The 57,671-nt window shown below is 44.4% G+C and carries 47 protein-coding genes, 11 tRNA genes, 3 rRNA genes, 1 other RNA gene and 1 pseudogene (2 of these 63 running past the window's edge); 13 read left to right on the top strand and 50 right to left on the bottom strand.

Annotated elements, in window-relative coordinates:
- From DQM55_RS02995 to DQM55_RS02965, 7 genes are all read right to left on the bottom strand, one after another.
- Positions 1–1,165, bottom strand: the 5' portion of a protein-coding gene (locus DQM55_RS02995) for an ATP-dependent nuclease (RefSeq protein ID WP_172454707.1). Its footprint begins 644 nt before the window's first position; only the first 1,165 of its 1,809 coding nucleotides appear in the window; it begins with the start codon at positions 1,163–1,165; its stop codon lies off the left edge, out of view.
- A gap of 20 nt (positions 1,166–1,185) precedes the next feature.
- A complete protein-coding gene (locus DQM55_RS02990; RefSeq protein ID WP_111675412.1) occupies positions 1,186–3,837 on the bottom strand; it encodes a valine--tRNA ligase in 2,652 nt (883 codons plus the stop codon).
- Positions 3,837–4,835, bottom strand: a complete 999-nt coding sequence (locus DQM55_RS02985) for a hypothetical protein (RefSeq protein WP_111675411.1) — start codon at positions 4,833–4,835, stop codon at positions 3,837–3,839. Before DQM55_RS02985 ends, DQM55_RS02990 begins: the two co-directional genes overlap by 1 nt.
- Before the next feature lie 51 nt (positions 4,836–4,886).
- On the bottom strand, positions 4,887–5,453 hold the full coding sequence (locus tag DQM55_RS02980; protein ID WP_111675410.1) for a GNAT family N-acetyltransferase: 567 nt from the start codon (positions 5,451–5,453) through the stop codon (positions 4,887–4,889).
- A gap of 264 nt (positions 5,454–5,717) precedes the next feature.
- Positions 5,718–5,972, bottom strand: coding sequence for a DUF1912 family protein (locus tag DQM55_RS02975; RefSeq protein WP_111675409.1), 255 nt, complete (start codon positions 5,970–5,972; stop codon positions 5,718–5,720).
- A gap of 26 nt (positions 5,973–5,998) precedes the next feature.
- Positions 5,999–7,360, bottom strand: coding sequence for a DUF438 domain-containing protein (locus DQM55_RS02970; protein ID WP_111675408.1), 1,362 nt, complete (start codon positions 7,358–7,360; stop codon positions 5,999–6,001).
- Positions 7,361–7,362: 2 nt separating this feature from the next.
- Complete coding sequence (locus tag DQM55_RS02965) at positions 7,363–7,593, bottom strand: DUF1858 domain-containing protein (protein WP_002894544.1); 231 nt, start codon at positions 7,591–7,593, stop codon at positions 7,363–7,365.
- A gap of 254 nt (positions 7,594–7,847) precedes the next feature.
- On the opposite strand from DQM55_RS02965, the gene DQM55_RS02960 reads away from it, so the two are divergent.
- The 4 genes from DQM55_RS02960 to DQM55_RS02935 all read left to right on the top strand — a co-directional run bounded on the left by DQM55_RS02960 (position 7,848) and on the right by DQM55_RS02935 (position 13,766).
- Positions 7,848–9,275: a helix-turn-helix domain-containing protein gene (locus DQM55_RS02960; RefSeq protein ID WP_111675407.1), complete on the top strand. Its 1,428-nt coding sequence runs from the start codon at positions 7,848–7,850 to the stop codon at positions 9,273–9,275.
- A 314-nt stretch (positions 9,276–9,589) separates the two neighbouring features.
- Positions 9,590–11,098, top strand: coding sequence for a glycerol kinase GlpK (gene glpK, locus DQM55_RS02945; protein ID WP_111675406.1), 1,509 nt, complete (start codon positions 9,590–9,592; stop codon positions 11,096–11,098).
- Positions 11,099–11,166: 68 nt separating this feature from the next.
- Positions 11,167–12,993 (top strand): type 1 glycerol-3-phosphate oxidase, encoded by a 1,827-nt coding sequence (gene glpO, locus DQM55_RS02940; protein WP_111675405.1) that lies wholly within the window; start codon positions 11,167–11,169, stop codon positions 12,991–12,993.
- 68 nt (positions 12,994–13,061) lie between these two features.
- Positions 13,062–13,766 carry an MIP/aquaporin family protein gene (locus DQM55_RS02935; RefSeq protein WP_111675404.1) on the top strand — a complete coding sequence of 235 codons (705 nt, stop codon included), beginning with the start codon at positions 13,062–13,064 and terminating at the stop codon, positions 13,764–13,766.
- A gap of 183 nt (positions 13,767–13,949) precedes the next feature.
- Here the strand turns inward: DQM55_RS02935 and rlmD are convergent, their stop codons facing one another.
- Positions 13,950–15,320, bottom strand: a complete 1,371-nt coding sequence (gene rlmD / locus DQM55_RS02930) for a 23S rRNA (uracil(1939)-C(5))-methyltransferase RlmD (protein ID WP_111675403.1) — start codon at positions 15,318–15,320, stop codon at positions 13,950–13,952.
- 55 nt (positions 15,321–15,375) lie between these two features.
- Between rlmD and DQM55_RS02925 the strand changes: the two genes are divergently transcribed.
- The 4 genes from DQM55_RS02925 to DQM55_RS02910 all read left to right on the top strand — a co-directional run bounded on the left by DQM55_RS02925 (position 15,376) and on the right by DQM55_RS02910 (position 18,020).
- Positions 15,376–16,152 (top strand): aminoglycoside 3'-phosphotransferase, encoded by a 777-nt coding sequence (locus tag DQM55_RS02925; RefSeq protein WP_111675402.1) that lies wholly within the window; start codon positions 15,376–15,378, stop codon positions 16,150–16,152.
- Positions 16,153–16,178: 26 nt separating this feature from the next.
- Positions 16,179–16,955, top strand: coding sequence for a recombination regulator RecX (gene recX, locus DQM55_RS02920; protein WP_111675401.1), 777 nt, complete (start codon positions 16,179–16,181; stop codon positions 16,953–16,955).
- An 86-nt stretch (positions 16,956–17,041) separates the two neighbouring features.
- On the top strand, positions 17,042–17,575 hold the full coding sequence (gene ntdP, locus DQM55_RS02915; protein ID WP_002896978.1) for a nucleoside tri-diphosphate phosphatase: 534 nt from the start codon (positions 17,042–17,044) through the stop codon (positions 17,573–17,575).
- Between the two features lie 127 nt (positions 17,576–17,702).
- Positions 17,703–18,020 carry a DUF960 domain-containing protein gene (locus DQM55_RS02910; protein WP_002905830.1) on the top strand — a complete coding sequence of 106 codons (318 nt, stop codon included), beginning with the start codon at positions 17,703–17,705 and terminating at the stop codon, positions 18,018–18,020.
- Between the two features lie 365 nt (positions 18,021–18,385).
- Here the strand turns inward: DQM55_RS02910 and DQM55_RS02905 are convergent.
- The 17 genes from DQM55_RS02905 to DQM55_RS02825 all read right to left on the bottom strand — a co-directional run bounded on the left by DQM55_RS02905 (position 18,386) and on the right by DQM55_RS02825 (position 27,227).
- Positions 18,386–18,459 (bottom strand) — tRNA-Pro (locus DQM55_RS02905).
- 46 nt (positions 18,460–18,505) lie between these two features.
- Positions 18,506–18,579: transfer RNA gene (locus DQM55_RS02900), tRNA-Arg, on the bottom strand.
- Positions 18,580–18,636: 57 nt separating this feature from the next.
- A tRNA-Arg gene (locus DQM55_RS02895) sits at positions 18,637–18,710 on the bottom strand.
- A 31-nt stretch (positions 18,711–18,741) separates the two neighbouring features.
- Positions 18,742–18,827, bottom strand: a tRNA-Leu gene (locus DQM55_RS02890).
- 7 nt (positions 18,828–18,834) lie between these two features.
- Positions 18,835–18,906: transfer RNA gene (locus DQM55_RS02885), tRNA-Gly, on the bottom strand.
- A 14-nt stretch (positions 18,907–18,920) separates the two neighbouring features.
- Positions 18,921–18,993, bottom strand: a tRNA-Thr gene (locus DQM55_RS02880).
- 16 nt (positions 18,994–19,009) lie between these two features.
- Positions 19,010–19,091 (bottom strand) — tRNA-Leu (locus DQM55_RS02875).
- A 5-nt stretch (positions 19,092–19,096) separates the two neighbouring features.
- A tRNA-Lys gene (locus DQM55_RS02870) sits at positions 19,097–19,169 on the bottom strand.
- Positions 19,170–19,201: 32 nt separating this feature from the next.
- A tRNA-Asp gene (locus DQM55_RS02865) sits at positions 19,202–19,274 on the bottom strand.
- A 16-nt stretch (positions 19,275–19,290) separates the two neighbouring features.
- Positions 19,291–19,363 (bottom strand) — tRNA-Val (locus DQM55_RS02860).
- Positions 19,364–19,366: 3 nt separating this feature from the next.
- Positions 19,367–19,482: ribosomal RNA gene (gene rrf, locus DQM55_RS02855) — 5S ribosomal RNA — on the bottom strand.
- Positions 19,483–19,598: 116 nt separating this feature from the next.
- Positions 19,599–22,498, bottom strand: a 23S ribosomal RNA gene (locus DQM55_RS02850).
- A gap of 127 nt (positions 22,499–22,625) precedes the next feature.
- Positions 22,626–22,698: transfer RNA gene (locus DQM55_RS02845), tRNA-Ala, on the bottom strand.
- 64 nt (positions 22,699–22,762) lie between these two features.
- Positions 22,763–24,310 (bottom strand): 16S ribosomal RNA (locus DQM55_RS02840).
- The 16S, 23S and 5S rRNA genes sit together here with 11 tRNA genes alongside, the layout of an rRNA operon.
- 332 nt (positions 24,311–24,642) lie before the next feature.
- Positions 24,643–25,185 carry a ribosome hibernation-promoting factor, HPF/YfiA family gene (hpf, locus tag DQM55_RS02835; protein WP_002893481.1) on the bottom strand — a complete coding sequence of 181 codons (543 nt, stop codon included), beginning with the start codon at positions 25,183–25,185 and terminating at the stop codon, positions 24,643–24,645.
- Positions 25,186–25,266: 81 nt separating this feature from the next.
- On the bottom strand, positions 25,267–25,932 hold the full coding sequence (locus tag DQM55_RS02830) for a ComF family protein (RefSeq protein ID WP_111675400.1): 666 nt from the start codon (positions 25,930–25,932) through the stop codon (positions 25,267–25,269).
- Positions 25,929–27,227 carry a DEAD/DEAH box helicase gene (locus DQM55_RS02825; RefSeq protein WP_002920044.1) on the bottom strand — a complete coding sequence of 433 codons (1,299 nt, stop codon included), beginning with the start codon at positions 27,225–27,227 and terminating at the stop codon, positions 25,929–25,931. Before DQM55_RS02825 ends, DQM55_RS02830 begins: the two co-directional genes overlap by 4 nt.
- 55 nt (positions 27,228–27,282) lie before the next feature.
- On the opposite strand from DQM55_RS02825, the gene DQM55_RS02820 reads away from it, so the two are divergent.
- Together DQM55_RS02820 and cysK are read left to right on the top strand one after the other, a co-directional pair.
- Complete coding sequence (locus tag DQM55_RS02820) at positions 27,283–27,915, top strand: YigZ family protein (RefSeq protein ID WP_111675399.1); 633 nt, start codon at positions 27,283–27,285, stop codon at positions 27,913–27,915.
- A 100-nt stretch (positions 27,916–28,015) separates the two neighbouring features.
- Complete coding sequence (gene cysK, locus DQM55_RS02815; protein ID WP_004185656.1) at positions 28,016–28,945, top strand: cysteine synthase A; 930 nt, start codon at positions 28,016–28,018, stop codon at positions 28,943–28,945.
- 106 nt (positions 28,946–29,051) lie between these two features.
- On the opposite strand, the gene DQM55_RS02810 is transcribed toward cysK, so the two are convergent.
- The 13 genes from DQM55_RS02810 to DQM55_RS02750 all read right to left on the bottom strand — a co-directional run bounded on the left by DQM55_RS02810 (position 29,052) and on the right by DQM55_RS02750 (position 43,475).
- The gene (locus DQM55_RS02810; protein ID WP_111675398.1) at positions 29,052–29,414 is read right to left on the bottom strand and encodes a S1 RNA-binding domain-containing protein; all 363 of its coding nucleotides are present in this window, start codon (positions 29,412–29,414) and stop codon (positions 29,052–29,054) included.
- Positions 29,414–30,814, bottom strand: a complete 1,401-nt coding sequence (locus tag DQM55_RS02805) for a bifunctional Cof-type HAD-IIB family hydrolase/peptidylprolyl isomerase (RefSeq protein WP_111675397.1) — start codon at positions 30,812–30,814, stop codon at positions 29,414–29,416. The genes DQM55_RS02810 and DQM55_RS02805 overlap by 1 nt, the downstream gene beginning before the upstream one ends.
- A gap of 39 nt (positions 30,815–30,853) precedes the next feature.
- Positions 30,854–31,486: a response regulator transcription factor gene (locus DQM55_RS02800; protein ID WP_111675396.1), complete on the bottom strand. Its 633-nt coding sequence runs from the start codon at positions 31,484–31,486 to the stop codon at positions 30,854–30,856.
- Positions 31,464–32,483 carry an envelope stress sensor histidine kinase LiaS gene (locus DQM55_RS02795; RefSeq protein ID WP_061592661.1) on the bottom strand — a complete coding sequence of 340 codons (1,020 nt, stop codon included), beginning with the start codon at positions 32,481–32,483 and terminating at the stop codon, positions 31,464–31,466. The genes DQM55_RS02800 and DQM55_RS02795 overlap by 23 nt, the downstream gene beginning before the upstream one ends.
- Positions 32,480–33,175: a cell wall-active antibiotics response protein LiaF gene (gene liaF, locus DQM55_RS02790; protein WP_002893496.1), complete on the bottom strand. Its 696-nt coding sequence runs from the start codon at positions 33,173–33,175 to the stop codon at positions 32,480–32,482. Before liaF ends, DQM55_RS02795 begins: the two co-directional genes overlap by 4 nt.
- A gap of 145 nt (positions 33,176–33,320) precedes the next feature.
- The gene (pknB, locus tag DQM55_RS02785; RefSeq protein WP_002926514.1) at positions 33,321–35,174 is read right to left on the bottom strand and encodes a Stk1 family PASTA domain-containing Ser/Thr kinase; all 1,854 of its coding nucleotides are present in this window, start codon (positions 35,172–35,174) and stop codon (positions 33,321–33,323) included.
- The gene (locus tag DQM55_RS02780) at positions 35,171–35,911 is read right to left on the bottom strand and encodes a Stp1/IreP family PP2C-type Ser/Thr phosphatase (protein WP_002926516.1); all 741 of its coding nucleotides are present in this window, start codon (positions 35,909–35,911) and stop codon (positions 35,171–35,173) included. The genes pknB and DQM55_RS02780 overlap by 4 nt, the downstream gene beginning before the upstream one ends.
- Before the next feature lie 18 nt (positions 35,912–35,929).
- Complete coding sequence (gene rsmB, locus DQM55_RS02775; protein ID WP_002926518.1) at positions 35,930–37,246, bottom strand: 16S rRNA (cytosine(967)-C(5))-methyltransferase RsmB; 1,317 nt, start codon at positions 37,244–37,246, stop codon at positions 35,930–35,932.
- Positions 37,236–38,171 (bottom strand): methionyl-tRNA formyltransferase, encoded by a 936-nt coding sequence (fmt, locus tag DQM55_RS02770; protein WP_111675395.1) that lies wholly within the window; start codon positions 38,169–38,171, stop codon positions 37,236–37,238. Before fmt ends, rsmB begins: the two co-directional genes overlap by 11 nt.
- An 83-nt stretch (positions 38,172–38,254) precedes the next feature.
- Positions 38,255–40,642, bottom strand: a complete 2,388-nt coding sequence (locus DQM55_RS02765) for a primosomal protein N' (RefSeq protein ID WP_111675394.1) — start codon at positions 40,640–40,642, stop codon at positions 38,255–38,257.
- Positions 40,643–40,702: 60 nt separating this feature from the next.
- Positions 40,703–41,017, bottom strand: a complete 315-nt coding sequence (rpoZ, locus tag DQM55_RS02760; protein ID WP_002893503.1) for a DNA-directed RNA polymerase subunit omega — start codon at positions 41,015–41,017, stop codon at positions 40,703–40,705.
- A gap of 25 nt (positions 41,018–41,042) precedes the next feature.
- On the bottom strand, positions 41,043–41,675 hold the full coding sequence (gene gmk / locus DQM55_RS02755; RefSeq protein WP_002893505.1) for a guanylate kinase: 633 nt from the start codon (positions 41,673–41,675) through the stop codon (positions 41,043–41,045).
- Between the two features lie 186 nt (positions 41,676–41,861).
- Positions 41,862–43,475 (bottom strand): ribonuclease Y, encoded by a 1,614-nt coding sequence (locus tag DQM55_RS02750; RefSeq protein WP_002893506.1) that lies wholly within the window; start codon positions 43,473–43,475, stop codon positions 41,862–41,864.
- Between the two features lie 364 nt (positions 43,476–43,839).
- On the opposite strand from DQM55_RS02750, the gene DQM55_RS02745 reads away from it, so the two are divergent.
- The gene (locus tag DQM55_RS02745) at positions 43,840–44,322 is read left to right on the top strand and encodes an S-ribosylhomocysteine lyase (RefSeq protein WP_002893508.1); all 483 of its coding nucleotides are present in this window, start codon (positions 43,840–43,842) and stop codon (positions 44,320–44,322) included.
- Between the two features lie 102 nt (positions 44,323–44,424).
- Here the strand turns inward: DQM55_RS02745 and DQM55_RS02740 are convergent, their stop codons facing one another.
- The 5 genes from DQM55_RS02740 to DQM55_RS02715 all read right to left on the bottom strand — a co-directional run bounded on the left by DQM55_RS02740 (position 44,425) and on the right by DQM55_RS02715 (position 48,685).
- The gene (locus DQM55_RS02740) at positions 44,425–45,882 is read right to left on the bottom strand and encodes a cell division site-positioning protein MapZ family protein (RefSeq protein ID WP_111675393.1); all 1,458 of its coding nucleotides are present in this window, start codon (positions 45,880–45,882) and stop codon (positions 44,425–44,427) included.
- Between the two features lie 12 nt (positions 45,883–45,894).
- A complete protein-coding gene (locus DQM55_RS02735; RefSeq protein WP_111675392.1) occupies positions 45,895–47,049 on the bottom strand; it encodes a THUMP domain-containing class I SAM-dependent RNA methyltransferase in 1,155 nt (384 codons plus the stop codon).
- A gap of 285 nt (positions 47,050–47,334) precedes the next feature.
- Positions 47,335–47,702: RNase P RNA component class B (gene rnpB, locus DQM55_RS02725), an RNA gene on the bottom strand.
- Between the two features lie 21 nt (positions 47,703–47,723).
- A complete protein-coding gene (gpsB, locus tag DQM55_RS02720) occupies positions 47,724–48,086 on the bottom strand; it encodes a cell division regulator GpsB (RefSeq protein ID WP_050540601.1) in 363 nt (120 codons plus the stop codon).
- 71 nt (positions 48,087–48,157) lie between these two features.
- Positions 48,158–48,685 (bottom strand): SLOG family protein, encoded by a 528-nt coding sequence (locus tag DQM55_RS02715; protein ID WP_111675391.1) that lies wholly within the window; start codon positions 48,683–48,685, stop codon positions 48,158–48,160.
- A 67-nt stretch (positions 48,686–48,752) separates the two neighbouring features.
- Here DQM55_RS02715 and recU point away from each other — a divergent pair, with 67 nt between their 5' ends.
- Positions 48,753–49,355, top strand: a complete 603-nt coding sequence (gene recU, locus DQM55_RS02710; protein ID WP_111675390.1) for a Holliday junction resolvase RecU — start codon at positions 48,753–48,755, stop codon at positions 49,353–49,355.
- Entirely contained in the window at positions 49,348–51,486 is a 2,139-nt protein-coding gene (gene pbp1a / locus DQM55_RS02705) for a penicillin-binding protein PBP1A (RefSeq protein WP_061592652.1), read from the top strand. Before recU ends, pbp1a begins: the two co-directional genes overlap by 8 nt.
- 77 nt (positions 51,487–51,563) lie before the next feature.
- Here pbp1a and pepC read toward each other — a convergent pair whose 3' ends face one another.
- From pepC to DQM55_RS02670, 7 genes and pseudogenes are all read right to left on the bottom strand, one after another.
- Positions 51,564–52,898 (bottom strand): aminopeptidase C, encoded by a 1,335-nt coding sequence (gene pepC / locus DQM55_RS02700; RefSeq protein ID WP_111675389.1) that lies wholly within the window; start codon positions 52,896–52,898, stop codon positions 51,564–51,566.
- Between the two features lie 83 nt (positions 52,899–52,981).
- Positions 52,982–53,536: pseudogene (locus DQM55_RS02695) on the bottom strand (GNAT family N-acetyltransferase); the annotation flags it as partial.
- Positions 53,537–53,583: 47 nt separating this feature from the next.
- On the bottom strand, positions 53,584–54,408 hold the full coding sequence (gene nadE, locus DQM55_RS02690) for an ammonia-dependent NAD(+) synthetase (protein WP_111675388.1): 825 nt from the start codon (positions 54,406–54,408) through the stop codon (positions 53,584–53,586).
- Positions 54,405–55,865, bottom strand: coding sequence for a nicotinate phosphoribosyltransferase (locus tag DQM55_RS02685; protein WP_111675387.1), 1,461 nt, complete (start codon positions 55,863–55,865; stop codon positions 54,405–54,407). The genes nadE and DQM55_RS02685 overlap by 4 nt, the downstream gene beginning before the upstream one ends.
- A 107-nt stretch (positions 55,866–55,972) precedes the next feature.
- Positions 55,973–56,887, bottom strand: a complete 915-nt coding sequence (gene trxB / locus DQM55_RS02680; RefSeq protein WP_002923365.1) for a thioredoxin-disulfide reductase — start codon at positions 56,885–56,887, stop codon at positions 55,973–55,975.
- Positions 56,888–56,952: 65 nt separating this feature from the next.
- Complete coding sequence (locus DQM55_RS02675; protein ID WP_111675386.1) at positions 56,953–57,177, bottom strand: DUF4059 family protein; 225 nt, start codon at positions 57,175–57,177, stop codon at positions 56,953–56,955.
- Between the two features lie 170 nt (positions 57,178–57,347).
- A protein-coding gene (locus DQM55_RS02670; RefSeq protein WP_111675385.1) for an amino acid ABC transporter ATP-binding protein crosses the window boundary here: on the bottom strand, positions 57,348–57,671 show its final stretch. Its footprint extends 420 nt past the window's final position; the window shows 324 of its 744 coding nt (coding positions 421–744); its start codon lies beyond the right edge, outside the window — the gene reads right to left on this strand; the stop codon is at positions 57,348–57,350.

Raw genomic sequence — 57,671 nt, 5'->3', positions numbered from 1 at the left:
AATGAGTTGTACAAATAATTTGATTACTTCCAGAATAAGCTAAATCATAAATAGTATCCCTCATTTGATTAGCTGCATTTGGATGAAGATAAATTTCTGGTTCCTCGAAACAAATTATTAAATTTCTTTCTTGATTCACTTTTCGTAAATCTCTCTCAGCTTTGTATTTTAACAATGCAAATACAGCCGATCTAATTACACCAGTTCCTTGGTGCTCAACTGAGGTTTCAATATTACTAAGCATAGTAACATTAAATGTTGGTTTAATTGTCTTATCAGGATCCGAAAGAATTGTTGTCGCTTTCATAGAAACACCTGAAAACACACTATCCATAGTAGCATTTAACTCTGTCATCATTTTACCAAATGATGTCTCGCTTTTTTGAGCATTCATTTCTTTTGATAACAAGTCTAAATGCTTTTGTGCCTCTTTATAATGAGCTGAAGAATTTCTTACTTCCGTAAATAACTCATACAGAATTGACTGAAGTGCACCTCTGTTTTCACCTAAATCTTCGCGATTATCATAAGCTGGAATAAATAAAATTTTTGGTAACTTTGCTAGTACATTTCCAGCTATACCACCAGGATTTTCTACCCAGACTTCATTGTCACCATAATCATAAAAATCAAAGTCCGATTCATAAATATCAAAAAAATCTGCAAGTTGCTTTTTATTCAATTTCTTTTTAATATCATCGAATGGTTTCTCTAACTTCGATTCATCAAAACCTTTATCAATAAATTCTGCAATTGTTTTAAGGCTAACAAACTCAGATTTTAGTTTTTTTTCTAGACTCTTTGCCTCTACTTTACGAGAACCATCCTTTGAAAATGTTTTTTTATAGAAGAATCTATATTTTGTATTCGTATCTTCTTCATAAGAAAACAAACGACCTTTAAAGCCACGCCAACTTTTCGCTTCTTCACCCAGCTCTCGAAATTCAGCCTCCAACACAATTCTATCAACTCTATTGCCAGATTCATCTAGATAAAACAACGATTCCTCAATTTTTTTACTATCTGTGAGTAATAATTCAACAGCTTCTAAAACACTACTCTTGCCAACATTATTTTCCCCGATTAGAAAAGTAGCATCCGAAAATAATAGTTCGGTCTTTTTGTGACGTTTATATCCCTGAATGATAATTTTATGTAATTTCAAGCTTACTATCTCCTATAGTTTTATCCTACCAACTTCTTCATCTCCTCAATACGCGCCACAGTTGCATCGTACTTGGCTTGGTAGTCGGCTTGTTTGTCGCGTTCTTTTTGGACGACTTCTGGTTTGGCGTTGGCTACGAAGCGCTCGTTAGAGAGTTTCTTGCCGACCATATCCAGTTCTTTCTGCCATTTGGCTAGTTCTTTTTCGAGACGAGCCAGTTCTTCTTCGACGTTGAGGAGGTCTGCCAGCGGCAGGTAGATTTCTGCTCCTGTGATGATACTGGACATGACCAGCTCTGGCACTGCAAGGTCTGCTGCAATTTCCAAATGCTCAGGATTAGTGAAGCGCTTGATGTAGTTGACATTATCCTTGAAGAAGGTTTCCAGCGCACTGTCTGTCGTCTTAATCAAGATGGTAATCGGCTTGCTTGGCGCCACATTGACCTCAGCTCTGCTATTGCGCACCGAACGGATCAGATCCTTAAGAGCTTCCACGCCAGCTGCTGCCTCAGCATTTTCAAACTCTGGACGAACCACTGGATAAGCCGAGGTCACAATGGTGCCTTCTGAGATTTGACCAAAGATTTCCTCGGTCACGAAAGGCATGATTGGGTGAAGCAAGCGCAGGATTTGGTCCAGCGTGTAGAGGAGGACAGAGCGAGTGATGACTTTCTCGTCTTCATTTTCGCTGTAAAGCACTTCCTTGGTCAGCTCCACATACCAGTCGGCAAATTCATCCCAGATAAAGTTGTAGAGGATATGACCAGCTACACCAAACTCAAACTTATCGAAGTTCTCAGTGACCTTGCCAATGGTTTCATTGAGGTTGTGGAGAATCCAGCGATCGGTGACATTGCCTGCCTGACCAGCCGCCACCTGAGCGACATTCTCACGCGCTGCATCCAGCGTCAAGCCTTCATTATTCATAAGGATATAGCGGGAAATGTTCCAGATTTTGTTAATGAAGTTCCAAGAAGCATCCATTTTCTCGTAAGAGAAGCGGACATCTTGTCCAGGGGCAGAGCCGTTTGACAGGAACCAACGCAGGGCATCGGCACCGTATTTGTCAATGACATCCATCGGATCAATCCCGTTACCGAGAGATTTAGACATCTTGCGTCCTTGCTCATCACGAATGAGACCGTGGATAAGAACGTTTTGGAATGGCTGACGGCCAGTGAACTCCAGAGATTGGAAAATCATACGAGACACCCAGAAGAAGATGATGTCGTAACCAGTTACCAAGGTTGAGGTTGGGAAGTAACGCTTGAAGTCTTCAGAGTCAACATCAGGCCAGCCCATGGTTGAGAAGGGCCAAAGGGCAGAACTGAACCAAGTATCAAGTACATCTGGATCTTGAGTCCAACCATCGCCTTCCGGCGCTTCTTCGCCCACATAGATTTCACCTTCAGCATTGTACCAAGCAGGGATTTGGTGACCCCACCAGAGCTGACGAGAGATAACCCAGTCGTGGACATTTTCCATCCATTGGAGGAAGGTATCGTTGAAGCGTGACGGATAAAATTTTACCTTGTCATCTGTCGCTTGGTTGGCAATGGCATTCTTAGCCAATTGGTCCATCTTGACGAACCATTGAGTAGATAGACGCGGCTCAACCATAACGCCAGTCCGCTCTGAGTGACCAACACTGTGGACACGTTTTTCGATTTTAACCAGAGCACCAATTTCTTCCAGTTTCTTGACAACCGCTTTGCGGGCTTCAAAACGGTCTAACCCTGCAAATTCGAAGGCCAAGTCATTCATGGTTCCGTCGTCGTTCATAACGTTAACTTGTGGCAAGTTATGGCGTTGACCAACCAAGAAGTCATTTGGATCGTGGGCAGGCGTGATTTTCACGACACCAGTCCCAAACTCAGGATCTGCATGTTCATCCGCAACGATTGGGATTAATTTATTGGCAATCGGCAGAATAACGTTTTGACCAATCAAGTCCTTGTAGCGTGGATCTTCTGGATTGACCGCAACGGCCACATCTCCAAACATCGTCTCAGGACGAGTGGTCGCTACTTCAAGGGCGCGTGAGCCATCCTCCAGCATATAGTTCATGTGGTAGAAAGCACCTTCCACGTCCTTATGGATGACCTCGATATCAGACAGGGCTGTGCGAGCTGCTGGATCCCAGTTGATGATAAACTCACCACGGTAGATCCAGCCTTTCTTGTAAAGCTCGACAAAGACCTTGCGGACGGCTTTTGACAGACCTTCATCAAGGGTGAAACGCTCACGAGAGTAGTCTACAGAGATCCCCATCTTGCCCCATTGTTCCTTGATGGTCGTCGCATATTCGTCTTTCCATTCCCAGACCTTATCGAGAAATTTCTCACGACCCAGGTCATAGCGGGAAATGCCTTGCTCCCGCAAGCGCTCCTCGACCTTAGCCTGAGTCGCAATCCCAGCGTGGTCCATCCCCGGAAGCCAAAGCGTATCAAAGCCTTGCATGCGTTTTTGACGAATGATAATATCCTGCAGAGTCGTATCCCAAGCATGACCAAGGTGGAGTTTCCCAGTAACGTTTGGTGGTGGAATCACGATTGAATAAGGCTTGGCCTTTTGATCGCCTGAAGGCTTGAAAACATCAGCATCAAGCCATTTTTGATAACGACCAGCCTCAACCTCGGCTGGATTGTATTTAGGTGAAAGTTGTTTAGACATTAATTATTCTCCTTTATTAATTTATCTAATTTTTTCTGTAATCTATCACGTCTTTTTTTAGATTTTTCAATGTCTTTAGATTTTTTTAATTTCTTTACTCTGTCTATTTCCTCTTCAAGTTCATAAATTTTATTGTAGAGCTCAAATTCTTCACTCTCATAAGAAGACACATTCTTATTTAGTATCTTTATTTTTGATACATATTGAGAATCCAAATTATAAATTTGATACAACACATACACCTCTGATGAAATAACAATAACTATAAATAATATAGGTAGTATACTTAAAATTAGACTCAACTTAATTATTTTATAAAAATTTAATAGTAAAACAACTAAGTGTATTGAATAAATATATGGTAATAGAAAAACAAAAATAAAGGCAATAAAGAAAGCAAATTGTGACTTTCGTGAATCTAAATTTAAACCTGATAATAATTTTAGTGTACGCTTCTGTAATAGTAACAAGATCAAAGAAATCAATGCAAAGTATGTATTTTTTTCGTTATTTACCTGACCAGCCCAAACCAACATTACACTATTTAATACTATTAAAATCCACCTTAAAGCATTCCATATAATATTATTTTGATCGATGCCAACTTCATCCTTCGAACGTTCCCAATCGAATTTTAATAGTAATACTAGATATTGGACAATTCTTTGGATTCTATTTTCAGAAAAATCAAAATCTTCCAATTCATCCCATATATGTCCATCAGCCATATAATAATCTTTACCGTACTTATAGTTCCTACGGAAACCATATGGATTAAGCTGTGTCTTCAATTGATTGACTGCAATTTTTTTCTTATCTAAGTCTGACCCTAAGAGTTTGACAATGATTTTTCTTATGCCTTTTCTCCATTCTGACCTCTCTTTCGTGATATAGTCTAACTGATTTCTTTTAGTAGACTTAATAAAAGAAAAGATGGCGCTAACTATCGTACCTATTCCAAAGGCTGCTATTAATTTGATAATTTCATCTGTTTTCACTAACTTATCCTCTCCTTTTCTTCAACTGTTCGAAATTTTCGAACGGTTCAACTAGCAACTTCTAACCTCCCACTCACTCCTCAGCAATCCATATATCAGACCATCACAACGATTGCCTTGGGCATCTTTGCGGTCTCGTATGCGAGCTTCGAGGGTGAAGCCTAATTTTGCCGCTACTCGTTGACTTTGTAGGTTATAACCAAAGCAGGACAATTCAATTTTATGTAGATTCAATTCTTTAAAAGCTAGGTCAATCAAGGCTCGCGCTGCTTCTGGTACATAACCTAGACCCCAATAATCTGGGTGTAAGGTATAGCCAATCTCCAACACATCATCTGCGTGGCGGTGATTGAAGTCAACAGAACCAATGACTTTATCGGTTCCTTTGACGACAATTCCATAACCAGCTGGGAGATTGTCCTTTTGATTGCGGTCTGGAAGGATATGCTCGAGATAATAAATCTCATCTTCCAAGGTCTGGACGGGTGGAAAGCCTGCTGGATAGGCAACCTCTGGCAGACTAGCGTAGGCATGGATATCCTCGGCATCAGCAACTGTACGGACTCGCAAGACGAGCCGATCGGTTTCTAATCGTTCTGGTAATTGTGCATGCTCCATCTTCCTACCTCGCTTTCCATAAAAAATGCCCCTGCCATCTACATGACAGGGACGAATGTGTTTATCCGCGGTACCACCCAATTTCGGGCAGAGACGCCCGCAACTTTAGTCTTTAAAACAAAAAGACACTTTTATTTCAATTTTTCATCTCATCAGCAACCAGTCTTGACACATTCGTGGACTTCTCAGCACCGCCACTTTCTGTAAAATGTGGGATTCAAAACACCTCTGATGAACCTATTCTATCACCTTTCCAGCGAAAAATCAATAATTTCTCTCCCCAAAAAGTCCATCTGGCAGGTCGTGGAAGCCTTTGCCCGCCTGATAGTTGGCAAATTTCCCTAAAAGGAACTGGTAGGCATCTAGACGACTCTCATAGCGAATGGCTGCTTCCTTGGCCCGTTCGTCCTGGTCCGCTTCATAGACTGCCTGACTCTCCTTGAGGGCCATCTCATTAATCATGACCTGGGTCTTGACCCAAGCTTCAAACTCCTGTAAAAAATCTTGTTCGTAACTCATTTTTCTCACTTTCTAACTGCAAATAGCTAGTCCAAATCTCGGTAAAAATCACTGTCAATGTCACGGAAGGGCTGAATGTCCTGTACATACTCTAGCACCCCCTGAAATTCACCAGCCTCATTTCGCACTGCTGCATAGGTCACATGGACAAACTTGCCCCGTGATTCCGACTTGAACCACATCTCAAACTTGTCCCGCTCTCCCTCACGCAGAGCCTTGAAAATCCGCCGCACCTTGTCCAAAAACTTTGGCGGGTGGCAGAGCTCGACATTGCGCCCTATCTGGGACGGCGTCCGCTTGAAAATCATCTCGTCCGCCGGCACACTGTCATTATAATACTGGAAAATATCCTCCTTATTGACAAAGGTAATCTCCATAGGCAGATGATCCAAAATCAGATTGGCCTCCGCCACCGACAGATATCCATGACCAAAAGGCTGATGGGAGTCCCGATTAAAGGCTGGCTCCTTCTTTTCCTTTGGCTTAAAGGAAATGGTGACCTGACCATCCGGCGTATCAATGACCTGCTCAAATCTCCCATCACTAGTCTGCTCCGTACTGGCTGGCGCTTCGCTTCCTTCATCAGCAGCATCCCCAGCTTCCTCCTCCGAGAATGAGTGCCGCGCAGGAATCCATTTCTCCGTTGGCTTGATGATGGCATAGCCATAAGCATCACTCTCCTCAGCAATCTTGAGCCAGTCATCCTGATGAAAGGACTCGAGGAGAATCATGAGAAGGATAGACTCTTCCTTGAAAATCATAGCTTCAAACTCAGCAGCAAAAACCTCAAACTTGTCCTGGACTTCTTCAATCGAAGTATCCGGCAGCTGCTCTGCAGCAATCTTAGCCTCTTGGAAAAGGTCCCGAATCTGGTCGTCTACCCCCCACATGACCTTGGGCGGCGAATCGTGGCCGTAGCTCTCCATGATAGGAAACATGAGCTCTTCCTTACGCTGATAGTGGATATCAAACTGCCCCACCAAACCCAGCTGACGCTGGAGTCCCTTGCGGATTTCAGGTAGAAGCTCCTCATCTTCTGTGCTTTCATAGGTAGATAGGAGCCTGCGAACCCGAATGAGGGCTGCCCGCAGCGCTAGATTTTCCTGCTTGAAGATCTGAACAGGATGGCCTGGATGGTCGGTATCAGCCACCTCTACATTCTGAATGGCTCCTTTAAAGAGGTTGGCATGGACATTGCAGAGGGACATGACATCTTCGAAGGTCACTCCCGTATCTGAGTTCATTAGCTCATGCTCCATCAGGCTAATTTCGATAGCAGACACACCAGCAAAATGCTCGTTGAAGAGCTCCTGAACGGACTCTGCAGAAGCACCGTTATGTAGGTCCAGCAAGATAGACTTGAGGACTTCAATGCGTTCAGTAGCCATTCCTAAATCCCCACCACTTCATAGCCGTTTAATTCCAGAGTTTGCTTGATTTTATTCAGGTCAATGCCATTCATACCAGCTCCTTTTTTGATAGAAACCACACGCCCGACAGTATTTCGCATGACAGGATTGGCCAGAGGCGTAAAGCCCAACTCGACCAAAACATCCAAAACTTCAGGCTGCTTCTCAATCACTTCTGCCACTGGGATAGACAAATCAATCACATTATCCATAGCTGCTCCCTCGTCGTCATTTTTCTACAATTATATCATAAAAAAGCTATCAAACTCAAAGCAAAAAAAGTGTGAGTATCTGCTCCTCTTATACTTGTTCAAAAGAAATGGAATAGCGAATTAAGATAGACATGATGACAGATTGTTTCATTGTATTATTTCCTTAGACAACGATAAGAAAATATAAAGCACATTGCTTCGTCTTTTTTCCCTTTTGTGATAAGCTAAGATTAGTGAATTGAGAGGGTTTTCGTATGTATCTTGCAGACTTAATGGAAAAGAGTGAAGCGGGGCAGTTTATTGTCCTGTCTTATTTACAGCAGCATTCTACATCCAGTTTGAAGGACGTTATGTCTGAAACAGGCTTCTCGAAAGCAACCTTGACCAAGTACATTAGCTTGATTAACGACAAGGCTATGGACCATCATGCAGCCGTATCCATCCAGCTTCAGAACGAAATGCTCAGTCTGTCCATCGGACCGGATACCAAGGGACGGGATATTCGCAGACTCTTTTTGGGCAATGCCATCAAATACCTGATTTTAAACCACTTACTCTATCATCAGCAGTTTTTAGCCCATCAATTAGCTCAGGAACTGATGATCAGTGAAGCAACACTCGGCCGTCATATATCCGGGCTAAATCAGATTTTATCAGAGTTTGAGCTATCTATCCAAAACGGCCGCTTAAAAGGTCCTGAGCACCAGATCCGCTATTTTTATTTCTGCCTCTTTCGTAAGGTTTGGTCTAGTCAAGATTGGGAAAAAGAACTTCAAAAACCAGAAAGAAGGCAGGAAGTTGCCGTCTTAGAAGAACTCTGTGGAGCCCAACTCTCTCAAGGACAGCGATTGGACTTGGCTCTTTGGGCACATATTACCCAACAGCGCCTAAGAGTCAATGCCTGTCAATTCCAAAACATCGAGCAGAAAATGCAGGGCTATTTTGAAAACATCTTCTATCAACGCTTGCATCGCCGAACAAATGATTTCTTTGCCGGACAGCACATCACTCTGAGTCAGGAAGACGGGGAAATGATGATTTTCTTTTCATTTCTGCTTTCCCATCGGATTCTGCCTCTGCACACCATGGAGTATATTCTGGGCTTTGGCGGTGAAATTGCCGGTCTGATTACGCAACTCATTCAAGAGATGAAGGGCCAGGACTTGCTTGGTGACTACATCGAAGATCAAGTGACCTACGAACTCAGTCAGCTCTGCGCCCATGTCTTTCTTTTCAAAGGCTGTCTCTTGCAAGACAAATACAAGCATGATTTGGAATTGCGCCATCCTTACTTATGGAGCGAAGACGATTATCGACAAGTGGCAGACACTATTTTTAGCAAACTGCCTATTTTCCAGCAGGGAACATCTCTGGATAAAAAGGTGTTGTGGGAATGGCTCCAGCTGATGGAGTACATTGCTGAAAATGACGGTCAAGTCATCAAGATAGGCATGGACTTAACAGATAGCTTTATCGTTGTTTCTAGGATGACAGCCATTTTAAGGCGGTACTTAGAGTACAATCGCTTTATTACGATTGAATCCTACGACCTTACCAGAAATTATGACCTCATCATCACCAACAATCCCATCCATCAGGACCAACAGATTCCCGTCTATTATTTAAAAAATGACTTGGATTTGGAAGATTTGGCTCAGATCCGTCACATGATATTTCATTGAGAAGAGGCTGGGACAAAAGTCCTAGCCTCTCAATTATCTTTGGATTGTCGAGCAAGACGCAGTGGTTGAGTGGGCTCTACTACGCTGATTTCATCAGCTTTTACAGCCCTACTCAACTGTGCGGAGGTAGGACGACGAAATCGAATTCTAACGAATTACCGATTTCTGTCCCACTCTCTTCTTTGTGATTTTCGCACAATCTCCTCAACTTTTTTTAAAATTTAAAAAAAGTTGAGGAGCAAGAAAGCGCTTTATTTTATATACTAGTTACTGTAGAGGAAACATCCTCAAGATTTTTACTAGGAGGACAGTTCATGTCACAAGAAAAATACATCATGGCCATCGACCAAGGAACTACTAGTTCCCGCGCCATCATCTTTAACAAAAAAGGAGAAAAAGTTAGCTCCAGTCAAAAAGAATTTACTCAGATTTTCCCTCAAGCTGGATGGGTTGAGCATAATGCCAATGAAATTTGGAACTCTGTTCAATCCGTTATCGCAGGTGCCTTCATCGAAAGTGGGGTAAAACCTAATCAAATCGAAGCTATCGGAATCACCAACCAGCGTGAAACAACTGTCGTCTGGGATAAGAATACTGGTCTTCCTATCTACAATGCTATCGTTTGGCAATCTCGCCAGACTGCTCCTCTGGCTGAACAACTGAAAAGCCAAGGCTATGTGGAAAAATTCCATGAAAAGACTGGTTTGATTATTGACGCTTACTTCTCTGCTACCAAGGTTCGCTGGATTTTAGATCATGTAGAGGGAGCGCAAGAAAGAGCTGAAAAGGGCGAATTGCTCTTTGGTACTATTGATACCTGGCTGGTTTGGAAATTGACTGACGGGGCTTCTCACGTGACTGACTACTCAAATGCAGCCCGTACCATGCTCTATAACATCAAGGAACTTAAATGGGATGAAGAGATTTTGGAAATCCTTAATATTCCAAAGGCCATGCTTCCAGAAGTTCGTTCTAACTCAGAAATCTATGGTAAGACTGCTCCATTCCATTTCTACGGTGGAGAAGTTCCAATCTCTGGTATGGCTGGTGACCAGCAGGCAGCGCTCTTTGGACAGCTAGCTTTTGAGCCTGGCATGGTTAAGAATACTTACGGAACTGGTTCCTTCATCATCATGAATACTGGTGAAGAGATGCAACTATCTGAAAACAACCTCTTGACAACCATTGGCTACGGTATCAACGGCAAAGTTTACTATGCCTTAGAAGGTTCTATCTTCATTGCCGGAAGTGCTATTCAATGGCTACGCGACGGTCTTCGGATGGTTGAAAATTCACCAGAATCTGAAAAATATGCTCTCAATTCTCACAATAATGACGAAGTCTATGTCGTACCTGCCTTTACAGGCCTGGGCGCTCCCTACTGGGATCAAAATGCACGTGGTTCTGTCTTTGGCTTGACCCGCGGAACCAGCAAGGAAGACTTTATCAAGGCTACCCTGCAATCCATCGCTTACCAAGTACGAGACATCATTGATACCATGCAGGTGGACGCTAAGACTGCTATTCAAGTCCTCAAAGTAGACGGCGGTGCTGCTATGAACAACTTCCTCATGCAGTTCCAGGCTGACATTTTGGGAATCGATATTGCCCGTGCTAAAAACTTAGAAACAACTGCTCTTGGTGCAGCCTTCTTGGCAGGACTGTCAGTAGGCTACTGGAAAGACTTAGACGAACTCCGCACTCTCAATGAAACAGGAGAACTCTTTGAGCCGTCTATGAATGAATCCCGTAAGGAACAACTCTACAAAGGATGGAAAAAAGCCGTTAAGGCAACCCAAGTCTTTGCGGAAATCGATGACTAATACTGATTCTTATTTTGATGATAAAGTCAGCAGAAGCAGGAAACGACTAAGTTAGAAAGTGTGTAATTATGGAATTTTCAAAGAAAACACGTGAATTATCGATAAAAAAAATGCAGGAACGCACCTTGGACCTCCTGATTATTGGCGGTGGGATTACCGGTGCTGGAGTAGCCTTGCAAGCAGCTGCAAGTGGCCTGGAGACTGGTCTGATTGAAATGCAGGACTTTGCCGAAGGGACTTCTAGCCGCTCTACGAAATTGGTCCATGGTGGCCTTCGTTACCTCAAGCAATTCGACGTAGAGGTGGTCTCAGATACAGTTTCTGAGCGTGCTGTGGTCCAGCAAATTGCCCCTCATATTCCAAAACCAGATCCTATGCTACTTCCTGTCTACGAAGAAGAGGGTGCTACTTTCAGTCTCTTCCGTCTCAAAGTGGCTATGGACCTCTATGACCTCTTGGCTGGTGTTAACAACACTCCTGCTGCCAACAAGGTCTTGAGTAAGGAAGAAGTCTTAGAACGGGAACCTGAACTTAAGAAGGAAGGCTTAGTCGGCGGTGGTGTCTATCTTGACTTCCGCAACAACGACGCACGTCTCGTGATTGAAAATATCAAACGCGCCAACCAAGACGGCGCCCTGATTGCCAACCATGTCAAAGCAGAAGGTTTCCTCTTTGACGATTCTGGAAAGATTACAGGCGTTGTTGCGCGTGACCTCTTGACGGATGAAGTCTTTGAAATCAAGGCTCGCTTGGTCATCAACACAACTGGACCTTGGAGCGACAGCGTGCGCAATCTGTCAAATGACGGTGAGCAATATTCTCAAATGCGTCCAACAAAGGGGGTTCACTTGGTGGTTGACTCTAGCAAGATCAAGGTTTCTCAGCCAGTCTACTTTGACACAGGCTTGGGAGACGGCCGGATGGTCTTTGTTCTTCCGCGTGAAAATAAAACCTACTTTGGTACGACTGACACCGACTACACTGGCGACCTAGAGCATCCAAAAGTAACACAAGAAGATGTGGATTACCTTTTGGGCATTGTCAATAATCGCTTCCCAGAAGCAAACATCACGATTGACGACATCGAAAGCAGCTGGGCAGGTCTGCGTCCTCTGATCGCAGGAAACAGCGCTTCTGACTATAACGGCGGAAACAACGGTACCATTAGCGATGAAAGTTTCAATGCACTGATTGCGACCGTTGAAAGCTATTTGGCTAAAGAAAAATCCCGTGAGGATGTTGAATCGGCTGTTATGCAACTCGAAAGCAGCACTTCTGAAAAACACTTGGACCCATCTGCTGTGTCCCGCGGTTCCAGCTTGGAACGTGATAACAATGGCCTCTTGACCCTTGCTGGCGGTAAGATTACGGACTATCGTAAGATGGCTGAAGGCGCTATGGAGCGTGTGGTTGAAATCCTCAAAGCAGAATTTGACCGCAGCTTCAAGCTCATCAACTCTAAGACCTACCCTGTTTCAGGCGGAGAGCTCAATCCAGCAAATGTGGATTCCGAAATCGAAGCATTTGCTCAACTTGGTGTCTCACGTGGCTTAGACAGCAAAGAAGCCTTCTATCTTGCAAATCTTTACGGTTCAAATGCTCCTAAAGTCTTTGCCCTCGCTCACAGTATCGAAGAAGCACCAGGTCTCAGCCTAGCGGATACCTTGTCACTGCATTATGCTATGCGTAATGAATTAGCGCTCAGCCCAGTTGACTTTTTGCTTCGCCGGACAAACCACATGCTCTTTATGCGGGATAGCTTAGATGCGATTGTAGAGCCTGTTCTGGATGAAATGGGACGATTCTACGACTGGACAGAAGAAGAAAAAGCAGCTTATCGAAAAGATGTTCAAGCTGCCCTTGCAAATAACGATTTAGAAGAATTAAAAAAATAGAAAATACGAGAAGAGGCGGTAGGCAAAACAACTGTCTGCCACCCCTTCTTTTAAATGGAGTAACATAAATGATGAAAGAAATATTTGGCGAATTTTTAGGAACACTGCTCTTGCTCCTTTTGGGAAATGGTGTAGTTGCAGGTGTGGTTCTTCCTAAAACAAAGAGTCACAATTCAGGTTGGATTGTGATTACCATGGGATGGGGGATTGCCGTTGCTATCGCTGCTTTTGTATCCGGCAACCTTGGACCAGCCCATCTGAATCCTGCCCTAACTCTCGGAGTAGCTCTGAAAGGTGATTTGCCTTGGGCATCTGTTCTTCCGTATATCCTCGCTCAATTTGCTGGTGCTATGGTCGGACAGTTCCTCGTTTTCCTACAGTTCAAACCTCACTATCTAGCTGAAAAAAATCCAGCTAACGTCCTAGGCACATTCAGCACAGGCCCAGCTATCAAAGATACCTTCTCTAACCTGATTAGCGAAATCCTTGGAACTTTTGTCCTTGTGCTGACTATCTTCGCTCTAGGACTTTATAAGCTGCAAGCAGGCATTGGCACTTTTGCAGTCGGAACATTGATTATCGGAATTGGTCTATCACTTGGTGGAACAACTGGCTACGCCCTCAACCCTGCTCGTGACTTAGGACCTCGCATCATGCACAGTCTTCTTCCTATTCCAAACAAAGGTGATGGTGATTGGAGCTATGCTTGGATTCCAGTTGTCGGACCAATTATTGGTGCCGTCCTTGCAGTCCTAGTCTTCGGTTTATTCTAATATAACTGATTGCCATTGGAGAACACTTAACGAGTGTTCTCTTTTTGTGACTAATTAATTAGGTGTGGACTAATCTTCCTATAAATCCATTGCAATCTTGACAAAAGAAAAGACTTAGCTCTGTATTAGAGAAAACTAAGTCCTTTTTAGAATGATTTATCAACTCTAGCGAGCCATTTCTAATTAATTCAAACGAGAGCTATCTCGCTTGGATAATTTCACCACTGCCTCGGTCCGAGCAGTATGCGGAAACATATCAACCGACTGGATATAGTGAACATCGTAGACCTGACATAGCTTGACCAAATCCCGAGCCAGAGTTGAGACATTGCAGGAAACGTAGACCATCTTTTCAGGTGCATAACGGACAATTGTCTCCAGCAGTTTATCGTCCAGACCAGTTCGCGGTGGGTCAACAATCAAGGCATCCGCCCGATAGCCCTCCGCATACCAGCGAGGAATAATCTCCTCTGCCGTCCCAGCCTCGTAGAGCGTATTGTCAAAGCCCATCCTTTTTGCATTGCGCTTAGCGTCTTCAATGGCCTCAGGGATGATGTCCATGCCCCTCAGAGACTTGACCCGTCTAGCAAAGGCAAAGCCGATGGTCCCAACTCCACAATAGGCATCTATCAAATGGTCTTCTTCCGTCACATCCAGCGCCTTAACCGCCTCCCTGTAGAGCACCTCTGTCTGCTCAGGATTGAGCTGATAGAAAGCTCGAGGCGACAGGGAGAACTCATAATCCAGCACTCCTTCTTGGATAGCCTCCTCACCCCAGATAATCTCTGTCTTATCTCCATAAATCTCACTGGACTTGCTCGTATGATAATTGACCGCGACTGTTTCCAACTCAGGAAATTCAGCCACTAGATCTCGAACGACTGGAGAAAAGTCCAGTTTGCGCCCTGTCACAAAAATCATCTGGACCTGACCCGTCTTTCTGGCCCTGCGAATCATGACCGTGCGTACTCCAGCTGTCTTTCTCTCATCATAGATAGGCAGCCTGTACTTTCCTAAAAGCCGAGCCACCTTATTGATGATCTTTTGCGTTACCTTGTCCTGAACCAGACAGTTTTTCAGCGAGACCAGATAGTGGGAATTCTGGGCATAGAGCCCCGCCTTGACCTCATCCTTAAACTTCCGAGTCTGAAACTGCAGTTTAGCCCGATAATAGAGCGGCTCCTGCATACCAATGGTCGGACGAATCTCGTAGTTCTCATAACCAGCTGGCGCAAATTTTTTCAAAGCCTGACGCAGCAAATCTTCCTTAAACTCCAACTGCTTGTCATAGTGGAGATGCATGATTTGACAGCCCCCACAGCTATCATAAATCTCACAAGGCGCCTCCACCCGAAATTTCGACCGTTTGTTGATGGTCAAGAGCTTGGCCTCGATGAAATTACGCTGAACCTTGGTCACCTGACAGTAGACTTCCTCACCTTTCAAAGCACCGGGAACAAAGACCAGCGTTTTCTTATAAAATCCAATCCCTTCACCATTAATCCCCATTTTTTTAATTTTCAAAGGGATTCTTTGCTTCACTTTCACATTCATGTTTCTATTATACCACGCTGCCTCGCATTAGTTGAGAATATGTTACAATAAAAGTATGAAAGCAGAAAAAATATCCCTTCCACTAGCCCAATTCCCTGAGCAAATACGAACTTATCTAGAGGGAGCCAACTTTTACGACAGCTCCTCACATTCTGCAGCCAGTGTTTTCTATGCTGATACAGGCTATTATTTGAAAATCGACCAAAAAGGCCAGTTAGCCCAAGAAGCCACACTTGCCAAATGGTTTGAAGAGCAAGGACTCGGTGTACCTGTCATTCACTACCTGACAGCAGATAAAGACTACCTGCTGACTAAAGAAGCCGAGGGCAAGGACGCCCTAGCCTTTCTCCAACAGCCGGAAGAGCTTTGCCAAACGATGGCTGCCGCACTTAAAAGACTTCACAGCATCCAACCCCAGCATTTCCCAATCCAGCATCGCCTTCAACACTACAAAGAACAAGCAGAGGAAAATTATCGGAAAGGATGCTTTTATCAAAAAGCCTTGCTGCCTCAATTTCATATCAAAAGTCGAGAGGAAGCATACCAGCTTATCCAAGAGCAGGGAAACCTACTGACGGCGGACGCCTTGATTCATGGAGATGCCTGCTTGCCTAATTTCATTCTGAAAGACGCAACAACCTTCTCCTGCTTTATTGACGTTGGCCTCGCTGGCCTTAGTGATCGCCACATTGACCTTTACTGGGCGATCTGGTCTCTTACTTATAATTTATCTGATCCTAGATACGCAGAGCTCTTTCTTGACTACTATGGCAGGAAGGATATTGATACAGACAAACTGCGCTTGATTGCTGCCTTTGAAGCGTTTGGCTAAAAGAAAGGACTTTACCAAAATCCCCTATGAAAATCACAAAAATCGAAAAGAAAAAAAGACTCTACCTCTTGGAGTTGGACGGCAGTGAAAAGCTCTATATTACAGAAGACACCATCGTCCGCTTCATGCTGTCCAAAGGAATGGAAATCACAGAGCAGGAGCTATCAGAAATTCAAAACTATGCCCAATTTTCTTACGGAAAAAATCTAGCTCTTTACCATCTCTCCTTCAAGCAAAGAACTGCTAAGGAAGTTAAAGACTACTTAACGCAGCACGACATCCAACCAGAAACCATCAGCCATGTTTTGGACAATCTAAAAAAGGATAATTGGATTAATGATAGAAAATATGCTCATTCTTTTATCCAATCCAACCTTCTCACTGGTGACAAAGGCGCTTTTGTTCTCAAGCAAAAACTCAGTCAAAAAGGGATTTCTAGCACTATTATTGAAGACGAATTGAGCCAGTTTGATTTGACTGAACTAACAGACAAGGTTGCCCAAAAGCTGCTCAGAAAATACCAGGGAAAACTGCCCAGCAAGGCCTTACAAGATAAAATTCTTCAATCCTTGATAAACAAAGGTTTTTCCTATAGTCAAGCCAAAACCGCCTATCAGCATTTGGAAATCGAAGAAGACCAAGAAAACCAGCAAGAACTGCTCTATAAAGAGCTAGACAAGCAATACCGCAAGTACTCAAAAAAATACGACGGCTATGACTTAAAACAGCGTCTGACCCAAGCTCTAGCTCGCAAAGGCTATGATTTCTCCGACATCGCCAGCGCTCTGAGAGAATATCTTTAAGATTTTCTATGAAAACTTATGCATTTCTATGAAAATATGTTACAATAAAGAAGATAAACTTATAAATTGTAGAAAGTTGGTAAGTTATGAAACTTCCAAAAGAAGGCGACTTTATTACAATTCAAAGTTATAAGCATGATGGGAATCTTCACCGCACCTGGCGAGATACCATGGTACTAAAGACAACAGAAAACGCCATTATTGGTGTTAATGACCACACACTGGTGACAGAAAGTGATGGCCGACGTTGGGTAACACGTGAACCTGCCATTGTCTATTTTCATAAAAAATACTGGTTTAATATCATTGCCATGATTCGAGACAATGGAACTTCATACTACTGCAACCTAGCCAGCCCTTACTATCTGGATAATGAAGCTCTAAAATACATTGACTATGATTTAGACGTCAAAGTCTTTGCTGATGGTGAAAAACGCCTGTTGGATGTAGAAGAATATGAACGTCACAAAAAACAGATGCACTATTCTGATGATTTGGATTTCATTCTCAAAGAAAATGTCAAAATCCTAGTTGATTGGATTAACAACGGAAGAGGTCCATTTTCAGATGCCTATGTCAATATTTGGTACAAACGTTATGTTGAACTAAAGAATCGATAAAGTTGTCAAAGAGCGTAAGCTCTTTTTCTTTTGTCTAATTCGTCCTCACCAGAGGTCAAATTCTTGCAATCTCAAGCATTTTCGGGTATCATATAAGAAAATCCAGACCGTAAGAAAGGAGTCTCCCATGGCATTTACAAATACTCTCGGCCGATATGCCAGCTTTGGCATCATGACGAGCCTCCCTGAAGAAATTATAGACTCATTCTGGTACGTTATTGATAACAATCTCAAAGGAGTCTTCGAACTTCGCCCAGTCCTCAAGTTTGAAATCATCAATAGCCAAGGAAGAGTATCTCTACGATTCTCACAAAAAAACTTCAACACTATTATTTCATTTGATTTAAACTACCAATTTGACCCTTTCTTTCCCAGAAAAGTCTACATCGTTGATAACAAGGGTAAAGAAACCATTATGCTATCTGACGAATACTCTTTGATGTAGTAAATCAAACTCAGCACATATAAAAACCTCTGAAAGCAACAAACACTGCTATCAGAGGTTTTTATCTTTAATATTACTCATCTCAAATGAAAAGTACATTTGAGCAGCTTGATACAGACTAAACTCCCAGAACACTAGACTTTAAAATCAAACTAAATCTAGTTGAATAATCAAATCCCATGCTTTCAAATAGGATTATATAAAGAGACAAGACCAGTAGTTCTAAAAGATTGTATTACTTATTAAATCCGACTATAACTAAAAGAGCTCAACAACATATGTTAGCTAAGTTTCAGATAATGAACAAACAGTTTTCTTAAAAACAAAAAAGATAGATCAGTATATCTATCTTTGATGTTATCTAGTCGGGAAGACAGGATTCGAACCTGCGACACCTTGGTCCCAAACCAAGTACTCTACCAAGCTGAGCTACTTCCCGGTGCTTAAACAATCTAAAAACGGAGCCCTAAGACTTCGCTTCCAAATGCACCCTAGAGGAGTCGAACCTCTAACCGCCTGATTCGTAGTCAGGTACTCTATCCAGTTGAGCTAAGGGTGCTCACTATTCATATTAAAATCATTATAGCAAAAATTAAGAAAAAATCAAATAATTTAATGCACCCTAGAGGAGTCGAACCTCTAACCGCCTGATTCGTAGTCAGGTACTCTATCCAGTTGAGCTAAGGGTGCTCATCTTCTTCTACTGCCTCTTACAAGTCTATGCCGAGGACCGGAATCGAACCGGTACGATCGTTACCAATCGCAGGATTTTAAGTCCTGTGCGTCTGCCAGTTCCGCCACCCCGGCCGCCTCAAGCGAACGACGGGATTCGAACCCGCGACCCCCACCTTGGCAAGGTGATGTTCTACCACTGAACTACGTTCGCATCCTATTCAAAAATGCCGGCTACATGACTTGAACACGCGACCCTCTGATTACAAATCAGATGCTCTACCAACTGAGCTAAGCCGGCTCATTATTATCTTATATGCGGGTTAAGGGACTTGAACCCCCACGCCCTAAAGCGCCAGATCCTAAATCTGGTGCGTCTGCCAATTCCGCCAAACCCGCTCTTATGACCCGTACTGGGCTCGAACCAGTGACCCTTTGATTAAAAGTCAAATGCTCTACCAACTGAGCTAACGAGTCTCTTACTTTTATTGAAATCTTCTCGACTTCAACGGTCCCGACGGGAATCGAACCCGCGATCTTCGCCGTGACAGGGCGACGTGATAACCGCTACACTACGGGACCTATTCTTTTCAGAATATGGGAGTTAACGGGATCGAACCGCTGACCCTCTGCTTGTAAGGCAGATGCTCTCCCAGCTGAGCTAAACTCCCTTCGCTAAGCGACTACCATATCTCACAGGGGGCAACCCCCAACTACTTCCGGCGTTCTAGGGCTTAACTGCTGTGTTCGGCATGGGTACAGGTGTATCTCCTAGGCTATCGTCACTTAACTATTGAATTAACTGTCCTGTCCTCTCAGACAAGCCTTGTCAACTCAAAATTGAATACAATATCAAATCTCACATTCCTCTAAACCATTCGCTGCACTCTGATGAAGCTCTTATTCTAGGATAAGTCCTCGAGCGATTAGTATTAGTCCGCTCCATGTGTCACCACACTTCCACTTCTAACCTATCAACCTGATCTTCTCTCAGGGCTCTTACTAACTTGCGTTATGGGAAATCTCATCTTGAGGTGGGTTTCACACTTAGATGCTTTCAGCGTTTATCCCTTCCCTACATAGCTACCCAGCGATGCTCTTGGCAGAACAACTGGTACACCAGCGGTAAGTCCACTCTGGTCCTCTCGTACTAGGAGCAGATCCTCTCAAATTTCCTACGCCCGCGACGGATAGGGACCGAACTGTCTCACGACGTTCTGAACCCAGCTCGCGTGCCGCTTTAATGGGCGAACAGCCCAACCCTTGGGACCGACTACAGCCCCAGGATGCGACGAGCCGACATCGAGGTGCCAAACCTCCCCGTCGATGTGAACTCTTGGGGGAGATAAGCCTGTTATCCCCAGGGTAGCTTTTATCCGTTGAGCGATGGCCCTTCCATGCGGAACCACCGGATCACTAAGCCCGACTTTCGTCCCTGCTCGAGTTGTAGCTCTCGCAGTCAAGCTCCCTTATACCTTTACACTCTGCGACTGATTTCCAACCAGTCTGAGGGAACCTTTGGGCGCCTCCGTTACCTTTTAGGAGGCGACCGCCCCAGTCAAACTGCCCGTCAGACACTGTCTCCGTAGATGATAAACCTACCGGGTTAGAGTGGCCATAACACAAGGGTAGTATCCCAACAACGCCTCCATCGAAACTGGCGTCCCGATTTCATAGGCTCCTACCTATCCTGTACATGTGGCACAGACACTCAATATCAAACTGCAGTAAAGCTCCATGGGGTCTTTCCGTCCTGTCGCGGGTAACCTGCATCTTCACAGGTACTAAAATTTCACCGAGTCTCTCGTTGAGACAGTGCCCAAATCATTACGCCTTTCGTGCGGGTCGGAACTTACCCGACAAGGAATTTCGCTACCTTAGGACCGTTATAGTTACGGCCGCCGTTTACTGGGGCTTCAATTCATACCTTCGCGTTACCGCTAAGCACTCCTCTTAACCTTCCAGCACCGGGCAGGCGTCACCCCCTATACATCATCTTACGATTTAGCAGAGAGCTGTGTTTTTGATAAACAGTTGCTTGGGCCTATTCACTGCGGCTGACCAAAGTCAGCACCCCTTCTCCCGAAGTTACGGGGTCATTTTGCCGAGTTCCTTAACGAGAGTTCTCTCGCTCACCTGAGGCTACTCGCCTCGACTACCTGTGTCGGTTTGCGGTACGGGTAGAGTATGATACAACGCTAGAAGCTTTTCTTGGCAGTGTGACATCACTCACTCGCTACTAAACTTCGCTCCCCATCACAGCTCAACGTTAGAGGTATAAGCATTTGACTCATACCACGCCTCACTGCTTAGACGTACATCCAATCGTACGCACGAGTTAGCCTACTGCGTCCCTCCATCACTTCATACTCTAGTACAGGAATCTCAACCTGTTGGCCATCGGATACACCTTTCGGTCTCTCCTTAGGTCCCGACTAACCCAGGGCGGACGAGCCTTCCCCTGGAAACCTTAGTCTTACGGTGGACAGGATTCTCACCTGTCTTGCGCTACTCATACCGGCATTCTCACTTCTATGCGTTCCAGCGCTCCTCACGGTACACCTTCTCCACACATAGAACGCTCTCCTACCATACCTATAAAAGGTATCCACAGCTTCGGTAAATTGTTTTAGCCCCGGTACATTTTCGGCGCAGGGTCACTCGACTAGTGAGCTATTACGCACTCTTTGAATGAATAGCTGCTTCTAAGCTAACATCCTAGTTGTCTGTGCAACCCCACATCCTTTTCCACTTAACAATTATTTTGGGACCTTAGCTGGTGGTCTGGGCTGTTTCCCTTTCGACTACGGATCTTAGCACTCGCAGTCTGACTGCCGACCATAATTCATTGGCATTCGGAGTTTATCTGAGATTGGTAATCCGGGATGGACCCCTCACCCAAACAGTGCTCTACCTCCAAGAATCTTGATGTCGACGCTAGCCCTAAAGCTATTTCGGAGAGAACCAGCTATCTCCAAGTTCGTTTGGAATTTCTCCGCTACCCACAAGTCATCCAAGCACTTTTCAACGTGCCCTGGTTCGGTCCTCCAGTGCGTTTTACCGCACCTTCAACCTGCTCATGGGTAGGTCACATGGTTTCGGGTCTACATCATGATACTAAAGCGCCCTATTCAGACTCGGTTTCCCTACGGCTCCGTCTCTTCAACTTAACCTCGCATCATAACGTAACTCGCCGGTTCATTCTACAAAAGGCACGCTCTCACCCATGAACGGGCTCGAACTTGTTGTAGGCACACGGTTTCAGGTTCTATTTCACTCCCCTCCCGGGGTGCTTTTCACCTTTCCCTCACGGTACTGGTTCACTATCGGTCACTAGGGAGTATTTAGGGTTGGGAGATGGTCCTCCCAGATTCCGACGGGATTTCACGTGTCCCGCCGTACTCAGGATACTGCTAGGTACAGAATCTATTTAAAATACGAGGCTATTACTCTCTTTGGCTGACTTTCCCAAGTCATTCTTCTATAAATTCTGAGTCCACATTGCAGTCCTACAACCCCGAAGAGTAAACTCTTCGGTTTGCCCTCCTGCCTCTTCGCTCGCCGCTACTAAGGCAATCGCTTTTGCTTTCTCTTCCTGCAGCTACTTAGATGTTTCAGTTCACTGCGTCTTCCTCCTCATTCCCTTAACAGAAATGGGTAACAGGCATCAACCTGTTGGGTTCCCCCATTCGGACATCCCCGGATCGAAGCTTACTTACAGCTCCCCGAGGCATTTCGTCGTTTGTCACGTCCTTCTTCGGCTCCTAGTGCCAAGGCATCCACCGTGCGCCCTTACTAACTTAACCTTATTTTTGACCTTTCAGTCTTAAACTCATTAATTTTCACAGCGTTTTCGGTTTATTTTCTTGTTACTATTTGATATCGGTATTCAATTTTCAATGGACAAGTTCTTTATCTAGTAAAACTAGATAATGGAGCCTAGCGGGATCGAACCGCTGACCTCCTGCGTGCAAAGCAGGCGCTCTCCCAGCTGAGCTAAGGCCCCACATAGCCCTCTCAAAACTAAACAAGACCCAAGTGCATTCCGTGTGTCCTTACGGACTCCTTAGAAAGGAGGTGATCCAGCCGCACCTTCCGATACGGCTACCTTGTTACGACTTCACCCCAATCATCTATCCCACCTTAGGCGGCTGGCTCCTTACGGTTACCTCACCGACTTCGGGTGTTACAAACTCTCGTGGTGTGACGGGCGGTGTGTACAAGGCCCGGGAACGTATTCACCGCGGCGTGCTGATCCGCGATTACTAGCGATTCCGACTTCATGTAGGCGAGTTGCAGCCTACAATCCGAACTGAGACTGGCTTTCAGAGATTAGCTTGCCGTCACCGGCTTGCGACTCGTTGTACCAGCCATTGTAGCACGTGTGTAGCCCAGGTCATAAGGGGCATGATGATTTGACGTCATCCCCACCTTCCTCCGGTTTATTACCGGCAGTCTCGCTAGAGTGCCCAACTGAATGATGGCAACTAACAATAGGGGTTGCGCTCGTTGCGGGACTTAACCCAACATCTCACGACACGAGCTGACGACAACCATGCACCACCTGTCACCTCTGTCCCGAAGGAAAACTCTATCTCTAGAGCGGTCAGAGGGATGTCAAGACCTGGTAAGGTTCTTCGCGTTGCTTCGAATTAAACCACATGCTCCACCGCTTGTGCGGGCCCCCGTCAATTCCTTTGAGTTTCAACCTTGCGGTCGTACTCCCCAGGCGGAGTGCTTAATGCGTTAGCTGCGGCACTAAGCCCCGGAAAGGGCCTAACACCTAGCACTCATCGTTTACGGCGTGGACTACCAGGGTATCTAATCCTGTTTGCTCCCCACGCTTTCGAGCCTCAGCGTCAGTTACAGACCAGAGAGCCGCTTTCGCCACCGGTGTTCCTCCATATATCTACGCATTTCACCGCTACACATGGAATTCCACTCTCCCCTTCTGCACTCAAGTTAAACAGTTTCCAAAGCATACTATGGTTAAGCCACAGCCTTTAACTTCAGACTTATCTAACCGCCTGCGCTCGCTTTACGCCCAATAAATCCGGACAACGCTCGGGACCTACGTATTACCGCGGCTGCTGGCACGTAGTTAGCCGTCCCTTTCTGGTAAGATACCGTCACAGTGTGAACTTTCCACTCTCACACCCGTTCTTCTCTTACAACAGAGCTTTACGATCCGAAAACCTTCTTCACTCACGCGGCGTTGCTCGGTCAGGGTTCCCCCCATTGCCGAAGATTCCCTACTGCTGCCTCCCGTAGGAGTCTGGGCCGTGTCTCAGTCCCAGTGTGGCCGATCACCCTCTCAGGTCGGCTATGTATCGTCGCCTTGGTGAGCCGTTACCTCACCAACTAGCTAATACAACGCAGGTCCATCTGGTAGTGATGCAATTGCATCTTTCAATTAATTATCATGCAATAATCAATTTTATGCGGTATTAGCTATCGTTTCCAATAGTTATCCCCCGCTACCAGGCAGGTTACCTACGCGTTACTCACCCGTTCGCAACTCATCCAAGAAGAGCAAGCTCTTCTCTTCAGCGTTCTACTTGCATGTATTAGGCACGCCGCCAGCGTTCGTCCTGAGCCAGGATCAAACTCTCATTAAAAAGTTTGAGTTCGCACTCATTACTGTCCACTGACAGATTTATTTTCGTTTTTTTTGACAGGTTACATATCTCTATGTCACCCTGCACTTGGTTCGTCTTGTTCAGTTTTCAAAGGGCTTTGTCTTTCGCGACAACTATATTAGTATATCACCTATACCACCAACCTGTCAATACCTTTTCTAATATTTTTTAAATTTTTTGAAGTTTATTTTTCAACTGTAAGTATAAAGTTAATTTCTTTGTGCCTAGGGTGCTTTTTTATGTCATCTGACAGTATAAATTTCTATAAAATAAAAAGGTTGAGAAACATGCTCTCAACCATCTTTTCTTATTTATTTGACTTCTAACAGGCCAATATCTCCATCCTCACGACGGTATATAACATTTGTGCTGCTGTCCTCAGCATCGGAATAGATAAAGAAATCATGTCCCAATAAATCCATCTGCAGAATCGCTTCTTCCAAGTCCATTGGCTTCAAATCGATGTGTTTTGAACGAACAACTTTTGACGGAATTTCTTCTGCTTCTTCAGCAAAGGAATCTGTGAAAAGCTGGCTTGTAGCAACCTTATTGCGATTCTTTCTTTCAATCTTGGTCTTATTTTTGCGGATTTGGCGCTCAATCTTATCTGTGACCAAATCAATTGACCCATACATGTCCTGAGAGATATCTTCTGCACGAAGAGTGATGGAGCCTAGCGGAATTGTCACTTCCACCTTCGCAGTCTTTTCACGGTAAACCTTGAGATTCACACGCGCATCAAGTTCTTGCTCTGCTTGGAAATACTTCTCAATCTTCTCAAGTTTAGAAACTACGTAGTCACGGAGAGCATCTGTTACTTCTAGGTTTTCACCACGGATACTATATTTAAGCATATAAGTACCTTCTTTCTAAACATAAATGTTTTATTTATAATATCATTATAACGCTTTCATTCTTTTTTTGCAAATTTTTTCTTATCTTGCGATTGAAAATGTCAAAATTTCTTTCACTCCTGCTTCCAGCAAGATTTGCTTAGCTAATTGCAAGGTTTTTCCAGTCGTATAGATATCATCAACCAGCAAAATTTTATCTGGCAAATCAACTCCTTTCTTAATTTTAAAAGCCTGCTGCGTCTGCAAACGCTCCTCACGTGTCTTGCTCGACTGTGCTAGAGTGTCTTTTTTCTCTAATATATTTCTATATGACAAGTTTCCAGCATCTAAAATTCCCTGCACTTGATTAAATCCTCGAACTTGAAATTTTTCGTTACTCACTGGAATCGGAACAATGGTATGCTCTCTAAACATTTTGACTGCTTTTTTAGCTGCTTTTGCAAATACAAAGCGCAATACATAGTCTCCCTGAAACTTGTATTGACTGAAATATTCCTTCATTGCTTCATTATAGGTAAATAGTGACTGATGCTGGACTTGATTCCCCTCTTTCTCCCATTTTTGGCAATCTGCACATAAATCTGATTGCCCGTTGCGAAGACATCGAGGGCAATGCTCTTCAGATATGCGTTCAAAATTTTGATAACAAGTGGAGCAGCAGCTTGGTCCTTCTTCTTTTAATAGAAAAAGCCGTAAAAAACTACCTTTCTCCTTAATTTGCTCCTTACATAAAAGACACTCTGTCATAATCCCGCCTCCTTATTCATATCTCTCATTTCTCGAATTGCTTTTTCCATAGCAAGGGTAGTCCCATCATGAAAAAATAGCAACTGTCCAGTCGGTCTATCCATACTACGGCCAACTCGGCCTGAAATCTGAACCAGAGCACTACGACTGAACAAGCGATGATTGGCTTCCAAGACAAAAACATCCACGCCAGGAAAAGTTACTCCACGCTCTAAGATAGTCGTTGTCACCAAAATAGTGATCTCCTTGCGACGAAACTGCTCGACAATCTCTAGACGATTTTCTGTTGTAGAGGCGACAAAAGCCAGCTTTTCATCAGGCAGAGCTATCTGCAAAGCCTGAGCAACATCCTCTCCTCTTTGAATTTCTGCAGCAAATATTAAGAGAGGAAATTGAGTCTCCCTCTGTTTTTGTATATATTTTAAAAGTTTAGGTGCTATTTTCTTCTTCTGAAGATGTTTTTGAAAATCAGATAACCAAACTTTCTGAGGGATGGTCAAGGGATTACCATGAAATCTTCTGGGAAGACTCAGGCGTTTCAACTCACCTTTTTGAACTCTTTTATCCAATTCATCTGTGGAAGTGGCTGTCAGAAAAATAGTTGTAGCATCCTCTTTAACTGAACGCTCTACAGCGTGATACAGTATGGGATTATCCACATAAGGAAAGGCGTCTACCTCGTCCACAATCAACAAATCAAAAGCCCGATAAAATTTTAAGAGCTGGTGGGTGGTCGCAATTACCAAGGGGCTGCGAAAATAAGCTTCTGACTCCCCATGCAGAAGGGCTATTTCACAAGAAAAGTCTTCTTTTAGGCGCCGATAAAGTTCTAAACAAACATCAATCCGCGGACTGGCCAAGCAAACAGACCCTCCTCTATCAATAACTCTTGCAATCACTTGGTAAATCATTTCTGTTTTTCCAGCGCCAGTAACAGCATGCACTAACGTATTCTGTCTTTTCTCTAGCGCATCCAGTAAGCCTTTGGAGACCTTCCCCTGAAACTCTGTCAGTTGCCCCTGCCATTTAAGCACCTGTTTTTTAGGAAAATCCTCTTGAGGAAAATAGTAAAGTTTTTGGTCACTCCGTACCCGGCCCAATATTAAGCATTCTCTACAATAATAAGCTCCAACAGGTAGCTGATTTTCTCGTTCAATCAAGCTGTTGCAGCGTCCGCAGTGGAGCTTGCCTTTTTCTTCTCGGATACTGGGAATTTCTTTTGCTTGTGCTCGCAAGCTAGACTCTAACTGACTCTCTGTAAATATACGTCCTAAACAATCTTGCAACTCTAACATACTTATTTATTCGTAATTTTTTGGCAAAATTCATATTTTCTTGTAAAATATAGTTATGGAATTTAAGACAATTAAAGAAGATGGCATGGTTCAAGAGGAAATTAAAAAATCCCGCTTTATCTGCCATGTAAAACGAGTTTACTCCGAGGAAGAGGCTCGCGCTTTTATCACTGCTATAAAAAAAGAACATTACAAGGCCACTCATAACTGCTCTGCTTTTATCATTGGGGAAAAGAGTGATATAAAGCGAACTAGCGATGATGGTGAGCCCAGCGGAACAGCCGGAGTTCCTATGCTGGGAGTCCTAGAAAAGCACAATTTGACCAATCTTTGCGTGGTGGTTACTCGCTATTTTGGCGGTATTAAGCTAGGAGCCGGCGGTCTGATTCGAGCTTATGCCGGCAGTGTTGCTTTAGCTATTAAGGAGATTGGACTGGTTGAGATAAAAGAACAAGCTGGCCTGCGCCTAAGACTGTCTTACAGCCAATATCAGGATTTTACTAATTTTTTGAAGACAGAAAATCTTGCTGAATACGATACTGAATTTACAGATACCGTCTCCACCCTTCTTTTCGTTGACAGAGGTGAAAGAGAACTGCTTAAAGACAAACTGACTGAGTTTTTTAAGGGCAAATTGGAGATGATGGATCAAGGACTGCGCCAAGTAGAAGTCCCCTTGATGTTTTGACATAAAGAAAAGCTATGGCTCTCATAGCTTTTTTATATTTTACAAAGCTCTTATTTCATTTTATACTAATTCTATTAAATTATATTGAGGTATGTATTCTATGTCACGTATTTATCAAAACATTACAGAACTAATTGGGCAAACTCCCATCGTCAAATTGAACAACTTGGTTCCAGAAGGAGCTGCTGAGGTTTATGTGAAGTTAGAGGCTTTCAATCCTGGTTCGTCTGTTAAAGACCGGATTGCTCTCAGCATGATTGAGGCGGCTGAGCGCGATGGCCTTATTAAGCCTGGCGATACCATCGTTGAAGCAACTAGTGGAAATACCGGTATTGGCCTTTCATGGGTTGGAGCAGCCAAAGGCTACAAGGTTGTCATTGTTATGCCTGAAACCATGAGTGTGGAGCGCCGCAAGATTATCCAAGCTTATGGTGCTGAGTTGGTCTTGACTCCGGGTAGCGAAGGAATGAAAGGCGCTATTGCAAAAGCACAAGAAATCGCACAAGAACGCAATGGTTGGTTGCCACTGCAGTTTAACAATCCGGCCAATCCAGAGGTTCACGAACGAACAACAGGAGCAGAAATTATCGCTGCTTTCAGTGAAACTGGACTGGATGCCTTTGTAGGCGGTGTCGGAACTGGCGGAACTATTTCCGGTGTATCTCACGCTCTCAAAAAAGTTAATCCGGACATCCAAATCTACGCAGTCGAAGCAGACGAATCTGCTATCCTTTCTGGTGAGAAGCCAGGCCCTCACAAAATCCAAGGGCTTTCAGCTGGATTCATTCCAGAGACCTTGGATACAGCAGCCTATAACGGTATTGTCCGCGTAACTTCTGATCAAGCACTGGAATTTGGACGCTATATTGGCGGTCAGGAAGGCTTCTTAGTGGGAATTTCATCTGCTGCTGCTATTTTCGCAGCTATTGAAGTAGCGAAAAAACTAGGAGCTGGCAAAAAAGTCCTTGCTCTGGCACCTGATAACGGCGAACGCTATCTGTCTACCGCTCTCTATGAATTTGATGCTTAGTATTTTTGAAAAATATGTCCATTTCAATTTAGCAGTCGGCTATGAATTGAACGGCAATTCTATCTAAAACAAAAATATCCTGTTCGATAAGAGAACAGGATATTTTTTAAACTTTTTCTTTTTTTAAGAATTTTTTTGCCTCTTTGATCCAGATAGGCAGCTGTCTGCCTAAAGGCTCAAAACCAATTTTACAGCGGTCATTTGAAAAGCGGTGGCGTCTAGGGAGGCGGTGCTTTTCTTCTTCTAGGGTCCGCATGGACAGACTGGACTTCCCAGAAAATTCATCATAATCCACAACCTGAACCAAGACTTGCTGGCCAACCTTTACACTATCATGGATATTTTCAATATAACCCGGACGAATTTCTGAGATATGAATCAAGCCAATCGTTCCGTTTTCCAGTTCAACAAAAGCTCCATAAGGCTGAATCCCAGTGATTTTGCCTTTTAATTTATCACCGATTTTCATCAGTCTTCTACCTCAATCGTCTCAATCACAACATCTTCCACGGGCTTGTCCATCGCACCCGTCTCAACAGCTGCAATCTTGTCCAAAACTTGATAGGACGCTTCATCAGCCAGCTGACCAAAGACAGTGTGGCGCCGATCCAAATGCGGAGTTCCTCCCTGACTGGCATAGACTTCAGCGATAGCTTCAGGCCAGCCGCCGCGGCTCAATTCCTTAGCTGAATAAGGAAGATTTTTATTTTGAACAATGAAAAATTGACTTCCATTAGTATTTGACCCAGCATTTGCCATGGAAAGAGCCCCACGAATATTGTACAATTCTGGTGAAAACTCATCTTCAAATTTCTCGCCATAAATAGACTGACCGCCCATACCAGTACCAGTAGGATCGCCACCCTGAATCATAAAGTCCTGAATAATGCGGTGGAAAATCACACCGTCATAATATCCATCTTTAGCAAGGGCAATAAAGTTGGCTACTGTTTTTGGTGCCTGTTCTGGAAAAAGCTGAACTTTCATGTCCCCGTGATTAGTCTTGATAGTCGCTTTTGGACCTTCTGCTGCTGCAAGTTCTACTTGTGGAAAATGTAATTCTTTTTCTACCATACCTAACTCCTCTAAGGCGGCAAAAATACCGTCTTCTTCTACTGTTTTTGTAATATAATCTGCTCTTTTTCGCAGTTCTTCATGGGAAACGCCCATAGCAATGCCAATTCCGGCATAGTCAAACAATTCCAGATCATTGAGTCCGTCGCCAAAAACCATGACATTTTCAGGTTTGAAGCCCAGATGCTCGACAACCTTGGAAACTCCAGCTGCCTTGGAACCTTCTGTCGGCACGACATCTGACGAATGAGGATGCCAGCGAACCAAACGCAGATGCTCCGCTAACGCCTCTGGCAGCTGCAGGCTATCTCCTCTATCTTCAAAGGTCCAAAGCTGATAAATATCCTTGTCTAAATGAAAGTCTGGATTTACAGGCAAATCTGGATAAACCACATCAATAGCCTCTGAAATCAGAGAATTTCGATTGGACAAGGCTGCTCCATGGCTGCCGACCAAACCATAGTCAATCCCTACTTCCTGAGCCCAAGCAATATAGGACATCACTCTATCAGACGGGATAACCGTCTGAGAAATCACCTTTTCTTTGCTGTCTTCGACATAGGCTCCGTTCAGGGTAACGAAAAAGTCTGGCTGCAAAGCTCTCAGTTCCGGCACGACACCAAACATTCCTCGTCCAGACGCAATACCCGTCAAAATCCCTTTGTCTTTCAACTGCTTGAAAACTGTCTGGATAGAGTCTGGGATAAAACCTGTATCCTTGACTCGCAGGGTATCATCTATATCGAAAAAGACAATTTTTATCTTTTTAGCCTTATACTTTAATTTTGCGTCCATATCGCCCCTTGTCCAATCTTAATCTTTTCTATTATACCATTAAAAGTCTTCTTGTGGGACAAGATGGTGTTGAAAAGCATAAACAACTGCCTGAGTACGGTCGCTCACCTCCAATTTGGACAGGATATTGGAGACATGAGTCTTGACCGTTTTGAGGGAAATGAAGAGCTCATCTGCAATCCGTTGATTTTCATAACCCTTGGCTAAAAGCCCTAAAATATCACGCTCACGAGCTGTCAAATCCTCATGGAGTTCGATATGGTTACGATGGTACTCCACTTTCTTGCTGACCTCTGTTTCAATGGCAAATTCTCCCTTGGCCACTTTTTTGACGGCACGAAGAATTTCTTCAGCGCTGGAAGTCTTGAGCATGTATCCATGAGCGCCTGCATCCAGAACAGGATAAATTTTTTCATTATCCAAATAAGAAGTCAAAATCAGAATTTTTGCTTCCGGCCATTCTTTTAAAATGGCCAGTGTCGCTTCGATACCATTCATCTCAGGCATGACAATATCCATGATAATCACATCCGGATGTTCTGCCAAAGCCTGCTCAACTCCTTCTTTGCCATTGACTGCTTCAGATACTTCAGCTATATCATCTTGCAGTTCCAGGTAACTTTTCAATCCCAATCTGACCATCTGGTGGTCATCCACTAACAATATCTTCATGATCTTCTCCTTCTAGTAAAGGTATCGTGATTTCAATAGAAAGACCTTTTCTGGGGGCTGTCAAAAGCTTAAAGGTGCCCGCCATATCCCGCACACGGTCTTCCATATTTTTCAAGCCGTAGCTGAGTTCATCCTGGGCCAACGGATCAAAACCGACGCCATTATCAGATACCTTGATTTTAAGTTCATTAGGTGCCTGATAGAGGTAAATATCCAACCGACTTGCCTGGGCATGCCGCAGTGTGTTGTTGATAATTTCCTGCATGATTCTGAAGACATGCTCCTCCATCTGTTTGGGTAGATGCCCAACCTGATGATTAAAGTGAACATCAATGTCGCTTTTATCAGTCAGCTCCTTGATAATCACATCCATGCCTTCTACCAGAGTCTTATTTTCCAACTCTGTAGGTCGTAGGTGGAGCAGAAGAATCCGCAAGTCCTTCTGGGCTGTGTCAAGAATATCTGCAATCCCCTTGAGCTGCTTTTGCAGTTTTTCTCCATCAAGCCGTTCTACATTTCCTGCTACTCCTGACAGAATCATATTGGCTGCAAATAATTCCTGACTGACAGTATCGTGCAAGTCACGCGCAATCCGCCGCCGTTCTTTTTCGATAATTTTCTCTTCCGTCTGCAGGGTTTGGTTTTCAGACTTTTGGAGATTTTCTGTCAGACGGTGCAGCCTTCTCTCAAGCTGATGCAGAGAGCTATCCAGTTCAGGCTGATCTGTCGGCTCCAGCCTCCGTCCATCCAGCAAAGACCGAAGATTTTTTTGCACATGGGCTACCGACAGATATTGTATCAAGCGGGCCGCAATCACAATCAGAATGGTCAGTGATAAACCGATAATCACAACAAAGAAAACAAAAGACTGCAACAGCTCCAAATCATTAAAGAGCTCCTGCCAAGTGAAATCAAAAATATTGAAAATATAATGGAAGATGATAAATAAGACAAAGAAAGTATAGAGGAGAATGAGAAAATAATTAGATTTTTTCACTTTCTGACAACCTCCACATTTCCTAAGAAACTAACGAGGACAATCTTCACTGTCTTATTGGCCCGTTTATAGTCTGGTGTTGTCAACGAAATGGTTTCATTGCGTAGCTTGCGGGATGGATGATGCAGAAAGTTCAACTCCCCGTAAAGAGTATTGATTTGCAGCTGAATTTCCACATCCAGCGGCACAATGATCTTGGTATCGCCAAACCCCTTTCGAATGACAATGACATTATCATGGTTGACCAAAATCACATCTTCCAAATGAATGGTGTCTTTCCCAACAATGCGCAAGAGATTGATGTCGTGGAATTGACAGCTGTCCTTAGAAAAATGCTGCAGGTCCCCCAACCAGCGATTCTTTTCACTCTGAATTTCCACATCTTCTTCGTAAACAAGATGGGTTTCTTGATTTTCCTTATAAATGTAAGGGTAGGCCACAATCATCCCATAAACAAGCGCGAATAAAAGGGCAGCAATGACGTAGGGATTGAGCATAATAATGAAAAACAGCATAATCATGGAAGCAACCAGCAGAAAATTTCCTTTTTGCTTGCCGAAGTAATAATAGAGCAACAGCAAAAAAAGGACCAAGATAATGACAACACGTGAAAAATCAGCTGCCAACATGGTCACCAATGCCATGGATAGTAAGACTGTTTCAACAAAGACAAATAATTGAACCTTCCACATAGCCGTTTCCTTTCTCTACCTTCCTATTTTAACAAAATTAAACCAAAAATCCTCCGTCCAAGGCATGAAATGGGGAAATTTGTCCAGTAAAAAAGAAAAAACCATCCGTTTTAAGCTAAAAAACTTAAAATGGACGGTTTATTAATCAACTATCAGATGAACTGGAACTAGTTCCATGTCCGTTATCTTCAGACGATGAGCTGCTCTTTGAGCTGCTACTAGATGATGAAGATGACGAGCTAGATGACGATGGTGTTGTTGCTTCTGTCACGTAAAGAGTGATTTTTTCATTAGATTTGAGGTCAATTGTCTGACCTGCCGCTGGTGACTGGGAAGTTACCAAGTCTGCCTGAGTCGAAGTGACCGAACGGTCAACAACTCGTTCAATTCGAGAAGAAGAAATTCCCATTTGAATCAGGTAAGAACGAGCATTGGCGTAGGTGTACTGCATGCTGCCAAAGTCAGGCATGGACACACTAGTTACTTCTTTGGCCACTGTCAGCTTGATCTTATGATTAGAAGTCAAATCATAAGTCGAACCAGCTGCCGGAGACTGACGAATGACCTGACCTGGCTCGTACTCGTCCGATTCCTCCTCAACAATCTCAATCAATTTCTCAGAAACATTATAGTTTGTTTTCAGATTTTCAACTACGGCCGATTTTGCTTGACCGACATAATCTTCCATTACAAAGGTCTTGGGTCCCTTGGAGATAATCAGGTCAATTTTGCTGCCTTCGCGGCGCTGACTGTTGGCCTGTGGATCGGTTTTAATGACTTTACCAGATTCGACATTGTCGCTGTATTCTTCCTTTTCCTCTCCGACAACCAGCTTCTTAGCTTCGATAGCAGAACGAGCCTCTGCTACAGTCTGACCAGAAACATCTGGCACGCTGGTATTAGATGGGCTGTTATAGAGAAGGACGACAAAGGCGGCCAAAACCAATAAGACTGCAAAGAAAAGTACTTTATAACGCGTTCTCAAGCGACGTTTCTTTGGAACTTTCTTAACCGCATCAGCTGTCTCTTCCTTAACTTCATCCGCTTCCGTTTTAGCCGGAGTTGGCTTAACAGGTGGAACTGCTGGCTGCGGTACAGGTGAGATTTTTGGCAAGGTCTTGGTGTCTGCTTTCGCAACATCATCAAAGACTAATTTCTTTTCATTGCGGCGCTCGTAGGATAAGCTGCTAGACAAGTCAACATACATCTCTGCAACCGACTGATAGCGATCCGTCAGTTTTTTGGCTGTTGCCTTAATGACCACATTTTCCAGGGCTTGAGGCACATTAGGATTTTCAGAAATGATGGATGGCAGCGGCTTTTGGAAATGCTGCAGGGCAATCGTAACGGCACTATCCCCATCATAAGGGATATGACCAGTCAGCATTTCATAAAAAATAATCCCCATCGCATAAATATCACTCTGAACAGTTGCTTTAGAGCCACGTGCCTGCTCAGGCGATAGATAATGAACCGAGCCCAGCATAGAGTTAGTCTGAGTCAGACTTGTCTCTGCAAAGGCCACCGCAATCCCAAAGTCTGTTACCTTGGCATTGCCATCCGGGGTTAAGAGGACATTTTGTGGTTTCAGGTCACGATGGACAATACCGCGTGTATGCGCTAAGCGCATTGCCAGCAAGATTTGTCCCATGATTCTGACTGCTTCTTCATTTGAAATCGGAGAATTCTCTTTGATATAGCGCTTGAGGTCAAGACCTGCCACGTATTCCATAGCCAGATACTGCTGGCCATCTTCTTCCCCAATATCAGTAATCCGAACGATGTGCGGATGGTCCAAGTCAGCCATCGCCTTGGCTTCCCGCTGGAAACGCGCGACAGCGATAGGATCTGTCTGGTAATTGGTTCTAAGAACCTTTACCGCAACTTCCTCACCATCCAAAATCAAGTCCTTGGCCAAATAGACATCTGCCATGCCTCCACGGCCAATCTGCTTGATGATTTTATATCGCCCGGCAAAGATTTTGCCGATTTGAATCATGCCTTATCCTCCTTGTCAAAGCGAACCAGAGCAACTGTGATGTTATCCAGCCCTCCAGCATTGTTGGCAAAGCGAATTAAGGTTTCTGTTTTTTCAGACAGACTGATGTCGCTGGTGACAATGTCACAAATTTCACTGTCTGAAATCATATTGGTCAGACCGTCACTGTTAAGCAGGAGGTAGTCACCATCTTCCAAGGTAATCATGCCATAGTCAGGCTGCACTTCGTCTTTTTGACCAATAGACTGAGTAATTATATTCTTCTGCGGATGACGCTCTGCTTCTTCTGGAGTAATCTGTCCAGCTTTCAACAAAGCATTAACAAGCGAGTGGTCATTGGTCAGCTGACGGTATTCATCACCGTGAATCAAGCCGATACGAGAATCGCCGATATGAGCATAGATGGCTTGATTATCAATAATAGCCAAGGCTTCCAAAGTCGTTCCCATGCCCTTGTATTCTTCATCTTGACCAAATTGATGAATGCGCTGATTTTCCTCTTCCAAGTGCTCCGCAAACCATTCACGCACCTGATTCACCGAATCAATCTGTGTATCAACCCAGGCAGCTCCTAAGTCCGTCACAGCCATTTCACTGGCAATGTTTCCAGCTCTGTGACCGCCCATACCATCTGCCAAGATGATCAGGGTCTTGCCAGCCCGATTCACAAAAAGATTGGCATAATCTTGGTTATTTGTACGCTTTTGACCAACATCTGTTAATAATGAAATTTCCATACTGTCAGTTTCCTCCTCTTATTCCGATATCTTCCTAAATTGACTGATAAAAAATCCGTCGCTTTCATATAATTCCGGCGTAATTAAGATACAGCCGTCTTTGACGATATCTTTTCTTTCATGGTCTAATAAGACTTGCTCAAAGTTCGGATGACTGGCCAGAAATTTTTCGACAACCTCAAAATTCTCTTTGGCCATAATCGTGCAAGTACTATAAGCTATTATACCACCTTTACGTAGACTTTGACAAACGCTGTCTAGTATATCCAGCTGAATTTTTTGTAAATTCTCAAAATCTGCATTTTCTTTATTATATTTTATATCTGGTTTGCGGCGAATTAAGCCAATACCTGAGCAAGGAGCGTCCACCAAGATTTTATCGAAAGCATCTGGGCCAAATGTCTCAAACACTTTGGTCGCGTCCAGCTTTTTAGTGGTGATTTTATCTGCCAAGCCCAGTCTTTTTGCATTTTCTTCTACGAGTTCTAACTTATGATCATAGAGGTCCAAGGCTGTAATGTGGCCGCTCGTCAGATAGGAAGCCATGTGGACAGTCTTGCCCCCCGGTGCACTGCAAGCATCCAAAATCTGCTCCTCTCCTTCTATGGCCAGAGTAGGAGCCACAAGCTGGCTAGACTCATCCTGAATCGTAATCGCTCCTCTTTCAAAGAGCTGATGCCCAGCAAAATGTCCTTGTCTCTTAACCAAGGCTGACGGAGATAAAAGAGAGTCCTCAGCCCCTAAAAGCTGGCGAAGCTCTGCCTTGCGCGACATATCCGTCACGCGAATGCTGGCCTTACTTCGAACAAAGAGACTGGCAAAGATAGCTAGAGCCCTTTCTTCGCCAAACTCTTCTATCAGATCTTTGACCAGCCAGACCGGCAGAGAATACTGGATCGAGTAGCGCTTGTTTTTGCGCTTGATTGTTTCAAAATCAGACACACCCTCACGCTCAATCCTACGTAACAAGGCATTGACAAATTTCTCACTGCCACGCTTACGGATTTTCGCAATCTCAACAGCCTCATGAACAGCTGCATGTTGAGGGATTTTATCCAGATAGAGCATCTGGTACAGACTGAGCATAAGCAGAATGTAGAGCCAGTTATCCAATTTATCCCTATCCTCAATCAAATGGGATAGATACCACTCCAGTGTGATTTTCCGAGCAACTGTGCCGTAAACCAGCTCTGTTACCAGACCTTTATCTGCTTGACTCAGCAAGCTTTGATTCAGAGCCCGGTTTAAGGCGATATTGGAATAGGCTCCTTCTTCAAAAACTTCTTCCAAAATTTCCAAGACCTGCCAACGGGCCGTTTTTTGCTTACTTTCCAAAAGTATCTCCTAGGGACAGGCTGCGGCCCAGTCCATTCAAAAAATCAACGATAGCCATCTTGGGCTTACCAGCAGGCTGAACCGTCTTCAGCGAGAGGGCTCCCTTACCAGCTGCAACCACCAGTTCTTTTTTACTAATAGACAATATCTGTCCCGGCTGACCGCTGCCAGCTACCATATCTGCTTCATAAACCTTAAAGCGTTGTCCCTGCAGCAAGGTATGAGCTACTGGCCAAGGATACATGCCACGAATTTGATTGAAAATTTGTCGGTTTGTTTTGCTCCAGTCTATCCTCTCTTCTTCTGGGCTGATATTCGGAGAGAAAGTGACCTGACTAGGATCTTGCGGCTGAGGGATAATCTGCCCTGCCCTATAGGCTGGCAGCACATCCAATAACAGATCTCGACCAATAATCGCCAATTTTTCAAAGAGAGTTCCGACATTGTCAGTCTCTTCAATCTGCACCGCTCTGCTGGCTATCATGTCTCCAGCATCCATTTCCTTGACCATTTCCATAATCGTAACACCCGCTTGCTCATCACCATTGATCAGAGCATAGTGAATGGGCGCACCACCTCGGTATTTAGGCAGCAAAGAAGCATGAACATTCACCGCAAAGTCAACACTGTCCAGTAAGCAGCTAGGTAAAAACTGCCCAAAAGCAGCTGTGACAATACCATCTGCTTCTAAGTTCATCAACTCCTCTAAATCCGAGCTTTGAGCCAGCTTTTCCGGTTGATAAACTTGCAGCCCGTATTCCAAGGCCAATTCTTTTACTGGAGTCATGCGAATCTCTCTTTTACGGCCGACGGCACGGTCCGGCTGCGTTACCACTGCTAACACTTCATATTGACCGCTGTCCAGCAGCCCTTTTAGGACAGTCGCTGAGAAGTCTGGTGTTCCCATAAATATTATTTTCATCATTTTCAACTATTGATTCCTTCTTTGTTCCTTCCCTTATTATATCAGAAGTCGCCTGCAACAACCTTAATCTCGGCTAAAAAGCTTTACATAAAATTTTGTGGTTCATTATCAATTGTCAGACGTAAATCTTTATTGTCCCGATTCTGTGTCCAGTCCAAGACTTGATTTAGTGTCGCCTGCAGCTTGTCTTCAAAGCGATATTTGAGCAAAATCTGATAATGATAGAGATTGTGGGTACGAGCTATGGGCTTCGGCGTTGGACCCAAGATTTGCACTTTTTCTGACAGACCGCTCCGCAGAACATCCATAACCTCATAGGCTTTTCGCACTGCTGTCTCTTCATCCTTATGCGACAGAGTCAGGCCGACCGTAAAGTAATATGGCGGATAGCCTAGCTGCCGGCGGATTCCCATTTCATAAGCATAAAAGCCCTCGTAATCCTGCTGCTTGGCAAACTCAATGGCATAATGATGAGGATTGTAGGACTGGATAAAGACCTGACCAGCCTTTTCAGCCCGACCAGCACGGCCTGCCACCTGAGTCAGCAGCTGGAAGGTTCGCTCTGAAGAGCGAAAGTCCGGCAGATTAAGAGCTGTGTCTGCATTGAGTACACCAACTAGCGTCACGTTTGGAAAATCCAATCCCTTGGCAATCATCTGAGTGCCTAAGAGAATATCTGCCTGCCCCTGACCAAAGCTTTCTAAAATAGCTTCATGACTGCCTTTCTTACGGGTCGTATCTACATCCATCCGCAAAATACGAGCCTGTGGAAAGAGCTGAACCAGCTCATCATAGGCTTTCTGCGTCCCAGTGCCATAATAGCGGATGCTGCGGCTGGCACAGTTAGGACAACTATGAGGGATGTTCTTAGTAAAACCACAGTAGTGGCAGTTCATGGTCTTGGTGTCCATATGCAGGGTCAGAGAAATATCACAGTTAGGACAGCTATCAACGGTCCCGCATTCCCGACACATAACAAAGCTGGAATACCCCCGCCTGTTGAGCATAAGAACCGTCTGCTCTCCCTTATCCAGACGATCTTGAATAGCCTTTAGCAGAACCGGGGTGAAATTACTGGCTTCATGCTGCCCGATGTAATCCCGAAAATCCACCACTTCCACTTGAGGAATCTGCGCCAGCGGATTTGCGCGCTTGCTGAGCAGCTGAAAATCATAGACACCACGGCTTGCTCGAGCACGACTCTCCAAGCTCGGAGTCGCCGAACCCAGCACTAAGACAGCTTGATTGTACTGAGCTCGCAAGAGAGCCACCTCTCTAGCATGATAGCGAGGATTGGAATCCTGCTTGTAGGAAGATTCATGCTCTTCATCAATGATAATGGCTCCAATATTTGTCAGCGGAGCAAAAATAGCTGAACGCGCACCAACAACAACCTGGGCAGCTCCTCGCTCCACCTTGCGCCACTCATCATATTTCTCACCGTCAGACAGACCAGAATGCAAAATAGCAACTTGGTCCCCAAATCTAGAAATAAAGCGATCTGTAACCTGCGGAGTCAGAGAAATCTCCGGAACCAGCATGATAGCGGTCTTGCCCTGGGCCAGTGCCTCTGCGATGACCTGCAGGTAAACTTCGGTCTTCCCGCTGCCAGTAACCCCTTCTAAGAGGACTGGCTGAGAATGACTCTGACCAATTTTCTGAGTGATTGCCGCAACCGCTGCAGCTTGTTCATCATTTAAGGTCAGGCTTTGCTGCTGCCGCTCCTTTTGGAAATAAGCAGCAGAACGGCTGATTTCTCTATCTTCTATGTTAATTAGATTTTCTTTGATAAAGTAATTAATAATATCGCGCGAAAACTTTTCTCGTAAATCAGCCAAGAGCTGGCTGTCCTGCTGCTCCAACAAGACTTCTTTTAATGCTTGTTTTTTCTTGGCTTGTCGGGGAAGGTCATGATTTTGCAGAGCGGTATGATTGACCTGATACCATTTCTCAGTCTTAATATGCTTCTTGTCCGTCGCCTGATACTCCAGCCGAATGCGGCCAGTCTGGGTCAGTCGCATCAGCTTGGCCTGGCTTTTCTTGTCCAAATCAGAAAAGCGAAGGCTGTCCTCCTGTCCAAAGATAGCTGAACGTTCCTCATCATTCAGCAGCTCCGTCTGATAGAGTAGTTTATCATAGCTGGAGTTGAGAAGACTAGGCAGCATGGCCTTTAAAAGGCTAATCTTATAGGAAAAGACTGACTTGCGCAGCTCGTCCGCCAGCCAGAGCTGTTCCTGATTCAGCACGGGACTGAAATCAAGGACTTCCGCAATCTCCTTCAGCTCTTCTCGGTCTCCCATCTCATCAAAGCCGACCACAATCCCCTGAATCAGGCGATTTCCCTGCCCAAAAGGGACATGGACCCGCATGCCAGCCTCCAGCATCCCTGCAAACTCTTCTGGAATAGCATAGCTATAGGGCTTGTCCGTCTGCATCAGAGGAACATCCACAATAATCTTTGCTACTTTCACACTCTCACCCCGCTTTCCTCAACATCATTACAGAAAAAATAAGATTGAGCATCCCCAACCTTAAATCTTCTCACCTTCTTCTTTTTCTTTAGCGATTTGCTCTTTAATCTTGCGCTCTTCTTCTTCTTTACGCAGACGCTCTTCTTCTGCCCGACGGCGAACTGCCTCGCGCTTGCCTTCTGGATCTGGATGGATAACGACATTGCCGGATTCAATTTCTTCCAAAGCACGAAGAGTGGATTTGACAGACTTGAATTCCTGCGTAGCGGGAGCTCCAGCTTCAAGCTCATGAGCGCGCTTAGCTTCTAAAATAACCAAGGAATATTTTGACGGAACCTTGTCCAGCAAAGTGTCAATAGACGGTTTTAACATCATAATTTTCTACCTAATTTCTAACTTTCTATCGAATAATCGTTTCATTTTTTGGAAGCATGTCCTGATAACGGCCGATAACACGGTCTACTCGGAAATGCTCTGCTTCAATCACGCGCTTGACACGGTCGGCAGCCAGCGGCACCTGATCATTGACAATGGCATAATCATACTCGCGCATGAGGGCAATTTCTTCTTTGGCCTTTTCAATGCGCTGGGCGATAATCTCCGCACTGTCTGTCCCACGTCCGACCAAGCGGTCTTTAAGTTCTTCTAAGTCTGGAGGAGTCAAAAAAATAAAGACGGCATCTGGAACTTTTTTCTTGACTTGTAAAGCTCCCTGAACCTCAATCTCTAGGAAGACATCAATACCTTTATCCAGCGTTTCATTGACATAAGTCAGAGGCGTCCCGTAGTAGTTTCCTACATACTCTGCATACTCCAGCATCTGGCCCTGGCGAATCAACTCTTCAAACTCCTCGCGAGTGCGGAAGAAATAGTCAACTCCATCCACTTCACCTGGACGCTGAGGACGAGTCGTCATGGATACCGAGTACTGGAATTGGTTATCAGTGCTTTCAAAAATTTCTCGTCTAACAGTCCCTTTTCCTACACCAGAGGGACCAGAAAAGACGATTAGTAAGCCTCGTTCCGTCATCATGTCTCCTTCACAGTCTTTCTATCTAGTGTAACAAAATTAGACTGATATTTCAAGAGGATAGGAAGAAATGTATGTGTCTAGAGTTTTGAGAAAATAGAAAAATAAGCAAGCAATCATACGGAAAATAAAATAGACCAGCAGAACATTCAAGAAAAAAGCAATCTGTTACCAGACTGCATTTCTTCTTTATTTTGCGTAGTCAACGGCACGCATCTCACGGATAACCGTTACCTTGATATTGCCCGGATATTCCAAGTTGTTTTCGATCTTTTCACGAACATCGTGAGCCAAAATCGTAATCTTGTCATCCTTAATCTTGTCCGGCTGAACCATAATCCGGATTTCCCGGCCGGCTTGTAAAGCAAAACTGTTCTTGACACCCTTGAAACTATTAGCGATTTCTTCCAAATCTTGGAGACGCTTGATATAGCTTTCCAGAGATTCACTGCGGGCACCTGGCCGAGCGGCACTAAGAGCGTCTGCTGCAGCTACGATAACAGCAATGACACTTTCTGCTTCCACATCCCCGTGGTGGCTGGCAATGGTATTAACAACGACTGGATGCTCCTTGTACTTACGAGCCAGTTCTGTTCCAATTTCCACGTGGCTCCCCTCAACCTCACGGTCGATAGACTTGCCAATATCATGGAGGAATCCAGCACGGCGAGCTAAATTAGCATTTTCACCCAGCTCAGCAGCAATGATACCGGAAAGCTTGGCAACCTCAATAGAGTGCCGAAGGACGTTCTGACCATAAGAAGTGCGGAACTGCAAGCGACCCATGATTTTCATCAGATCAGGATGCAGATTAGGAGCTCCGATTTCATAAGCAGCGGCTTCTCCGTACTCACGAATGCGATTGTCAATTTCCAGGCGGTTCTTCTCAACCAACTCCTCGATGCGGGCTGGGTGAATGCGACCGTCTTTCAAAAGTGCTTCCATGGTCATACGAGCAATTTCGCGACGAATCGGATCAAAACCTGAGAGAGTAACCACTTCAGGCGTGTCATCAATGATGACATCAATACCAGTCAGACTTTCAAAAGTTCGGATATTGCGACCTTCACGGCCAATAATCCGGCCCTTCATACTGTCATCTGGCAGATGCACCGTTGAGTTGGTTTGCTCAGCGACATAATCACCGGCAATACGCTGCATGGCTTGGACCAAGATATTCTTCGCAACCTTGTCAGACCGCTCTTTGATATCTTGCTCAGCATCCCGAATCCTAGTCGCAATCTCTTTAGAAAGCTTGTCTTCGGTCTGCGTCAAAATAATATCACGCGCTTCTGTCTGCGATAGCGAAGCAACTCGCTCCAGCTCTGCTGCCTTCTGCTTTTCAAGTTCCGCTACTTGTTCTTCACGCGCATCAATGTGTTTAGATTTATCTGAGAGACTTTGTTCTTTTTGCTCCAAAGCCTTTTCTTTGTTGCTTAAATTATCGTCTTTGCGGTCAAGGGTCGAAGCACGCTCTGTCAAGCGGCTTTCGATTTGTTTCAACTCTTGACGCTCAGACTTAAATTCTGCATCAACTTGTTCACGATATTTTCTGGCTTCTTCCTTTGCCTCCAAAAGTGCTTCTTTTTTAAGCGAACTTGTTTCCCGCTTAGCTTCTTTGACAATCAAATCAGCTTCACGTTCAGCCTGTCCGCGTAAATTGGTTGCTTCTTGTTCAGCATTTAAAAGAGTAAGCTCCGCAGCTTCTTTAGATGATTTCATCTTAGCCGAGACACTTACATATCCAATCACTAAACCAATGATGGCAGCAAAAACAGACATAATTATAGGAAATAGGTCCATGTTTTTACTCCAAATCTATTTAATTGTTGAATTCAAAATTCCATACTATTCTATCACAAATCTAAAAAATTCACAAACCTATTTTTTGAAAATCAAGAAAGCTTTTGTCCATTTTTTAGAGACAAAATCTTCAACGTTTGTAGAAGCCTGAGCACCAAAACTTTTTCAAACCATAAGCACGATTGTTCAAATTTTTCATTTTTCTAAAACTTAAACTTTATTCCCAAATAAAAAATTTTTATGCTATAATCAGAGAAGAAAAGATGCATATGAGATAGGCTTTTTCTTCGCTAACAAGACAAACCAATGGCTTGATATCACTAGAAAAACCTTCTCGCACTCACTACATTGTAAAGGAGAAACCATGTCTAAAGAAGTTATCGTCGAAAGCTTTGAGCTGGATCACACCATTGTCAAAGCGCCTTATGTCCGCCTTATCGGAGAAGAAACTGGCCCTAAAGGCGACATCATTTCCAATTTTGATATCCGTCTGGTTCAGCCGAATGAAGATTCAATCCCGACAGCCGGTCTGCATACTATCGAGCATTTGCTGGCCATGCTGATTCGCAAGCGCATTGATGGTATGATTGATTGCTCACCTTTTGGCTGTCGCACTGGTTTTCACATGATTATGTGGGGCCAACACAGCTCCAGCCAGATTGCTCAGGTCATCAAATCCTGTCTGGAAGAAATCGCTGAGTCAACTAGCTGGGAAGATGTCCCTGGAACAACCATTGAATCCTGCGGAAACTACAAGGATCACAGCCTCTTCTCAGCCAAAGAATGGGCTAAACTTATTCTCAGCCAAGGAATCTCAGATGATGCCTTTGAACGCCATGTGATTTAAAACAATAAAAAGTTCTCGAAATCGAGAACTTTTTTTGTGCATGTATAATGAAATCCATCAACAAACTAGAAAGTCAGCTGCTGAAGAAATGTTCAAAGATGACTAGAAATCAAGTGAGTCAGCATGACCTGGTCCATTGCCGACGAAGTATCCCGTCTTACAGTTGATACTGAAGAGGTAGGTGCCGTCTGGTTTGAAGAGGTTGTAGTAGCCGTTTCCTTTGATAATATTGACGCGTTCCAGAATATAGTTGTCTCCAGAAATATAGCCGCGCTCACGAGATGTTTGCAAAATCTTCTCCAGAACACCAGGATTGAATGTCCAAGCTGGATTGTTGACGTCATCAATAGCTGCTTGGTTATAAGGGACACGACTGAGATCTCTCTGAAGATTTACTCCATTGCTAGGAAGACCATAGCCAGAGTGTGAGCTGGAAGCGCCTGAACCAGAAGCAGATGCACTTGAACCGCCGCTTGTACCCGCACCAGTGCCTCCCTGATCAGTAGCAGGAGCTGGTGTTGGTACTTGTTGACTACGTCCTTGGGCAATTGCTGCCTTTAGAACTTCATCTAATTTAGCATTGCCACTTGATACATCTGAGAAGGTCGCATTTGTATTCGCCTTGGCATCCTTGTTCAAGACACCGTCAGTAATCGCTCCGCCGTCAAACTGCGAATTGACACTTTGGATAGCCGAAATCTGCTTGACCAAGGAATCATACTTGCTCTTAGCGGCATCATAGTCTTTGCTGCCTTTTAGCTTTTCAAGTAATGCTTTTAATTTTTCCAAGTCACCAAATTTACTGTTTTTGACAGCTGTTTGATTGCTATCTGTGAAAAATGCAGCATACTCATCATTAAAGGACTTCAAATCCTTGGCAATATTATCAGAGCTAGAGGAAGACGAGCTCTTTTTGCTGGACTGCGATGTTGAAGAGTTGGAGCTTGTAACGGTCTTGTGGCCCCAATTATGCCCCAGAGCAAAGTAAAGCCCTGTGCCCGCTACAGCAATCCCTAAAAGTCCTAAGACTGGATAAAGGAAAGCTTTTTTCTTGTAGAAAGGCGTCTTAGGAACCTGTAATTCCTTCTCATCAAGCGGTTCTGGAATAGGACCGTAAGATGTCTTTTGAACGGGAGCGGCAGGAACCGCATCAGCTTGCTCTGAGCGTTGACTGCGAGAACCTAAGGGGTTTGGAGCTGCTTCTGGCTCACTTGCTCTCTCAGTGCCTGTCAACTGAGCTGTTGGAATCTCCTGTTCACTTTCAACCTCTTGCCGTCTTTCTTTGATGAAGTCGGTCAAATCAGAAGAGGCTTGCTCAGTTTGAGCTGCTTCCTGCTCCTGCAGCTTTCTGATTTTCTGGGTTTCAAATTTTCCAGCTTCGATTTCCTGACGGTGCTGCTTGATATACTTATCTAGCACATTGTCACTTTCATTCACACCGGCTTCCAGCTCCTCTTTTTTACGAGTGGCTTGTCCGACTGTCATTTCCTTGGCCTCTTCAAAATCAAGGACCGACTCTTTCTTTTCTTCTTCCGGTGAGTAGTTTTCTTCTTTCGTCACGGCAAATCCTTTCTAATCTAACTGACGTTTGACCCGCTGGCCAAAATACTGATATAAATCAACTTTTAAAGTTCCATTATAAAGTTTGCGTTTTTTATCGGCCTGACTGCCGTATTTGCTTTCAAACGCTTCATCGCTAGTCAGGATAAACTTGCTCCAAGTTTTGAGCGGAGCAAAGGTTTCTCCCATTTCCTGATAAAGACGAGTCACAGTCTCATCATCTAGGAGGCGCTCCCCATACGGCGGATTAGAGATAATCACACCATTAATCTTATCTGTATGCAAATCCTGCAGACGCATCTGCTTGAAGTGAATCTGCTCTGCAACTCCTGCTTGCTCAGCGTTTTTTCGAGCTAGTTCTACCATACGGCCATCGATATCCGATCCAGAAATATCCAGCTGGATGGTCTGATCAATCTGACTGAGTGCAGTCGAGCGAGCCTGAGCTACCAGGTCTTTATCCACCCAATTCCAGTCTTCAAAGGCAAAGGAACGATGGAGTCCCGGCGCCATCTTCATCCCAATCATGGCTGCCTCGATACAAAAAGTACCAGAGCCGCAAGTCGGGTCTATCAAAGGCTTATCAGGATACCAATTGGAGAGGAGTAAAATAGCTGCTGCCATATTCTCCTTGATTGGTGCACCGCCCTTATCTGCCCGATAGCCACGTTTGAAGAGGCTAGATCCTGTCGTATCAATCATGACTGTCACAACATCTTTTAAGATAGAAACCTCTATCCTAAACTCAGCTCCATTTTCCTGCAGGAGCACCCCTTCCGGACGTGCATAATGCTTCTGCAGCTTCTTGACAACTGCCTTTTTAGAAATAGCCTGAACACTAGGCTCATTGTGAAGTTTTGACTTGACGCATTTAGCCTTGGCAATAGGAAATTTAGCTCCCAGCGGTAGATAATTCTCCCAATCCAGAGCAAAAACTCCCTGAAAGAGCTCTTCAAAAGTCTTAGCTGGAAAACTGCCAACTACAATCTTAATCCGATCGGCCGCGCGCAGCCAGAGATTGGTTTGAATAATGGTACTGACATCACCCTCGAAGCGAACCCGGCCATTTTCGACCTGACAATCAAGTCCCAGCTCTCTGATTTCACGGCCGACGACAGCTTCTAGCCCTGCCGCTGCGGTCGCAATTAAATTAAATTTTTCTTTCATCTTGGCTTTTTAAATGGATTCCAATCTATATAAACAAAGGGAGTGAGACAAAAATCGTGATTTCGTCACATCGATTTTCCTCACTCTCCCTTTTTAAATTTTGGGCTGAGAAGGTTTCGCTACCATTTATCAGCTAGCTCATTCCTTGAAATATCCATCAGACAAATGAAGCAACAGCTAGTTGAACTTGGCAGAGAATAGAGCGCTCAGCCACTCTCTTGCTATTCTATTATAAAATTTAAAGAGGACAGGACTTGCCGTCCCAGCCTCAGCCTATATGCAATTTTCTGTAAGCCATGTTTTGTTCCGGAAATGACTAGGTACCATTTCCTTCGATAATCATCTGTCTACTGTTTCCAGTCAGAGTGCTATGTTCGCTTCCACGCACTCCATGCCCCGACCAAAGTTTGGGTTGCTAGCTTGAGGGGTTTACCGCGTTCCACTTCTTCTGTTTCCAGAAGAACTACGTCACTGTGGCACTTTCAGACCTAATCAGACATATCCAAAGACTTAGCCATTTCAGTCGCCGTAACGGAAAAATCCGTCCCTAGGCTTATTTCTTCGCCTAGCACAAACACTACCGGCATCACAGCCAGTGCTAGCATGGACTTTCCTCATGAAAATCTAAAATTTCCACGCGATTATCCAAAAATTGCACTGTTCTAAAAGAACCATTATTCACGATCCAAAATCTGTTTCCCGAATACTTCCTTTTCGAGGCGGTTCAAGCGTTTCAAGATATCAAAGTTAGTCGCAGAAGTCATCTGAGGGAAGCTTTCCACAGTCGACTGAGTCGCTTGTGTTGATTGGACAGGCTGAGTCGGCTGAACCGGTGCTTTTTCAACCGGCTTCGCAGCCAACTCTTCCTTGAGACGGCGATTTTCCTCACGCAGCTCCTTTACCAAGGCTGCATAAGTCTCATAATCCTTGATAATATCATCCAAAAACTCATCCACTTCGGACTTACTATAGCCGCGTACTTCGCGTTTAAAATCCTGATCAAAAATATCTTTTGCTGTAAAAATAATACTTGCCATCTTCTCTCTCCAATCTAGTTTATCATATTCAATTATAAACAAAATGCCTAATAAAAATCAAGATTTATCATCTAATTTCCCGAAAAATTTTCGGCCACTTCATTCAAGTCATCAAATGTTAATTTTTTGATAAAATATTGTTCTTGTTTTTTCATTTCTTGGTAAAGATATTTCAGTTTTGTCTCCTGTTCTTCATCATAAAAGAGGTAGGCTCCGTCTGTATTTTGAATGACGAATTGATTGTAATCACGAAACTGACTAGGATTTTGGTAGGTCGGATAAGCATACTTGACGAAATCGGTTTGCTTAAAAGCAGCTAATTTTGCCTGATTGGCTTCGTTCCAATTTTCACCTTGATTCTCAAAGAGAAAGATGGTTGCCGTCTGAAATTCATAGTCTTTTTTCAATTCATTAGCTAGATCCAAAACCCAAGACTCGAAGCCCAGATTGCCCATAAAAACTAGCCAATCTACTCCTTCTTCCAAAAAACGGATTAAATCCCTCTTAGCGGCTTCTTTTATGATATTTATTCTCATATCTTTTTCCGTCGAAACGCCGATTTCAAAGGCTTTGTAGCCTGTTATTAGTAGACTGGTCATTTATTCTCCCTTAAAAAAGTTTTTTGTGGTATAATAGAGTGATGCTATTGTACCAATAAGGAGTTTTATGGTCAACTATCCGCATAAGCTAAAGGCAAAAAGCAGTATCAATAGGCCAGTTTCCGGCATGATTAACTTTGCCAATCGTGGGATGTCTTTTGAAAAGATGATCAATGAATCCAACAACTACTATCTAAGCAGAGGACTCGCTGTCATCCATAAAAAGCCCACCCCCATTCAGATTGTCAAGGTTGATTATCCGCACCGCAGCCGAGCCAAGATTGTAGAGGCTTACTTTCGGCAAGCTTCCACAACAGACTATTCTGGTGTCTACAAGGGCCATTATATTGACTTTGAAGCCAAGGAAACCCGACAGAAAAAATCGATGCCCATGAAAAATTTTCATTCGCATCAGATTGAGCATATGGAGGCAGTCCTTGAGCAAAAGGGCATCTGTTTTGTCTTACTGCATTTTTCCAGCTTAAGGGAGACTTACCTACTTCCCGCTTCTTATTTAATTGAGTTTTACAAGATCGACAAGGGAGGGAAGTCCATGCCTCTAACTTACATCCAAGAGCATGGTTATCCGATTGAAATGCAACAGCTTCCCAGCATCCCTTATCTTGAAATTATCGAACAAAAACTACTAGGTGGTATTATAAATGAATAAACAAACTCTTATGCAGGCTTTGAAATATCTTGCAAGTGCACTTATAACCCTGCTTATGATTGGATTCGTGATTGGCTGTTTGGTATTTACCTACTATGCGGTCAAGGCTCCTAAGCTTTCTGAAAAAGACCTAATCGCGACCACATCCAGTAAGATTTTTGACAGCAATAACAATTTGATTGCAGACCTAGGCGCTGAAAAGCGGGTCAATGCTGAAACAAGTGAAATTCCTACGGATTTGGTCAACGCCATTGTCGCCATTGAAGACCATCGCTTCTTCAATCACCGCGGGGTAGACTTTATTCGGATTGCAGGTGCCCTTGTTAGCAACATCCGCGGAGGTCGCCAAGGGGGATCAACTCTGACCCAGCAATTGATTAAGCTGTCCTATTTCTCAACCTCTTCTTCAGATGCGACTCTTTCACGTAAAATCCAAGAAGCTTGGCTGGCCGCTCAGCTTGAGCGTAAAGCAACCAAGCAGCAAATCTTAACCTATTATGTCAACAAAGTCTACATGTCTAACAGTAACTACGGTATGCAGACAGCAGCCCGAAGCTACTATGGCAAGGACCTAAAAGACTTGAGCTTACACCAAACAGCTCTACTGGCAGGTATGCCTCAGGCTCCTAACCAATATGACCCTTACACTCACCCAGAGGCTGCGACCAACCGTCGTAATCTGGTACTTCGTGAGATGCATGATCTCAAGTACATCACAGATGAGCAGTATGAGCAAGCTAAGAATACTCCTGTAACCGATGGACTTCAAAGCTTGAAAGCTTCCACTAGCTATCCTGCTTACATGGATAATTATCTTAAGGAAGTAATTGAACAAGTAGAAGAAGAGACTGGCTACAATGTCCTGACAACTGGTATGGAAGTCTATACAAACGTCAACACTGATGCCCAAAAGAAACTCTGGGATATTTACAACACAGGAGACTATGTAGCTTATCCAGATGACGAAATGCAGGTTGCGTCCACCGTTATGGATGTGCAAACTGGTAAAGTCATTGCCCAGCTCGGTTCTCGTAACCAATCTACCAATGTATCCTTTGGTACCAACCAAGCTGTTGAAACCAACCGTGACTTCGGTTCAACAATGAAGCCAATCACCGATTATGCTCCAGCTCTGGAAAATGAAGTCTATACTTCGACAGCCGCTCCTATCACGGATGCTCCATATAACTTCCCGTATTCCAGCACACCAGTCTACAACTGGGATAAGAAATACTATGGCGGGATGACGATTCAATACGCTATTCAGGAGTCCCGGAACGTTCCTGCCGTGAAAACGCTGGAAGCCGTTGGTCTGGATGAGTCTCTCAAGTTCCTAAATCGTATTGGGATTAACTATCCTGAAATGTTTTATGTTAATGCCTTTTCAAGTAATACCAGCAAATCCGGTAACGAGTACGGAGCCAGCAGTGAAAAAATGGCTGCTGCCTATGCTGCTTTTGCCAATGGCGGTACTTACTACAAACCTCAGTATGTCAATCGCGTCGTCTTCAGTGACGGAACGGAGAAGACCTTCTCCAACAATGGTTCCAAGGCTATGAAGGAAACGACAGCCTACATGATGACCGATATGATGAAAACAGTCTTGCAGTCTGGTACAGGTACAAACGCTGCTATTTCTGGTGTTTATCAGGCCGGTAAGACCGGTACCTCCAACTATGCTGACGATGAATTAGCTAAGTTGACCAAGCCTTACTACTATTCTAGCATTGTTACACCTGACGAGCTCTTCGTTGGTTACACGCCTAAGTATTCAATGGCTGTTTGGACCGGCTACTCTAACCGCCTGACACCAATTCTTGATGACGGGGTTAAGGTTGCAACAGATGTCTACCGCGAAATGATGCTTTACCTAGCTCAAGACGGCTCTGCTTCAGAAGATTGGGAAATGCCAGATGGTCTCTACCGCAGTGGCTCTTATGTCTACCTCAACAGTGGTACTGGCTATAACCGTTACTACAATAACCAGCAGTACTATAACTATTCTAGCTATAGCAGTTACAGTACAGAAGCTAGCTCTGACACATCAGCTTCCAGTGAGCATTCTGGTGATTCAAACAATAACTCTTCTAACCACAGCGACTCATCTTCCGGTAACGGTGGAGATGACTAGAGTGACGAAGATTAAAATATAAACTAAAAGAGTAAGAATGAAAAATTCTTACTCTTTTCTTATTCTCTCATCAAAGCTTACTTTGCCAAAGCTCCCATGGGATCCCAGGGAGATAAGACAAGAGGCTCTGCTTCATATGCAGCTAATTCTGCGGCTGTCAGAAACTCCTTTCGGACGACGATTTGATAGGTATATTCGTCCATCCAAGCGTCACTGGCTACGAAATAGCCCTTATTACCAACCTTTTCACCCCAAGAGTTTTCGACCTTCCATTTCTTAGCCTTACCATTTTCATCCAAGTCTACCCCTGTCAAGACCATGGCGTGGGTCATGAGGCTTTCGCTATAGTCCAAGCGGCCAGCCTTGTCCTGAGTTAGTCCAATATCCATGCTGGCAGTGAAATCGTGCATCCCCTCTGCCATAACACCTTCCTTGCGATTGCTAGACTGACCAACATCCGAGCCAAACCAAACGGTCTCACCAGCCTGCATTTGAGCGATAGCCAGCTCTTTTAGTCGGTCCATTTCAACATTCAAATAACGAACGGGCTTGCTGCCAACGACATTGCCCAACATCTCAACTGAATAGGACCGACCATAAGGCTTGTCTGCAGTCGGCGCATTGATGATAGAAACATAGTCATCTAGCTTTAGATCGACATATTTTTGATAGAAAGTCAGAGGTGTCAATCCGCTCTCGCTATGGAAATGATTGTCCTTATCGCGATAAGAAAAGTCAAACTGGCGAGGCGGCAATCCTAAATTCATAGCTAGAAAGTTAAAGACTTCCTGTAAGAGTTCTTCTTTCTTGGCCTGAAGTTCAGCCGATTCTGCCCCTTCCGCTGCTAATTCTCGCAAAATCTGCGCATCTTGACGCAGGAGTTTATTGAGAATCTGATTGAGCTCGCGACTGTCACTGGAAGAGATTGACTCTGGATAGACCGACTTGGGTACGACCCCGTATTTCTCAAAGAGGGAAACAACCATATCCCACTGACCGCCATCCTGCTGAGGCGTGTCTAAGAGAAACTTGACCTTGCGATTAGTCAATTCTTGGTCAGCTGTCGCCAGCACCTGCTCTAAGAACCAGTTGGATTTTTCATATTTATCCCAAAAGAAGGTATGGGCCTGAGATAGCTCAAAATCTTCCAATTGGAAGTTCGCAATCATCTTGTGGCGGAAAGTATTAAGAGCTGCAAACATCCAACAGCGCCCTGAAGCTTTCTGGTCACTGACCTTATCTTTCGTGAGATCTAGTGAAAAAACTGGTGTATTTTCCACGGCAGCGCTTCGCTTCTCCAAAGAAGTCAAAAGGCCATTGTGACTGATAGCATTTTCCATTGCTGCAAACTTGGGATTGGCCTCATAAGCAGCATACAACTTATCTGTAAAATCTTGTTCTAACGAATGCATAGAATCCTCCTTGTCATTATACATCTATTATAGAACTTTAAAAAAGGAGCGCAAGTAAAAAGGCTGGACAAAAGAGTCCTAGCCTTTTTTAAATCGGATTTTAGGATTCCATAGACGGAAACATCTTTGACTTGTCCTTTATGAAATACAGCCTGACGGAAAGTGCCCTCGTAGCTCATGCCAGCTTTGGCCATGACACGCCCAGAAGCTGGATTGGCTGTTACAAATTTTGCTGTGACACGATTGAAACCTGCGTCTTGCAAGAGGTTGTTCAAAACAGCTTTCAAAGCTTCTGTCATCAATCCTTGTCCCCAATAGTCTTTACTTAGAATGTAACCGACCTCGCAAGCATTGACTGCCTCATCCATGTCCACCACACTGATGTCCCCGATTACAGAATCAGGATTTTCTTTCAGGCAGATGGCCCACTTGTAAAAATCCATGTTTTGATAATTCTCAACCCAGCGAGCAATAGACTGTTTGGTGACTTCAGGACTCTCGTGAGCATCCCAGGTCACATGCAGCAAATTATCCGGACGAGAAGCCCAGTTGTCATACATAGCTTGTGCATCCGATTCCAGAAAAGGTCTTAGCAAAAGACGTTTGGTTTCAATGAACTGTGTACCTATCTTTTTCATAGCTTCCTCATTTCTTGGCTCAGACTAAAAAGATTCGATAGAGATTTTCACTTCCAAAATTCGTCAAAAATTGTAATTGGCAAATGGCGTTTGTGCTGGCCTTTATGCCACCAAGACTCGATAGTTTCTTGGGCTTGGGCTGAAACGGACTTACCTTCAAGATAATCGTCAATTTCATTGTAGGTCACGCCTAGAGCGACTTCATCCGCAATCCCAGGTTTTTCCTCTTCCAAGTCAGCTGTCGGCACCTTTTCATAGAGAGCCGGATCCGCTCCCAAGGCGGCCAAAAGCTGCTTGCCTTGACGTTTATTAAGACGGTAAAGTGGTAAGATATCTGCTCCGCCATCCCCAAACTTGGTGAAAAAGGCCGTGACATTTTCGGCTGCATGATCCGTCCCAATGACAGCCCCACTGTATGAACCAGCCAAAGCATACTGGGCAATCATACGGCTACGCGCCTTGATATTGCCCTTGTTAAAATCAGAGACTGTGGCACCCGTTGCCTCTACAGCCCTTGTCATAGCATCAGCAGATTCCTTGATATTAACTGTCAGACTGACATCAGGCTGGATAAAAGCAAGAGCCTTTTGCGCATCATCTTCATCTGCCTGAACACCGTAAGGCAGGCGGACAGCGATAAAACGATAGCCATTATCGCCTGTCTCAGCCCGCATTTCTTCTACAGCCAGCTGAGCCAAGCGGCCAGCCAAGGTTGAGTCCTGACCACCAGAAATTCCCAGGACATAGCTTTTCAAAAAAGGATGCTTTCTTAGATAAGCCTTGAGAAAGTCGACCGACTTGCGGATTTCTTCCTCCGGGTCAATCACTGGTTTGACGCCCAGTTGAGCGATAATTTCTTCTTGTAGGCTCATTTTTCTGCTCCTGTCTGGTAGGCTTTCTTGCGCATCTGGTCAATTAAGTCCATCTTATCCTGCCAAATATCTCGAGCCAGGTCAACTGGATAATCCTGTGGATTGAGAACCCGCTTGTACTCGTCCCAAAGTTTATCAAATTCCTTACGGGCATAGGCTTGAATTTCGGTCAGGCTCAGCTGAGAATAGACCAAATTTCCTTCTTGGAAAATCTCCACCAAAAGCGGTACAGCATCAAAATCCTTAACTGTCTTATTAATGTAGGTATAGGTTGGATGGAACATTTCCAGCTCTTCCAAGCCATTGACATCAAGGCCATCATAGGTAATGTAGTCACCCTCAGACTTCCCTTTTTCACGGCTGGTAATGCGCCAAACCTGCTTCTTTCCTGGAGTAGAAACTTTTTCAGCATTATTGGACAGCTTGATGGTATTGCGTAATTCACCAGTCTCATCTTCAATAGCAACAATCTTATAAACCGCCCCTAAAGCCGGCTGGTCGTAGGCTGTAATGAGCTTGGTTCCCACACCCCAGACATCAATCTTAGCTTTTTGCATTTTTAAGTTGAGAATGGTATTTTCATCCAGATCATTGGACGCATAAATCTTAGCATCAGGGAAGCCAGCTTCATCTAATTGCTGCCGAACCTTCTTAGAAATATAGGCAAGGTCTCCCGAATCAATGCGGACACCCAGAAACTTAATCTTGTCTCCTAGCTCACGCGCCACCCGAATGGCTGCCGGAACACCTAGACGCAGTGTATCGTAGGTGTCTACTAGGAAAACACAGTTATGATGAGTCCCAGCGTAAGCTTTAAAGGCTTCGTAATCATTTCCATAGACTTGAACGAGAGCATGGGCATGCGTTCCCAAGACTGGAATATCAAAGAGCTTGCCAGCCCGGACATTACTGGTACCGTTCGCTCCGCCAATCACCGCAGCCCTGGTCCCCCAAATAGCAGCATCCATTTCCTGGGCCCGGCGCGTACCGAACTCCATCAGAGGTTCATCTTCGATGACAGAGCGTATACGGGCTGCCTTGGTAGCAATCAGGGTCTGAAAATTAACGATATTGAGCAGAGCAGTCTCAACCAGCTGACACTGAGCCAGTGGACCTTCTACCTGCACAATTGGCTCATTGGCAAAAACCAAATCACCTTCCTGAACAGACCTTACGGTCAGGCTCATCTTGAGATTTCGCAAATAATCCAGAAACTCTCCGTGATAGCCCAGGGTTTGCAAATAATCTAAATCGCTCTGGCTGAAGGTCAGATTATTGAGATAGGAAATAATTCTTTCCAAGCCCGCAAAGACCGCGTAGCCGTTATTAAAAGGATTCTTACGGAAAAAAACTTCAAAAACCGCATGCTTGTTGTGAATATTTTGCTTGAAATAAACCTGCATCATGTTGATTTGGTACAAATCAGTGTGCAGAGTTAAACTATCATCTGGGTACATCTTCTTGCTCCTTTATGCTAGATACCTTATATTATATCATAATTCCAAAAAAGCTAAGCAAATCCTGTCAACTCACTTGAATAGACACACTTGCTTAGCTTATATTTTTATGCTTGCTCTGTAAGATATTTGTAGGCTTCCTGACTGGCAATAGCACCATCGCCAACAGCCGTCGTAATCTGGCGCAGGTCTTTCTGGCGAACATCACCAACAGCGTAAATACCTGCTACTGACGTTTTCATCTGATGATCCGTCAGAATCCAGCCAGCCTCATCAGTGATGCCCAAGCCCTTAGCAAATTCACTAACAGGATCTAAGCCAACATAGATAAATATGCCACCAAAATCTGCTCGGCTAGTTTCACCTGTCTTGACATTCTTGAAGGTTACGCCAGTCACTTTACGCTCATCACCATGGATACTTTCCACCACAGAATCCCAGACAAAGCGAATCTTTTCGTTGGCAAAGGCGCGATCCTGCAGCACTTTTTGTGCTCGCAACTCATCACGACGGTGAACAATGGTCACACTTTTTGCAAAGCGCGTCAGGAAAATAGCTTCCTCTACCGCCGAGTCGCCACCACCGACAACCAGCAGATCTTCATCACGGAAAAATGCGCCATCACAGACCGCACAGTAGGAAACGCCGCGGCTGTTGTAGTCTTCCTCGCCAGGAACCCCCAGATGACGATGATTGGCACCAGAAGCAATGATGACTGTTTTAGCTTCAAAACGCTCATCCTCTGTGATGATTTCCTTGAAATCACCTCGGTCTTCAATTTTCTCTACTAGGCCAAATAGATGTTCAACACCCAGATTCTCCAGAGGCTCAAACATTTTCTCTGCTAGCTCTGGACCGCTGATATTGGCATAGCCTGGATAGTTTTCAATGTCAGCAGTATTGTTCATCTGACCGCCAGGAATACCACGCTCCAGCAGGGCAACTTTTAGGTTGCTGCGGGCTGCATAGAGGGCAGCTGTCATGCCGGCAGGCCCAGCTCCAATAATAATTGTATCGTACATAACTCTTCTTTCTCCTTGTTGTAACTAGAATTATTCTAACAACTTTTCTACAGTTTTACAAGCATTTAAGCTTTTAGGACAATGAGCAGGCCCAACGTCGCAAAAGACAGGACTGGAATCGTCATAATGACAATCAAAAGGACATCGTACAGATGGCTCTGGCGCTCCTTGGCTGTCTTGTCCTTGCGGCGAATCATCCGCAGTCCAATCCATAAACCCGCAATGAGCCCTACACCGACTGCTGTATAAAGCAGACTCTCGATATAAAGTGCAAATATTTGATCTAACATGTCAACTCCTCAAAGGTCAATCAGCCTCATAGTGTAAAGAAAGGGAACAACTCCAAATCTAGCCGTCAGCAAAAACACCCACTAGACAAGAAAGCCTGCTCCACTGCATGCTGAGACTGAAAACAAACTCAGCTGGTCTAGCCAACTGAGCCTTCACTGTCTCTATTATATCAAATATAGGTCCGTTTGTAACTAGCAAAAAATTCCTTGGTTCTTTCTTCCTTTGGATGATGAATAATTTCATCTGGTGTCCCAGACTCTATGATTTTCCCCTTGTCCAAAAAGAGTACTCTATCCGCAACCTGAGCGACAAAGGACATATCATGACTGACCAGAATCATGGTCTGGCCAGACTTGGCTGCATCAGCGATTGATTTCTCTACTTCTCCGACCAACTCGGGATCCAAGGCTGAGGTCGGCTCGTCTAGCAAAAGAACATCTGGATTCATAGCCAAAGCCCTTGCTAAGGCAACCCGCTGCTTCTGACCGCCTGA

It is taken from the genome of Streptococcus sanguinis, from assembly GCF_900475275.1.
Classification (GTDB): Bacteria; Bacillota; Bacilli; order Lactobacillales; family Streptococcaceae; genus Streptococcus; species Streptococcus sanguinis_N.
This window is presented reverse-complemented; position numbering and strand designations above follow the sequence as displayed.

What these genes read in the sequence shown, in the direction of transcription:
- DQM55_RS02675 (WP_111675386.1), bottom strand. Translation starts at nt 57,177, where the DNA reads ATGTTAGATCAAATATTTGCACTTTATATCGAGAGTCTGCTTTATACA.
- DQM55_RS02735 (WP_111675392.1), bottom strand. Translation starts at nt 47,049, where the DNA reads ATGAAAGAAAAATTTAATTTAATTGCGACCGCAGCGGCAGGGCTAGAA.
- DQM55_RS02685 (WP_111675387.1), bottom strand. Translation starts at nt 55,865, where the DNA reads ATGTACCCAGATGATAGTTTAACTCTGCACACTGATTTGTACCAAATC.
- DQM55_RS02750 (WP_002893506.1), bottom strand. Translation starts at nt 43,475, where the DNA reads ATGGACCTATTTCCTATAATTATGTCTGTTTTTGCTGCCATCATTGGT.
- DQM55_RS02970 (WP_111675408.1), bottom strand. Translation starts at nt 7,360, where the DNA reads ATGGCTACTGAACGCATTGAAGTCCTCAAGTCTATCTTGCTGGACCTA.
- DQM55_RS02925 (WP_111675402.1), top strand. Translation starts at nt 15,376, where the DNA reads ATGAAAGCAGAAAAAATATCCCTTCCACTAGCCCAATTCCCTGAGCAA.
- hpf (WP_002893481.1), bottom strand. Translation starts at nt 25,185, where the DNA reads ATGCTTAAATATAGTATCCGTGGTGAAAACCTAGAAGTAACAGATGCT.
- DQM55_RS02780 (WP_002926516.1), bottom strand. Translation starts at nt 35,911, where the DNA reads ATGGAAATTTCATTATTAACAGATGTTGGTCAAAAGCGTACAAATAAC.
- DQM55_RS02715 (WP_111675391.1), bottom strand. Translation starts at nt 48,685, where the DNA reads ATGACCAGTCTACTAATAACAGGCTACAAAGCCTTTGAAATCGGCGTT.
- fmt (WP_111675395.1), bottom strand. Translation starts at nt 38,171, where the DNA reads ATGATGAAAATAATATTTATGGGAACACCAGACTTCTCAGCGACTGTC.
- DQM55_RS02935 (WP_111675404.1), top strand. Translation starts at nt 13,062, where the DNA reads ATGATGAAAGAAATATTTGGCGAATTTTTAGGAACACTGCTCTTGCTC.
- DQM55_RS02820 (WP_111675399.1), top strand. Translation starts at nt 27,283, where the DNA reads ATGGAATTTAAGACAATTAAAGAAGATGGCATGGTTCAAGAGGAAATT.
- DQM55_RS02910 (WP_002905830.1), top strand. Translation starts at nt 17,703, where the DNA reads ATGGCATTTACAAATACTCTCGGCCGATATGCCAGCTTTGGCATCATG.
- DQM55_RS02805 (WP_111675397.1), bottom strand. Translation starts at nt 30,814, where the DNA reads ATGGACGCAAAATTAAAGTATAAGGCTAAAAAGATAAAAATTGTCTTT.
- DQM55_RS02990 (WP_111675412.1), bottom strand. Translation starts at nt 3,837, where the DNA reads ATGTCTAAACAACTTTCACCTAAATACAATCCAGCCGAGGTTGAGGCT.
- cysK (WP_004185656.1), top strand. Translation starts at nt 28,016, where the DNA reads ATGTCACGTATTTATCAAAACATTACAGAACTAATTGGGCAAACTCCC.
- DQM55_RS02960 (WP_111675407.1), top strand. Translation starts at nt 7,848, where the DNA reads ATGTATCTTGCAGACTTAATGGAAAAGAGTGAAGCGGGGCAGTTTATT.
- DQM55_RS02965 (WP_002894544.1), bottom strand. Translation starts at nt 7,593, where the DNA reads ATGGATAATGTGATTGATTTGTCTATCCCAGTGGCAGAAGTGATTGAG.
- pknB (WP_002926514.1), bottom strand. Translation starts at nt 35,174, where the DNA reads ATGATTCAAATCGGCAAAATCTTTGCCGGGCGATATAAAATCATCAAG.
- DQM55_RS02825 (WP_002920044.1), bottom strand. Translation starts at nt 27,227, where the DNA reads ATGTTAGAGTTGCAAGATTGTTTAGGACGTATATTTACAGAGAGTCAG.
- recU (WP_111675390.1), top strand. Translation starts at nt 48,753, where the DNA reads ATGGTCAACTATCCGCATAAGCTAAAGGCAAAAAGCAGTATCAATAGG.
- trxB (WP_002923365.1), bottom strand. Translation starts at nt 56,887, where the DNA reads ATGTACGATACAATTATTATTGGAGCTGGGCCTGCCGGCATGACAGCT.
- pbp1a (WP_061592652.1), top strand. Translation starts at nt 49,348, where the DNA reads ATGAATAAACAAACTCTTATGCAGGCTTTGAAATATCTTGCAAGTGCA.
- rlmD (WP_111675403.1), bottom strand. Translation starts at nt 15,320, where the DNA reads ATGAATGTGAAAGTGAAGCAAAGAATCCCTTTGAAAATTAAAAAAATG.
- pepC (WP_111675389.1), bottom strand. Translation starts at nt 52,898, where the DNA reads ATGCATTCGTTAGAACAAGATTTTACAGATAAGTTGTATGCTGCTTAT.
- DQM55_RS02800 (WP_111675396.1), bottom strand. Translation starts at nt 31,486, where the DNA reads ATGAAGATATTGTTAGTGGATGACCACCAGATGGTCAGATTGGGATTG.
- DQM55_RS02830 (WP_111675400.1), bottom strand. Translation starts at nt 25,932, where the DNA reads ATGACAGAGTGTCTTTTATGTAAGGAGCAAATTAAGGAGAAAGGTAGT.
- DQM55_RS02810 (WP_111675398.1), bottom strand. Translation starts at nt 29,414, where the DNA reads ATGAAAATCGGTGATAAATTAAAAGGCAAAATCACTGGGATTCAGCCT.
- DQM55_RS02745 (WP_002893508.1), top strand. Translation starts at nt 43,840, where the DNA reads ATGTCTAAAGAAGTTATCGTCGAAAGCTTTGAGCTGGATCACACCATT.
- liaF (WP_002893496.1), bottom strand. Translation starts at nt 33,175, where the DNA reads ATGTGGAAGGTTCAATTATTTGTCTTTGTTGAAACAGTCTTACTATCC.
- DQM55_RS02980 (WP_111675410.1), bottom strand. Translation starts at nt 5,453, where the DNA reads ATGGAGCATGCACAATTACCAGAACGATTAGAAACCGATCGGCTCGTC.
- gpsB (WP_050540601.1), bottom strand. Translation starts at nt 48,086, where the DNA reads ATGGCAAGTATTATTTTTACAGCAAAAGATATTTTTGATCAGGATTTT.
- glpO (WP_111675405.1), top strand. Translation starts at nt 11,167, where the DNA reads ATGGAATTTTCAAAGAAAACACGTGAATTATCGATAAAAAAAATGCAG.
- DQM55_RS02975 (WP_111675409.1), bottom strand. Translation starts at nt 5,972, where the DNA reads ATGAGTTACGAACAAGATTTTTTACAGGAGTTTGAAGCTTGGGTCAAG.
- glpK (WP_111675406.1), top strand. Translation starts at nt 9,590, where the DNA reads ATGTCACAAGAAAAATACATCATGGCCATCGACCAAGGAACTACTAGT.
- rpoZ (WP_002893503.1), bottom strand. Translation starts at nt 41,017, where the DNA reads ATGATGTTAAAACCGTCTATTGACACTTTGCTGGACAAGGTTCCGTCA.
- ntdP (WP_002896978.1), top strand. Translation starts at nt 17,042, where the DNA reads ATGAAACTTCCAAAAGAAGGCGACTTTATTACAATTCAAAGTTATAAG.
- recX (WP_111675401.1), top strand. Translation starts at nt 16,179, where the DNA reads ATGAAAATCACAAAAATCGAAAAGAAAAAAAGACTCTACCTCTTGGAG.
- gmk (WP_002893505.1), bottom strand. Translation starts at nt 41,675, where the DNA reads ATGATGACGGAACGAGGCTTACTAATCGTCTTTTCTGGTCCCTCTGGT.
- nadE (WP_111675388.1), bottom strand. Translation starts at nt 54,408, where the DNA reads ATGAGCCTACAAGAAGAAATTATCGCTCAACTGGGCGTCAAACCAGTG.